Source organism: Hymenobacter aquaticus, from assembly GCF_004765605.1.
In the GTDB taxonomy this organism is placed as follows: domain Bacteria; phylum Bacteroidota; class Bacteroidia; order Cytophagales; family Hymenobacteraceae; genus Hymenobacter; species Hymenobacter aquaticus.
Map to the genome: position 1 here is coordinate 972546 of NZ_SRLC01000001.1, position 57325 is coordinate 1029870.

General features: G+C 62.8%; 48 protein-coding genes and 2 pseudogenes (2 of these 50 only partly in view). 14 read left to right on the forward strand and 36 right to left on the reverse strand.

What is annotated here, in order from left to right; genetic code table 11:
- On the forward strand, positions 1–1288 hold the 3' portion of the coding sequence (locus tag E5K00_RS03895) for a HAMP domain-containing sensor histidine kinase (protein ID WP_135461884.1). It extends 479 nt beyond the left edge of the window; the window shows 1288 of its 1767 coding nt (coding positions 480–1767); the start codon falls outside the window, past its left edge; the stop codon is at positions 1286–1288.
- A gap of 104 nt (positions 1289–1392) precedes the next feature.
- Here E5K00_RS03895 and E5K00_RS03900 read toward each other — a convergent pair whose 3' ends face one another.
- Positions 1393–2688: a hypothetical protein gene (locus E5K00_RS03900; RefSeq protein WP_210114274.1), complete on the reverse strand. Its 1296-nt coding sequence runs from the start codon at positions 2686–2688 to the stop codon at positions 1393–1395.
- 240 nt (positions 2689–2928) lie between these two features.
- On the reverse strand, positions 2929–3201 hold the full coding sequence (locus E5K00_RS03905; RefSeq protein ID WP_135461888.1) for a hypothetical protein: 273 nt from the start codon (positions 3199–3201) through the stop codon (positions 2929–2931).
- Between the two features lie 256 nt (positions 3202–3457).
- Here E5K00_RS03905 and E5K00_RS03910 point away from each other — a divergent pair, with 256 nt between their 5' ends.
- On the forward strand, positions 3458–4003 hold the full coding sequence (locus tag E5K00_RS03910; RefSeq protein ID WP_135461890.1) for an RNA 2'-phosphotransferase: 546 nt from the start codon (positions 3458–3460) through the stop codon (positions 4001–4003).
- A 6-nt stretch (positions 4004–4009) separates the two neighbouring features.
- Here the strand turns inward: E5K00_RS03910 and E5K00_RS03915 are convergent, their stop codons facing one another.
- Both E5K00_RS03915 and parS read right to left on the reverse strand, forming a co-directional pair.
- Positions 4010–4477, reverse strand: coding sequence for an RES family NAD+ phosphorylase (locus E5K00_RS03915; protein WP_135461892.1), 468 nt, complete (start codon positions 4475–4477; stop codon positions 4010–4012).
- A gap of 104 nt (positions 4478–4581) precedes the next feature.
- The gene (parS, locus tag E5K00_RS03920; RefSeq protein ID WP_135461894.1) at positions 4582–5034 is read right to left on the reverse strand and encodes a type II RES/Xre toxin-antitoxin system antitoxin; all 453 of its coding nucleotides are present in this window, start codon (positions 5032–5034) and stop codon (positions 4582–4584) included.
- A gap of 133 nt (positions 5035–5167) precedes the next feature.
- Between parS and E5K00_RS03925 the strand changes: the two genes are divergently transcribed.
- The 5 genes from E5K00_RS03925 (at position 5168) to E5K00_RS03945 (ending at position 12034) form a co-directional block, all read left to right on the forward strand.
- Entirely contained in the window at positions 5168–5863 is a 696-nt protein-coding gene (locus E5K00_RS03925) for an HD domain-containing protein (RefSeq protein WP_135461896.1), read from the forward strand.
- Positions 5864–5911: 48 nt separating this feature from the next.
- Complete coding sequence (locus E5K00_RS03930) at positions 5912–6154, forward strand: hypothetical protein (RefSeq protein WP_135461898.1); 243 nt, start codon at positions 5912–5914, stop codon at positions 6152–6154.
- A gap of 113 nt (positions 6155–6267) precedes the next feature.
- On the forward strand, positions 6268–8856 hold the full coding sequence (gene gyrA / locus E5K00_RS03935) for a DNA gyrase subunit A (protein WP_135461900.1): 2589 nt from the start codon (positions 6268–6270) through the stop codon (positions 8854–8856).
- A 174-nt stretch (positions 8857–9030) separates the two neighbouring features.
- The gene (locus tag E5K00_RS03940; RefSeq protein ID WP_135461902.1) at positions 9031–10170 is read left to right on the forward strand and encodes a tetratricopeptide repeat protein; all 1140 of its coding nucleotides are present in this window, start codon (positions 9031–9033) and stop codon (positions 10168–10170) included.
- Between the two features lie 1165 nt (positions 10171–11335).
- Positions 11336–12034 (forward strand): hypothetical protein, encoded by a 699-nt coding sequence (locus E5K00_RS03945; protein WP_167856746.1) that lies wholly within the window; start codon positions 11336–11338, stop codon positions 12032–12034.
- Between the two features lie 134 nt (positions 12035–12168).
- Here the strand turns inward: E5K00_RS03945 and E5K00_RS03950 are convergent, their stop codons facing one another.
- From E5K00_RS03950 to hisG, 10 genes and pseudogenes are all read right to left on the reverse strand, one after another.
- Complete coding sequence (locus E5K00_RS03950; protein ID WP_135461908.1) at positions 12169–12822, reverse strand: lipid-A-disaccharide synthase N-terminal domain-containing protein; 654 nt, start codon at positions 12820–12822, stop codon at positions 12169–12171.
- Entirely contained in the window at positions 12822–13607 is a 786-nt protein-coding gene (locus tag E5K00_RS03955) for a glycosyltransferase (protein WP_135461910.1), read from the reverse strand. The genes E5K00_RS03950 and E5K00_RS03955 overlap by 1 nt, the downstream gene beginning before the upstream one ends.
- Before the next feature lie 121 nt (positions 13608–13728).
- Positions 13729–14388: pseudogene (gene hisIE, locus E5K00_RS03960) on the reverse strand (bifunctional phosphoribosyl-AMP cyclohydrolase/phosphoribosyl-ATP diphosphatase HisIE); the annotation flags it as partial.
- 164 nt (positions 14389–14552) lie between these two features.
- Positions 14553–15311 carry an imidazole glycerol phosphate synthase subunit HisF gene (gene hisF / locus E5K00_RS03970; RefSeq protein ID WP_135461916.1) on the reverse strand — a complete coding sequence of 253 codons (759 nt, stop codon included), beginning with the start codon at positions 15309–15311 and terminating at the stop codon, positions 14553–14555.
- A gap of 10 nt (positions 15312–15321) precedes the next feature.
- On the reverse strand, positions 15322–16038 hold the full coding sequence (gene hisA / locus E5K00_RS03975; RefSeq protein WP_135461918.1) for a 1-(5-phosphoribosyl)-5-[(5-phosphoribosylamino)methylideneamino]imidazole-4-carboxamide isomerase: 717 nt from the start codon (positions 16036–16038) through the stop codon (positions 15322–15324).
- A gap of 7 nt (positions 16039–16045) precedes the next feature.
- The gene (hisH, locus tag E5K00_RS03980) at positions 16046–16633 is read right to left on the reverse strand and encodes an imidazole glycerol phosphate synthase subunit HisH (RefSeq protein WP_135461920.1); all 588 of its coding nucleotides are present in this window, start codon (positions 16631–16633) and stop codon (positions 16046–16048) included.
- A 171-nt stretch (positions 16634–16804) separates the two neighbouring features.
- Positions 16805–17908: a bifunctional histidinol-phosphatase/imidazoleglycerol-phosphate dehydratase HisB gene (hisB, locus tag E5K00_RS03985; protein ID WP_135461922.1), complete on the reverse strand. Its 1104-nt coding sequence runs from the start codon at positions 17906–17908 to the stop codon at positions 16805–16807.
- 51 nt (positions 17909–17959) lie between these two features.
- A complete protein-coding gene (hisC, locus tag E5K00_RS03990) occupies positions 17960–19012 on the reverse strand; it encodes a histidinol-phosphate transaminase (protein ID WP_135461924.1) in 1053 nt (350 codons plus the stop codon).
- A 71-nt stretch (positions 19013–19083) separates the two neighbouring features.
- Entirely contained in the window at positions 19084–20382 is a 1299-nt protein-coding gene (hisD, locus tag E5K00_RS03995; protein WP_135461926.1) for a histidinol dehydrogenase, read from the reverse strand.
- A 157-nt stretch (positions 20383–20539) separates the two neighbouring features.
- Entirely contained in the window at positions 20540–21391 is an 852-nt protein-coding gene (hisG, locus tag E5K00_RS04000; RefSeq protein WP_135461928.1) for an ATP phosphoribosyltransferase, read from the reverse strand.
- A 504-nt stretch (positions 21392–21895) separates the two neighbouring features.
- On the opposite strand from hisG, the gene E5K00_RS04005 reads away from it, so the two are divergent.
- Positions 21896–22843, forward strand: a complete 948-nt coding sequence (locus E5K00_RS04005) for a DUF2911 domain-containing protein (protein WP_135461930.1) — start codon at positions 21896–21898, stop codon at positions 22841–22843.
- Between the two features lie 163 nt (positions 22844–23006).
- Here E5K00_RS04005 and E5K00_RS04010 read toward each other — a convergent pair whose 3' ends face one another.
- The 6 genes from E5K00_RS04010 to mnmA all read right to left on the reverse strand — a co-directional run bounded on the left by E5K00_RS04010 (position 23007) and on the right by mnmA (position 30739).
- Complete coding sequence (locus E5K00_RS04010; protein ID WP_135461932.1) at positions 23007–25550, reverse strand: TonB-dependent receptor; 2544 nt, start codon at positions 25548–25550, stop codon at positions 23007–23009.
- Positions 25550–26257, reverse strand: coding sequence for a ribulose-phosphate 3-epimerase (gene rpe, locus E5K00_RS04015; protein ID WP_135461934.1), 708 nt, complete (start codon positions 26255–26257; stop codon positions 25550–25552). Before rpe ends, E5K00_RS04010 begins: the two co-directional genes overlap by 1 nt.
- Positions 26258–26435: 178 nt before the next feature.
- Positions 26436–26759, reverse strand: a complete 324-nt coding sequence (locus E5K00_RS04020) for a hypothetical protein (protein ID WP_135461936.1) — start codon at positions 26757–26759, stop codon at positions 26436–26438.
- 166 nt (positions 26760–26925) lie between these two features.
- Positions 26926–28629 (reverse strand): S8 family serine peptidase, encoded by a 1704-nt coding sequence (locus E5K00_RS04025; protein ID WP_135461938.1) that lies wholly within the window; start codon positions 28627–28629, stop codon positions 26926–26928.
- A 182-nt stretch (positions 28630–28811) separates the two neighbouring features.
- On the reverse strand, positions 28812–29582 hold the full coding sequence (locus E5K00_RS04030; RefSeq protein ID WP_135461940.1) for a hypothetical protein: 771 nt from the start codon (positions 29580–29582) through the stop codon (positions 28812–28814).
- Positions 29579–30739: a tRNA 2-thiouridine(34) synthase MnmA gene (gene mnmA / locus E5K00_RS04035; RefSeq protein WP_135461942.1), complete on the reverse strand. Its 1161-nt coding sequence runs from the start codon at positions 30737–30739 to the stop codon at positions 29579–29581. Before mnmA ends, E5K00_RS04030 begins: the two co-directional genes overlap by 4 nt.
- 281 nt (positions 30740–31020) lie before the next feature.
- Here mnmA and E5K00_RS04040 point away from each other — a divergent pair, with 281 nt between their 5' ends.
- Entirely contained in the window at positions 31021–31647 is a 627-nt protein-coding gene (locus tag E5K00_RS04040) for a beta/alpha barrel domain-containing protein (protein ID WP_135461944.1), read from the forward strand.
- Positions 31648–31666: 19 nt separating this feature from the next.
- On the opposite strand, the gene E5K00_RS04045 is transcribed toward E5K00_RS04040, so the two are convergent.
- From E5K00_RS04045 to holA, 14 genes are all read right to left on the reverse strand, one after another.
- A complete protein-coding gene (locus tag E5K00_RS04045; RefSeq protein WP_135461946.1) occupies positions 31667–32506 on the reverse strand; it encodes a maleylpyruvate isomerase N-terminal domain-containing protein in 840 nt (279 codons plus the stop codon).
- Positions 32507–32523: 17 nt separating this feature from the next.
- Entirely contained in the window at positions 32524–33186 is a 663-nt protein-coding gene (gene trmB, locus E5K00_RS04050) for a tRNA (guanosine(46)-N7)-methyltransferase TrmB (RefSeq protein WP_135461948.1), read from the reverse strand.
- Positions 33173–34507: a bifunctional folylpolyglutamate synthase/dihydrofolate synthase gene (locus E5K00_RS04055; RefSeq protein ID WP_135461950.1), complete on the reverse strand. Its 1335-nt coding sequence runs from the start codon at positions 34505–34507 to the stop codon at positions 33173–33175. The genes trmB and E5K00_RS04055 overlap by 14 nt, the downstream gene beginning before the upstream one ends.
- Positions 34508–34610: 103 nt before the next feature.
- Positions 34611–35495: a hypothetical protein gene (locus E5K00_RS04060; protein WP_135461952.1), complete on the reverse strand. Its 885-nt coding sequence runs from the start codon at positions 35493–35495 to the stop codon at positions 34611–34613.
- A gap of 196 nt (positions 35496–35691) precedes the next feature.
- Complete coding sequence (locus E5K00_RS04065) at positions 35692–36102, reverse strand: ExbD/TolR family protein (protein ID WP_135461954.1); 411 nt, start codon at positions 36100–36102, stop codon at positions 35692–35694.
- Between the two features lie 101 nt (positions 36103–36203).
- Entirely contained in the window at positions 36204–36917 is a 714-nt protein-coding gene (locus E5K00_RS04070) for a MotA/TolQ/ExbB proton channel family protein (protein ID WP_135461956.1), read from the reverse strand.
- Between the two features lies 1 nt (position 36918).
- The gene (locus tag E5K00_RS04075) at positions 36919–38073 is read right to left on the reverse strand and encodes an HU domain-containing protein (RefSeq protein WP_135461958.1); all 1155 of its coding nucleotides are present in this window, start codon (positions 38071–38073) and stop codon (positions 36919–36921) included.
- A 158-nt stretch (positions 38074–38231) separates the two neighbouring features.
- On the reverse strand, positions 38232–39932 hold the full coding sequence (locus E5K00_RS04080) for a TonB-dependent receptor (RefSeq protein ID WP_135461960.1): 1701 nt from the start codon (positions 39930–39932) through the stop codon (positions 38232–38234).
- Positions 39933–40024: 92 nt separating this feature from the next.
- The gene (locus E5K00_RS04085; protein WP_135461962.1) at positions 40025–43243 is read right to left on the reverse strand and encodes a tetratricopeptide repeat protein; all 3219 of its coding nucleotides are present in this window, start codon (positions 43241–43243) and stop codon (positions 40025–40027) included.
- Positions 43244–43659: 416 nt separating this feature from the next.
- Positions 43660–45384 carry an ATP-binding protein gene (locus E5K00_RS04095; protein ID WP_135461964.1) on the reverse strand — a complete coding sequence of 575 codons (1725 nt, stop codon included), beginning with the start codon at positions 45382–45384 and terminating at the stop codon, positions 43660–43662.
- Positions 45381–45710: a circadian clock KaiB family protein gene (locus E5K00_RS04100; protein ID WP_135461966.1), complete on the reverse strand. Its 330-nt coding sequence runs from the start codon at positions 45708–45710 to the stop codon at positions 45381–45383. The genes E5K00_RS04095 and E5K00_RS04100 overlap by 4 nt, the downstream gene beginning before the upstream one ends.
- Positions 45711–46043: a circadian clock protein KaiB gene (kaiB, locus tag E5K00_RS04105; RefSeq protein ID WP_245328203.1), complete on the reverse strand. Its 333-nt coding sequence runs from the start codon at positions 46041–46043 to the stop codon at positions 45711–45713.
- A gap of 7 nt (positions 46044–46050) precedes the next feature.
- A complete protein-coding gene (kaiC, locus tag E5K00_RS04110; protein WP_135461968.1) occupies positions 46051–47799 on the reverse strand; it encodes a circadian clock protein KaiC in 1749 nt (582 codons plus the stop codon).
- A gap of 146 nt (positions 47800–47945) precedes the next feature.
- Positions 47946–48998: a DNA polymerase III subunit delta gene (gene holA / locus E5K00_RS04115; RefSeq protein ID WP_135461970.1), complete on the reverse strand. Its 1053-nt coding sequence runs from the start codon at positions 48996–48998 to the stop codon at positions 47946–47948.
- Between the two features lie 203 nt (positions 48999–49201).
- On the opposite strand from holA, the gene tyrS reads away from it, so the two are divergent.
- A complete protein-coding gene (gene tyrS, locus E5K00_RS04120; protein ID WP_135461972.1) occupies positions 49202–50497 on the forward strand; it encodes a tyrosine--tRNA ligase in 1296 nt (431 codons plus the stop codon).
- A gap of 207 nt (positions 50498–50704) precedes the next feature.
- Here tyrS and E5K00_RS23245 read toward each other — a convergent pair.
- Both E5K00_RS23245 and E5K00_RS04130 read right to left on the reverse strand, forming a co-directional pair.
- A pseudogene (locus tag E5K00_RS23245) lies at positions 50705–50875 on the reverse strand (histone H1); the annotation flags it as partial.
- Between the two features lie 245 nt (positions 50876–51120).
- Positions 51121–52365 carry an aminotransferase class I/II-fold pyridoxal phosphate-dependent enzyme gene (locus E5K00_RS04130; protein WP_135461974.1) on the reverse strand — a complete coding sequence of 415 codons (1245 nt, stop codon included), beginning with the start codon at positions 52363–52365 and terminating at the stop codon, positions 51121–51123.
- A gap of 440 nt (positions 52366–52805) precedes the next feature.
- Here E5K00_RS04130 and accC point away from each other — a divergent pair, with 440 nt between their 5' ends.
- The 4 genes from accC to E5K00_RS04150 all read left to right on the forward strand — a co-directional run.
- Positions 52806–54311: an acetyl-CoA carboxylase biotin carboxylase subunit gene (gene accC, locus E5K00_RS04135; protein WP_135461976.1), complete on the forward strand. Its 1506-nt coding sequence runs from the start codon at positions 52806–52808 to the stop codon at positions 54309–54311.
- 98 nt (positions 54312–54409) lie between these two features.
- Complete coding sequence (locus E5K00_RS04140) at positions 54410–55063, forward strand: hypothetical protein (RefSeq protein ID WP_135461978.1); 654 nt, start codon at positions 54410–54412, stop codon at positions 55061–55063.
- Positions 55064–55484: 421 nt separating this feature from the next.
- A complete protein-coding gene (locus tag E5K00_RS04145) occupies positions 55485–56120 on the forward strand; it encodes a helix-turn-helix transcriptional regulator (protein WP_135461980.1) in 636 nt (211 codons plus the stop codon).
- 426 nt (positions 56121–56546) lie between these two features.
- Positions 56547–57325, forward strand: the beginning of a protein-coding gene (locus E5K00_RS04150; RefSeq protein ID WP_135461982.1) for a sensor histidine kinase. The gene runs 973 nt beyond the window's last position; the window shows 779 of its 1752 coding nt (coding positions 1–779); it begins with the start codon at positions 56547–56549; its stop codon lies off the right edge, out of view.

Here is a 57325-nt window from a genome sequence, read left to right on the forward strand (position 1 = left end):
GGTGCTGAGTACCGTGCTCGGGGTTAGCCTGGTGCTGCGCCTGCCCCGCATCGTGGTGCGCCCGTTGCGCCGCCTCAGCGCCGACATCGAGCTGGCCACCGACCCCGGCACCGCCGCCCGGCTGCCCATTGAGCGGCAGGATGAGCTGGGCAACGTGGCCCAGGCCTTCAACCGGGTGCTGGGCCAGATGCAGGACCTGCGCACGGCCAGCCGGGCCGAGCTGCTGATGCAGCGCAACCGCATGGAAAGCATCGTGCAGGGCCTCGACGAAGGCCTGCTGCTCATCGACCAGAACCGCCGCATCATCCTGGTCAATCCCGTGGCCAGTGAGCTGCTGGGCCAGCCCGCCGAGGCCCTGATCGGGCAGCTGGCCGCCGACGTGGCCCGGCACAACGAGTTTCTGCAAACCCTGCTCAGTGCCGAAGCCCAGGCCCCGCAGCGCGACGCGCCCGAGCCGCCCGAATACACCGTCATGCGGCACGGGCAGGAAGCTTATTACCGCCTGTCGGTGCAGCCGATTCTGTCCTACAACGAGCTGACCAGCCAGACCGAGTTCGTGGGCCACATCCTGTCGTTGCGCAATATTTCCGACTTCAAGAAGCTGGATCAGGTCAAGTCCAACTTTCTGGCTACCGTCTCGCACGAGCTCAAAACCCCGCTGGCCAGCATCAACCTGAGCTTGAAGCTGCTCCAGGACGAGCGCACCGACACGGCCGAGCGCCAGCGCATTGCCGGCGGCATCCGCCTCGAAACCCAGCGCCTGCTGCGCATGGTGGGCGAGCTGATCGACGTCTCGCGCCTCGACGCGGGCGTGGGCATCAAGCTCAACCCCGAGCCCGTGGCCCTGGCCCTGGTCATGGACTACGCCGACGACACCATCATGGCCCAGCTCGAAGACAAGCAGCTTGAGCTGTGCTACGCGCTGCCCGACGATTTGCCCGCCGTGCGCGCCGACCTGGAAAAAACCACCTGGGTGGTCATCAACCTCATGGCCAACGCCATTCGCTACTCACCCCCGGGCGAGCAGATCCACATCAGCGCCGAGCAGCGCGGGAACCTGGTGCAGGTCAGCGTGCGGGACTGCGGCCCCGGCATCCCGGCCGAGTACCACGAGCGGATTTTCCAGCGCTTCGCCCACATTCCCAACAAGGCCGGCGAAAAAAGCGGCTCCGGCCTGGGGCTGAGCATCAGCCGGGAGTTCATCACCTCCCAGGGCGGCGAGCTGTGGGTGGAAAGCCAGCCCGGCAGCGGCAGCGTGTTCCACTTCACCCTGCCGGTGATGGGGTAACTGATTGATGATTGTTAATTGATGATTGTTAAAAAGGCCCTGTAACTACACGCTACGGGGCCTTTTTAACAATCAACAATCATCAACCAATCAACAATCATCAACTAAAACGACACCTGGTACTGGGCCACGACGGCGCTACGGCGGCGGTCCACCACGTTTTCGCCGCTGGCGTTGGTGATGTAGTAGGGGCGGTTCTGGTAGCTGAGCGTGAGCTTGGAGGTGTGCCCGGCCAGCAGCCAGTTCACTCCCGCGTCAAAGTAGTGCAGGTCATCGGCCAGGCGCTTGTAGTGCGAGTACTGGTAGCTCACGTAGGGCATGAAGGTCGTGGGGCCTACCAGGTTGTCGCGCAGCTTGTAGCCCAGCTGCGAATACACCACGTTGCCGGTGCCGTACTGCGGAAACGCGTTACCGAACGCCCCGAGCAGCGCGTTGGTGGCCCGCGTGCCGGTGGCCGGGTTCATCGGGCCATTGTTGCGCAGGTAGCCGGGGCCGTAGTCCAGGTGCATGGCCGCGGCGTAGAAGCTCACGCTGGGCGCGCCTTTGGCCGTGTCGCGGGGCGCGTCGTAGTACACGTCCACGGCCACTTGCTTCATGGCCTGGGTCAGCGTGTCGCGGCCGTTGTCGGCCAGGTACCACATGGCTTTGGGCTGCACGATGGCGCCCACGCCCACGTTGAACACGTTCTTTTTGCCCAGGTAGGTGCCGGCGTTATAGGCCGTCAGGTTGCTTTCCTGGTCCTTGAACTGCCACATCAGGTAGGCCTGGTACTGGGGCTGGCCGGGGCGGCGGGAGAAGTTGGCGTTGCGCGTCAGCGCGGCCGCGCCGGCCGAGCCCTTGGTCACGTCCAGCGGGTCGCTCAGGGCCACCCGGTAGTCGAGCTTGCCCAGCTTGCCCTTGGCGTAGATGCTGAGCTTGCGGCCAAACTGGTCGTTGACGTCGTTGGTGGTTTCCGCCTCCAGGGGCAAATCAATGCCCATGATGCTGCCCGTGGCCGAGGCCGTGAAGCGCGACAACCCGTTCCAGGCGCCCAGACCGGTGCCGAGCGAGAGTTTGGTTTTCACCACCGCGTACTCGCCCACCGCGTCGTGCAGAAAGAAGCCGACTTTGCGGTCGGAGAGGTAGCTGAAGTTGTTGATGCCGATCTGGGAATAGATAAACACCCGGTCGGTGAGCTGCCCGAAAAACTGCATGCGGAAGCGCCGGATGCCGATATCGTAGGTTTCGGGCTTGCTGAAGCCGTCGACCTGGGTACCGGGGTTGCTTTGGTTGTAGCGCACCCAGACCTGGTTGAGCAGCGTGAGCTTGAGGTAATGGCTGCCGTCGGGGTTAAGCGTGAGCTTGCCGTCTTTGAACGATTGGGCCTGCGTGTGCAGGGCGCCTGCCAGCAGAGCGGGCAAAAGCAACCCGCCACGCCACCGGAACTGTGTCATGCGTACTTGTTGAGGGGATAGAAAAGAAAATTAGAAGCCGAGCCGGCCCCACGGGCCGGCAAAGGTAGTTCCCGGGTGGCTAGCCGGCCCGTGGGCCCCGCAAAACGCAACAGGGCGCCTCCCGCACGGGAAGCGCCCTGTTGTAAGCCGATTGGTTCCGGAAGGTTTCGGGCTACCGCGTAAAAGTGCGGCCCCGGGTAAGGAAAACTAGTTGAGCCACACCGTGTGCAGCAATTCGAAGCGGTGGGGGGCGTAGGCATTATAATAGGGGGCCTCGGCCTGAAAGCCCAGCACGTGGACCAGCGGCATGCCTTCCAGGTGCGACTCTACCACGCGCACGGGGTAGAGCTGGCCTTCTTCGGGCCAGTCGCCCACGTGGTTAAATGGGCGGCTGCTGGCGTCGATGCAGCGGGCGTAGTCAACGAATGGGGCGTGGGCAGTGGCTTCGGCCAGGGTCAGGTTAGCAACTTCGTGAGCCATGGAGCAAAAGGTAGGAACCACCGAAAAGGGGTTCAATGAAAAATTGCGGCCGGGGCAGCGCAGGCTGTCCTGTACTGTGTAACTGTTTAACAGCTTCCGGCCGTCCAGAACAACACTCTTCTCATTGTTCAGATTCCGAAGATAGAAAATAACTTCAGTTTACAAGCCCGGCGCGCCGAAACGCAACTATAAATTTCGGCGGCGGTATTCCCGCGCCTTTTTCGTTGCTTGCGGCCCGTTGCCCCAGCCCCTACGCATGGAAAGAGCCCAGATTACCCGCATCAGCAAGTTTTTGAGTCTGCACCTGCGCCACCAGCCCCAGGCCCTGGGACTGGTACTCGACGAGGGCGGCTGGGTGAGCGTCGAGCAGCTGCTGGCCGGCGCCGCCCGCCACGGCCTGCCCCTTACCCGGGCCCAGCTCGACGAAGTGGTGGCCGATAACGACAAGCAGCGCTTCGCCTTCGACGACTCCGGCCTGCGCATCCGGGCCCAGCAGGGGCACAGCGTGGAGATTGATCTGCAGCTGGTAGCCGCCCCACCGCCGGCCGTGCTCTACCACGGCACGGTGGCCGCCGCCCTGCCCGCCATCCGGACCGAAGGGCTGCAGAAAATGAAGCGCCACCACGTGCACCTCTCGCCCGAGGAGGCCACGGCCCGCCGCGTGGGGCAGCGGCGCGGCGAGCCGGTCATCCTTACGATTGACGCGGCGGCCATGCAGCGGGCGGGCTTCGTGTTCTACGAGTCCGGCAATGGCGTCTGGCTGGTCGACCAGGTGCCGCCCCAGTACCTGCAGCCGCGCTAAGCCGGCCTACTTGCTGCCCAGATCCGGCTTCAGGCGGGCGTCAAACGGGTGGGGCTCCAGGGCTACCACCTTGAGTTGGGCGTGGTCGGGGTGGAGCGGGTTGAGCAGGTAGTTCCACTCGTTGGGCGCGTGGGCCGAGGGTACCTTCATAATCCAGAACGTGCCTTCCTCCAGCCAGGCGCGCGTCAGCTGGGCCAGCTCCAGGGGGTAGGGCAGCTGCTGCCAGTTGGGCGGCAGCTGCTCCACCTGCACTTCTTTGAACGGAGTGCCCTCGGGCACTTCCAGCGTCAGGGCGAAGTAATTGCGCGGCAGCGAGGGCGAGTTGGCCAGCACTTCCAGCTTGGCCAACGATAAATGCTCGGAGGTGTAGAGAATCTGGGTGCCTTTTTCGTGCCAGCGGCCCGAGTAGTACAGGCCGCCCTGGCCGGTCAGATCCTGGATGTAAGGGTGTTTGCCGAGCCGGTAAAGGCGCATAGTCAAGCGTATTCAGCGAAAGGAAAGCGGGAGGGAACCCCGGAAAGATTGGCTGCTGGGGAGTTTTGAAACCAAAACCCAAAAGCTAGCAACCAAAAACCAGCCTACGAATAGATGCCGTACTCGATCCGGCCCAGGATTTCGCGCACCTGCTCCCGCCCGATGGCCGACGAGAGCAGCTCCTTGGGCCGCACCCCGCCCAGGGCCGGGTTGGGGGTGTCCAGCCAGTGGTGAAAGTCGTCCTGGTCCTCGAACACGTCCAAGCCCTTGGCTAGCACGGCCGAGAGCTGAATGGTTTTCTCGGCCTCGTCCAGGGTCAGGGCGCGCTTGGCCTGCTCGCGCCGGGCCAGTGTGCTTTCCGACACGCCCAGCACCACGCTGATTTCCTTGTTGGAAAAGCCCAGGCGCTGCTGCAACGCCCGCAACGCCTGCACCGACAAGCCCTTCAAAGCCACGGCCAGCAAATCCAGCTCGTTGTGCACCAGCTGCGGAATAACGGCGCCACCGCCCATCAGGTCAACCATCGTGGCTACGGGAGTTTTACGCGTGATAGTCATTTGCTTGCTTTTTAGTCGTCATTTGACGGCAATATACGCAATAACCCGGGAGCAGGGCTAAAAATTCAAACGCGGGCCTTTAGCTCCGGCAAGCTGGCCTGAACTTGCTAATTTGCCGCCTGAATTTCTTTGTATGCCATCTTCTGCGCTCAGCTCCGAACAACTCATTGCTCAAACCGCCGACTTCGTCCGCGCCAAATTCCTGGGCGAGGGCTCGGGTCACGACTGGGAACACATCCGCCGGGTGTGGCTCACCAGCCGGGCCCTGGCCGCCACCGTGCCCGCCGCCGACCAGATGGTAACCGAGCTGGCCGCCCTGCTGCACGACGTGGCCGACTGGAAGTTCCACGCCGGCGACGAGGAGGCCGGGCCCCGCGCCGCCCGGGCCTGGCTGCACGGCCTGCACGCGGAGGAAAGCGTGATTCAGCGGGTGGAAACCATCATCCGCGAGATTTCCTTCAAGGGCCTGGGCGTGCCCACGCCCATGAGCACGCCCGAGGGCGAAGTCGTGCAGGATGCCGACCGCCTCGACGCCATCGGTGCCATCGGCGTGGCCCGGGCCTTTGCCTACGGCGGCCACAAGGGCCGCCCGCTGCACGATTCCTCGGTGGCGCCCGTCGTGCACGACTCGTTTGAGAGCTACAAGAAAAATACCGCGCCCACGATCAACCACTTCTACGAGAAGCTGCTGCACCTGCGCGAGCGGCTGCACACGCCCGCCGCCCGGCAGTTGGCCCAGGAGCGCCACCAGTTTCTGGAAACCTTCCTGGCGCAGTTTCTGCGCGAATGGGAAGGGGAGGACCTGGCCCAGTTACAGGCCCCGGCCTAAATCCTATCCGGTGCCGGCTGCTGGCACCCCAATTTCTACCTTTGCCCAATGAACTTTCGCCTTCTCGTCCTCCGGTTCCTGGGGCCGCTGCTGTTGCTGCTCGGGGCCGCTTCCTGCCGTACCTGCCCCATGGTGTCCTGTCATACCCGTAAGGTGCACTTCCACAACGGGGCCCGCTACCGGGGCCAGCCGCTGTGGAAAAAACAGAACCCGGCGGTAGGCGAAAAAATCAAGACCTATACTCCCAAGTCCGGCACGCACAAGGCCGATAAGAGTAAGCCAAAAGAATAGGCTGAATTAGGCAAAACGGGCCTTTTTTCGTATCTTGCGGGCTTCTCGCAGTACTCATTCACTGGTGCCGACAGCCCCGCTTTCCAGGGGCCTAGGCCGACTTAGATTTCCCTATGGCGGAAGGCGAAAAGATCATTCCGATTAACATTGAAGACGAGATGCGTGGCGCCTACATCGATTACTCGATGTCGGTCATCATCTCCCGGGCTCTGCCCGACGTGCGCGACGGCCTGAAGCCCGTGCACCGCCGCGTGCTCTACGGTATGTCGGAGCTGGGCGTATCCTACAACAAAGCCTATAAGAAGAGTGCTCGTATCGTGGGCGAGGTACTGGGTAAGTACCATCCCCACGGCGACTCGAGCGTGTACGACACGATGGTGCGCATGGCCCAGGACTGGAGCCTGCGCTACCCGCTGGTCGACGGGCAGGGCAACTTCGGCTCTATCGACGGCGACTCGCCGGCGGCCATGCGTTACACGGAAGCCCGCCTCAAGCGCCTCTCCGACGAAATGCTGGGCGATCTGGACAAGGATACCGTCGATTTCCAGCCCAACTTCGACGACTCGCTGGAAGAGCCCAGCGTGATGCCCTCGAAGTTTCCCAACCTGCTGGTCAACGGCACGACCGGTATTGCCGTGGGCATGGCCACCAACATGCCGCCCCACAACCTGACGGAAACCGTCAGCGGCATCATCGCCTACCTCGACAACCCCGAGATTACCATCCCCGAGCTGATGGAGCACGTTACCGCCCCTGATTTTCCCACGGGCGGTACCATCTACGGCTACGAGGGCGTGAAGCAGGCCTTCGAAACCGGCCGGGGCCGCATCGTGATGCGCGCCAAAGCCCACTACGAAACCCTGCCCAGCGGCAAGGAGCAGATCGTCATTACCGAGATTCCCTACATGGTGAATAAGGCGTCGATGATCGAGAAAACCGCCGCCCTGATCAACGAGAAGAAGATCGAAGGCATTTCGGACCTGCGCGACGAGTCCGACCGCGACGGGATGCGCATCGTCTACGATCTGAAGCGCGACGCCATGCCCAACGTGGTGCTCAACCAGCTCTACCGCTACACCCAGCTGCAGTCTTCGTTCGGCGTCAACAACGTGTGCCTGGTGAAAGGCCGCCCGATGACGCTGAATCTGAAGGAGCTGATTCACTACTTCGTCGAGCACCGCGCCGACGTGGTGGTGCGCCGCACCCGCTACGAGCTGGCCGAGGCCCAGAAGCGGGCCCACATCCTGGAAGGCCTGCTCATCGCCCTCGACCACCTCGACGAGGTCATTGCCCTGATCCGCGCCTCCCGCGACGGCGACGTGGCCCGGGCTCAGCTCATCGAGCGTTTTGCCCTGAGCGAAATTCAGGCCCGCGCCATCCTGGACATGCGTCTGCAGCGCCTCACCGGCCTGGAGCGCGACAAGATCGTGGCCGAATACGAGGAGCTGATGCGCCTGATTGACCACCTGAAAGCCGTGTTGGCTTCGGACGTGCTGCAGCGCCAGATCATCAAGGACGAGCTGATCGACATTCGGGAGCGGTACGGCGACAAGCGCCGCACGGCCATCGAGTACGCCGGCGGCGACTTCTCGATGGAAGACATGATTGCCGACGAGAGCATGGTCATCACCATCTCCCGCGAAGGCTACATCAAGCGCACCGCCCTCGATGAGTACCGTACGCAAGGCCGCGGCGGCGTCGGGGCCCGCGGGGCGGCTTCCAAGCAGGACGACTTCACGGAGCACTTGTTTGTGGCTACCACCCACGAGTACCTGCTGTTCTTCACCGAGCTGGGCCGCGTGTTCTGGCTCAAGGTGTACGAAGTGCCGGAAGGAGGGAAGAACGCCAAAGGCCGCCCGATTCAGAACCTCATCGAGATTCCCCGCGAAGACTCGGTGCGCTCGGTGCTGAACGTGCGCGGCCTGCGCGACGCGGATTACCTGGAAAATACCTTCCTGATGTTCTGCACCGAGCAGGGTACCGTGAAAAAGACGCCCCTGGAGGCGTACTCGCGGCCCCGCACCGCCGGCATCAACGCCATTACCATCAACGAGGGCGACCGGCTGCTCGACGTGCAGCTGCTCACGCCCAACGCCGAAGTGGTGCTGGCCTCGCGCAGCGGCCGCGCCGTGCGCTTCAACGAGAGCGAAGTCCGTTCCATGGGCCGTTCGGCCGCCGGGGTACGGGGCATTCGCCTGGAAGAAGTGGCCGGCAACCGCGTGGTGGGCATGGTCTGCGTGGCCGACCCGACGCAGGAACTGCTCGTTATCAGCGAAAACGGCTACGGCAAGCGCAGCCAACTGGAGGAATACCGCGTGACCAAGCGCGGGGGCAAGGGCGTGCGGGCCATGAAGCTCACCGACAAAACCGGTTTGCTGGTGGCCATCAAGGACGTGCAGGACTCCGACGACATGATGATTATCAACAAGTCGGGTATCACCATTCGGTTGCGGATGAGTGATTTGCGCACCATTGGCCGGGCTACCCAGGGCGTGCGCCTGCTCAAGATCAGCGCCGGCGACGAGATTTCCTCCGTGGCGAAAGTCGCTTCCGATGATAAGGAAGAGGAAGCCGGCGAAGGCGAAAATGGCGTGAACGGCAGCCCCGAAGCCGGGGATGACGTTGCGCTGGACCTGGCCGGCACCTCGGCGGCAGCCGACGTAGCCGCCCTGGCTGACCCCGACACGCTGAGCGCAAACTAAGGCAGTTAGGAAAGGCTTGCGTACTTTCGGGCACGGTATTCGTTTTGAATGCCCGACTGAAAGTACGCAAGCCTTTTTTCTTTTCCCCGCCGGCAGGCTGAACCAAGTGTTTCCTGCGGTGGTTTCTTTTCCAATTCCTTCCACTCATCCATCCTTATTCTTCAGCAAGAACCCATGAAGAAGATTTTTCTGACGCTCGTAGCGGCGGCGGCCCTGCACACTGCCTCGGCCCAAAACTCGGCCGTTACCAATGCCATTCTGAACCAGCGCAGCGGGCTGCTCGACAAAGCCCAGGCGGATATCGACAAGGCCATCGTTAACGAGAAAACCTCGGGCAAAGCCAAAACCTGGTACACCCGGGGCGAAATTTACGAGCAGATGGCCGCCAGCCCCATTTTTGGCAAAAACCTCAAGCCCGGGGAAGGCACGAAAGTAGCCTACGAGTCGTACACTAAGACCGTGGAGTTGGACACCAAAACCGGCGAGTACGGCAAGCTGGCCGTGCAGAAGCTGGACAACCTGTATGGTCTGGCCCTGAACGCCGGGGTAGAAAGCTACAACGGCAAAAACTACGACGCCGCCCTGGATTCGTACCGCATGGCGCAGCAGATTCGCCCGCAGGACACCACGGCCTTCCTGTACGCGGCCTACGCGGCTGAAGCCAAGCAGGATTTCGGCGCGGCCAAGGATACCTACGGCAAGCTGCTGGCCATGAACTACAAGTCGCCGGCGTTGTACGGCCGGCTGCTGCAGATTGCCCGGCAGGAGAAGAACGATGCGGAAGCCATGAAAGTCGTGCAGCAGGCGCTGGTTGCGTATCCCAATAACAAGGCCTTCATGCTGGAAGAGCTGAACATGTATTTGAGCTCGGGCCGGGGCCAGGAAGCCATTGGCAAGCTGGAGAAAGCCATTGCGGCCGATCCAACCAACGGCAACCTGTACGCGGTGCTCGGCTCGCTCTACGACCAGAGCAAGCAGTCGGATAAGGCGCTGGCAGCCTACAAGAAGGCTGTGGAAGTAGATCCAAACAACTTCGACGCGCAGTTCAACCTGGGCGTGTACAACTACAACAAAGCGGCCGATCTGTACACCAAAGCCAGCAAAATGGATTTGGCCACGTATCAGAAGTCGGGTAAGAAGATGGAAGCCGACGGGAAGAAGTACTTCCAGGATTCGCTGCCGTACTTCGAGAAGGCGCTGCAAATCCAGCCCAACGACCGAGCCGTTATTTCCTCGCTGCAGAAAGTCTACGTGCGTCTAGGCCGCACGGCTGATGCCGAGAAGATGAACACCAAACTGCAGTCGCTGAAGTAGCCGCCGTAGTAGGGGAGAAAAAATACGCCCGGACCCGTGCCGGGTGTATTTTTGAAAACATTACTTAACATAATATAAATTATAAGACAAAAAGATATTCTTTGTTTTGGTAGCGGTAAGTGCTGGTTTTCGCTCCCGTTGCCTTGGCCGGTTTATTCGGCACGCGGCGGCATTTTGAGGAGTTGATGGTTTGGTACCAGTCGATTCCTACACCCTTTGTGGAACCCATGCTGGTATGGTCGCATGCAAGTTGTTATTCCATAGCTTTAGCTTGTTGCTGGCCGTGCTGTTTGTGGCATACAAACAAGCTGTGCCGTTCAGGCCTGTTGATTTCCGCAGCTTGGTAGAGCTAAAGAAAAGCCAGCCCTTTCTGCTAACCAGTAGCCTACTGCTAGTACGCTTTTCCACGGATCTGAAGCAGCTCTGGGAAACATCGGGATACTATAAAGGCTATGGCTCCAGATTGTTTTCTGCACACCTCTCTCCTGCTGGGTTTATTGCTCTCTGTCAAGGCTATTATCTCCGGGGCTCGTTGGTGCGCCTGAACTGTCGTAATGCAACTGCGGGGTTGTTCTATGCGATTCTCCCCTATCCTCGGGCTACCCTGTCGCCCCCGCGGCCTTCTGTATGAGTGGTATTTTTATACTTGATATAGGGAAGAACATTGGATAAGACATAAAGATATATGTTCAAGATAAGCACTATTCCGTACATATAAGTATAAAAAAGTATAAAAAGATATATAATTAATGTACTTTTTTATACTGTATTCTGCTATTATATACTTACACCTATTATACTTGTGTTGTACTATCACCCCTTTCCTGATTTTATGCCTAAGACCATAGACTACCCTCGCACCAGTTATATGAGTGCCTGGGAAATAGCTGAAGTAGTTGATGATACTGGTGGCAAGTGTGCCATAGAGACTTGTGCCCGTAAGCTGAATAGAAAGGTTAGTGGCTCTTTCAAGGCCATTATTGGGTCAGCCGTGAAATTTGGCTTGGTCACCAGTAAGCGGGAATTACTGACGACAACCAATCTATTTCGACGCATTAAGCACGCGTATGATAAGCAGGAGGAAAAGGTATTCCACCGCGAGGCCTTTCTTCATCCTCCCTTGTTCACACAGATATGCCGTAAATTCCGGAACCGGGAATTACCAGTGCACATGTTTGACGTGATGCTGATACGGGAGTTCGGAGTTGAGGAGATTAATGCTCAGGTAGTCTCCAAGGCTTTCGTGGACGGGGCCCGCATGGTAGGCATTATGGATGAGCGGAACGTCGTAGCCGACATTGATCAGCTGGCGGCCCAGCAGACGCCCCGGCGGGAACTGGCCAGCACGGAGCTCCCGCAGAACCTGTTCCGCGCTCCATCTACTCCTGGTACCACCTCCCCCACGGATCAGGCTTCCTATGGCTCCACTGGTATTAAGGAAGACACTGCTTTTGTACCCACCGCCGCGTCAACGAAAGCCTTTGATGCGGTGTCGAGCCTGTTCGGCCTCGATACCGAGGAATTAGATGCGGAAGACGACCCAGATTATACGACCCCTGGTGCTTCCGTAGGTTCCACCAGCTACTCGGGGGGGCCGCAACAGGTATTCGGGCCGCCGACCGAAGCACCACTGCCGCCGGCGCCCGATTCTACCAAGCCCCAGACGGGACCAGCACCAGGCGCAGCTCAACCCGTGCGTGGCGCTGAGGTTATGGCGGGTTACGTCGCTCAGCAGCGCTCAGAGGGGTATTTCCTGCACATCAGCGGGCCGGGCATAGATACCCAGCTCAACATCCAGGACGTGGATGATCTGCAGATTGCCAGTATTCTATTGGAGAAAATCCGCAAGCAGCTTACGCGCTGACAGGATGACCGACTGCCTCCGCCCTACTAGTAACAGGTAGCTAACCTAGCTATTTATTTTTTATGTTAAGTAATAAAGGCGCCAGAAGCCAGCCGCCCAGCAGGCTCATAAAGCTGTCATTCAGGCCTCTGCCCCTATTTTCCTGACGTTTGTCCGACGACCTGCTGCTGTTCCCGACGCAACAGCAGCAGGTTACGGGTATAGACTATCGTTCCGAAAACGTTGCCTACTATAAGGACTGCATCCAGACGCAGCACGGCGTAGGTCAGGATGAGCACGGAGCCAGCCAGGCTGACGGCCCAGAAGCCCAACGGCAGCACGGAAGTCCCCTGCCGCTCAGAATACAGCCACTGGTACACGAAGCGCAGCAGAAACACGGCCTGCCCTACCGCTCCCAACAGCAGCCACCCCCCGGGAATGCCGGTGCGCAGCATCGTCTGCAGACTAAACTGCGCGGAGCCCACCCCAAACCAGGCCAGCATGGCCAGGGGAAAGCCGTAGGCCGCCAGCCGAAACCCGGGCCCCAGCTTGCGCCACTCGCCCAGCAATTGCAGGTTGCGGATGTAAATACCGTAGCTGAGCAGCTGCGCGCCCAGGATAACCGGGTCGTGGCGCAGCATGCCGTAGATAATCATCAGAAACGAGGACAGCAGGCTGATCTGCCAGAACAAGGTGGGCACCAGGACCCGGCGGGCCCGCTCACTCTGCACCCACTGCAGCACGATGCGGCTGGAAAACAGCAGCTGGGAAGCCAGACCGATAGCCAAGGCCAGGGTGTGGGTGCTCATCACGCCGGCCCCCCACCCGCCACTCCCCCGGCCCGGGATTCGGCCCGGAGCTGCTCCCCGATTTCGTAGTTCTTCCAGCGGCTGCGGATCCATCGGAAGCCGAAGGTATCGACCAGGGGCTTCCAGGCCCGGTTCCAGAGCGTGTATTTGGCCGTGCCGGCGAAACGCGGAAAGTGCTGCACCTCCAGCTGCTTGACCTTGCCACCCTGCAGCTGCACCAGGGCCCCCAGGAAGCGGTGCATGCCGTGGAACAGCGGCAGCCGCCGCGCATAGGCCAACTTGAGAATCTTCAGGGGGCACCCCGTATCCTGGATACCGTCGTTGATCAGGCGGCGGCGCACGGCGTTGGCCAGCTTCGAGGACAGCTTTTTCACCAGCGTATCCTGGCGCCGGGCCCGGATGCCGTTGACCATGTCATACGCGGGGAAAAACTCCAGGAAGCGCAGAAAATCCAGGGGCGAGGTTTGAATATCGGAGTCGATGTAGCCCACCAGGGTGCTGCGGCACTGGTCGATGCCGGCCTTGAGGGCCGTGCTCAGGCCCTGATTGCGCGAAAGGGATATAAACTCGTAGCGCGCGTCGGGCCCGCAGATGCCCCGTAGTAGCGCCAGCGACCCATCGGTGCTGCCGTCGTTGATAAACAGGACCGTGGTGGGCAGCGGCGCCTGGGCCAGAAACTTGTTCATCTCCACCACAAACTGCCCCAGGCTTTCCTCCTCATTATAGACGGGAACCAGCACGGTCAGGCTTTGGGTACTCAGATACGCGGCAGACGGAGGCGACATAAAACAGCGGAATAGAAGCGCAAAGTAGCAAAGCAGCAGTAGCTACCCCCTCCCGGCGAGAATTTCCCCGCGCCAGTCCGGAATAGCTACTACGTAAACAAGGTTCGTCTTGGTCTACCGCTCAGTCGTCCTGCGGCCGGCGGGTGCCGGCGGCAATGGTGGAGTGGCGCTGCCGCAGCACGGCCACCACGTCCTCCAGCGTCAGGCCCGCGGCGGTGAGCAGCACCAGCAGGTGATAGAGCAGATCGGCGGCTTCGCCGCTCAGGCCGGCCGTGTTGCCGGCCACGGCGTCGATGACCGTTTCGACGGCCTCCTCTCCCACTTTCTGGGCTATTTTGGGCATGCCCTTGCGAAACAGCGACGCCGTGTACGACTTCGGGTCTTCCTCGGGGTGCTGGTAGCGGCGCTGCACCAGGCGCTCCAGCTCGGCCAGAAAGCCGACCGGGGCCGTGGGCAGTGCCGCCTGCGCAGGCTGCTCGAAGCAGCTGGTGGTTCCCCGGTGGCAGGTGGGCCCGTCGGGAATAGCCCGGATCAGCAGCGCGTCGTTGTCGCAGTCGGGGTGCAGGCTCACCACGCGCAGGAAGTTGCCGGAGGTTTCGCCCTTGGTCCAGAGCCGGTTTTTGGAGCGGGAGAAAAACGTTACCCGTCCTTCCGCGTGGGTCTTTTCCCAGGCTTCCGCATTGACGTAGCCCAGCATGAGCACCTGCCCCGTCGCGGCATCCTGTACCACGGCCGGAATCAGGCCGTCGGGCATTTTCTTAAAGTCGAGTTCCATAGTGTTGGTGCTTGGTGCTTGGTGCTTGGTGCTTGGTGCTTGGTGCTTGGTGCTTGGTGCTTGGTGCTTGGTGCTTGGTGCTTGGTGCTTGGTGCTTGGTGCTTGGTGCTTGGAAACAGGAACTCCCCTATCAATCCTAAGCACCAAGCACCAAACACTATTGAGTATCCTTACAGGCGCATGGGAATGCCTTCGGCCTGCAGATGCTGCTTGAGCTCCCGAATGCCGATTTCGCCGAAGTGAAAAATGCTGGCGGCCAGACCGGCGTGGGCCCGGGCCTGCTGAAACACCTGGGTGAAGTGCTCCATCTTGCCGGCCCCACCCGAGGCCACCACCGGCACCGACACGGCCCGGGCCACCGCCCCGGTAACGTCCAGGGCAAAGCCATCCTTGGTGCCGTCGTTGCTCATCGAGGTCAGCAGCAGCTCGCCGGCGCCCCGGTCGGCCGCCTCCCGGCACCAGGCCACGGCATCCCGCTCGGTGTTGTGGGTGCCGGCGCGAGTATACACCTGCCAGCCGGCCTGGGGCGAGTAGCGCGCATCAGCGGCTACCACGATGCACTGGCTGCCGAAGCGCCGGGCCAGCTCGTCAATCAGCTCGGGCCGGTGCAGGGCCGCCGAGTTGATGCTGACTTTATCGGCCCCGTTCAGCAGGAGCACTTCCACGTCGGCCACCGTGCCGATACCCCCGCCCACGGTGAAGGGAATATCCAGCTCCCGGGCCACGTCGCGCACCAGATGAATCAGCGTGGCGCGCTTCTGGTTGGTGGCCGTAATATCGAGAAACACCAGCTCGTCGGCCCCTTCCTGGGCGTAGCGGGCCGCCAGGGCCACCGGGTCGCCGGCGTCGCGCAGGCCCTCAAACTGCACGCCCTTCACGGTGCGGCCGTCTTTCACGTCGAGGCAGGGAATGATTCGTTTGGTCAGCATAATGGAAAGACTACAGCAGCTTGCGCAGCTCGGCGAAAGAAATGGTGCCCTCGTAAATGGCCTTGCCAATGATGGCCCCGTGCATGCCCACTTCCCGCAGGGCTTCCACGTCGGCCATCGTCGTGACGCCGCCGCTGGCCACCAGCCGGGCCGTGGGTACCTGCTCGCGCAGCGCCCGGTAGGTAGCCAGCGAGGGGCCCTGCAGCTTGCCGTCCTTGCTCACGTCGGTGCACACGAAGGTGGTAGCGCCCTGGACTACGTACTCCCGGATAAACTCGGCCACCGTCCGCTCCGACTGCTCGGCCCAGGCGTTGATGGAAATGTGGTTGTCGCGAAAGTCCGCGCCCAACAGGATCCGCTCCGGCCCGAAGGTGTGCAGCCACTGCCGCACGGTTTCGGGTTCGCGCACGGCAATGCTGCCGGCCGTCACCTGGGCGGCGCCGGCGTCGAAGGCCTGGCGCACGGCCTGCTCGCTCTGCAAGCCGCCCCCGAAGTCGATAACCAGGCGGGTATGGCGGGCAATGCTTTCGAGCACGGGCAGGTTGACGGGCTGCCGGGCCCGGGCCCCGTCCAGATCTACCAGGTGCAGGCGCTTGACCCCGGCGGCTTCGAAGCGCTGGGCCACGGCCAGCGGGTCAGCATCGTAGGTGGTTTGCTGGGCAAAGTCGCCCTCGGTCAGGCGCACGCACTGGCCGCCGATCAAATCAATTGCGGGTATTATCTCCATGTGGGGGTTAAAGCTTGAGGAAGTTTTCCAGAATGCGCGTACCCACCGGGCCGCTCTTCTCGGTGTGGAACTGCACGGCGTAGAAGTTCTGGTGCTGCACAGCGGCGCTGAAGGGCGCGGGGTACTCGGCCTCGGCAATGGTGTACGCGCCCACGGGGGCATAGTAGCTGTGCACAAAGTACACGAAGTCCTGCTCTTGCAGCCCGGCAAACAACGGGGAGCGGAGCCGCTGCAGGTTGTTCCAGCCCATGTGGGGCACCTGGTAGTCGGCCGCGGCCGGGAAGCGCTTCACCTCGAAGGGCAGGATGCCCAGCATGGTCGTGTCGTTTTCCTCGCTGTGGGTACCCAGCAGCTGCATGCCCAGGCAAATACCCAGGAAGGGCTGCCTGAGCGTGGGCAGCACCTGGTCCAGGCCCTGGGCGCGCAGCTCCTGCATGGCCGAGGCGGCCTCGCCTTCGCCGGGAAACAGCACCTTGTCGGCCCGCCGGATCTGCTCGGCGTCGGCCGTGAGCGTGGCCCGCACGCCCAGCCGGTCCAGGGCGTAGAGCACCGACTGCACGTTGCCTCCCTTGTAATCAATTACTGCTATGTCCATTTGAGCACAAGCGTTATTTATTCATTTGTATAAACAGGCTATAAATCCTGTTCCTCTTTCTGTTAGACTCCCCGCAGAGCCGGTAGCTTGTGAAGCTGAATAACCGGCATCAACAGAGCCAAGCAAGGTTTATCCAAATGTTAAAACATTTGGATAAACCTTCTGAACCGCCTACAGAATCCCTTTCGTGCTGGGAATTTCCATCTTGCCCGCGTCGCGCACCAGCGCCATCTTGATGGCCTTGGCTACGGCCTTGAAAATGGCTTCGATCTTGTGGTGCTCGTTCTGGCCTTCGCACTTAATGTTGAGGTTGCAGCGGGCCGCGTCGGAGAAGCTCTTGAAGAAATGGTAGAACATTTCGCAGGGCATATCCCCCACCCGCTCGCGCTTAAACTCGGCGTCCCACACCAGCCAGGGACGGCCGGAAAAGTCGATGGCGGCCTGGGCCAGCACGTCGTCCATGGGCAGCAGGAACCCGTAGCGGGCCAGGCCGCGCTTGTCGCCCAGGGCCTGGTGGAAGGCTTCGCCCAGGGCAATGGCCGTGTCCTCGATGGTGTGGTGCTCGTCGATGTGCAAGTCGCCCTGCACCTGGATTTTCATATCCACGCCCGAGTGCTTGCTGAGCTGGTCGAGCATGTGGTCGAAAAAGCCCAGGCCGGTGTGCATCTCGGGCCGGCCGTTGCCGTCGAGGTTCAGCTCGATGCGGATCTTGGTTTCGTTCGTGTCGCGCTGCACCACGGCCGTGCGGGCGGGCAAACGCAGGAACTGGTAGATGGCCTCCCAGCTGGTGGTCGTCAGGGCGGCGCGCTCGTCGGCTTCCTCCCGAATGAGGATGGATTGGCAGCCCAGGTTCTGGGCCAGCTCTACGTCGGTGAGCCGGTCGCCGATGACGAAGGAATTTTGCAGATCGTAGGCACCGGGCGTCAGGTACTGCTCCAGCATGCCAATACCGGGCTTGCGGGTCGGCAGGTTGTCGTGGGGAAAGCTGCGGTCGATGTGCTCCCGCGCGAACTCCACTCCTTCCGCGCGCAGCACGTCGAGCATCATGGTGTGGGCGGGCCAGAAGGTTTCCTCGGGGAAGCTCCCGGTGCCCAGCCCATCCTGGTTGCTGACCAGCACCAGCTCGTAGTCCAGCTCGCGGGCAATGCGCGCCAGGCCGGTAATGGCCCCGGGTACAAACTGGAACTTCTCCCGGGTCAGGGCGTCGACCTGAAAATCCGTCGGCGGCTCAATCAGGATGGTTCCGTCGCGGTCAATAAAAAGAACTTTCTTCATGGTATATACTAGCCGGCCGTTTTTATACCGGCTACTGAAGTATGGAAAAATTTAGGCGGCGTAGTCCCGCAGGGCTGCCACCAGCTGCTCGTTCTCGGCCGGCGTGCCTACCGTCAGGCGCAGGGTACCGGCGCAGCCGGGCTGGGTCGTGCGGTTGCGCACCACGATGCCCTTGCCCAGCAGGTACTCATACACAGCCGTAGCATCGGGGCGGAAACGGGCCAGCAGGAAGTTGGCATCCGAGGGAAACAGCTGCTCCACGATGGCCACAGTCGACAACTGCTGCTGCAGCCACTGCCGGCCCGCAAGCAATTCCTGGCGCATCTGCTCGAAGTGCGGGGCGTCGGCCAAGGCGGCCAGGGTGTGCTGCTGGGTGGCCTCCGACACGTTATAGGGCGGCTTGATCTTGTTGAGGTAGCCGATAATGGCGGGCGAGGCGAAGGCCATACCCAGGCGCAGACCGGCCAGGCCCCAGGCCTTGGAGAAGGTTTGCAGCACCACCAGGTTCGGAAACTCCGCCAGGCGGGTCGTCCAGCTGGGCGCGGCGGCAAAGTCGGCGTAGGCTTCGTCCACCACTACCAGGCCGCGGAAGCCGCGCAGCACCTGCTCCACGGCCTCGGCGTGCAGCAGGTTGCCGGTCGGGTTGTTGGGCGAGCAGAGGAAAACCAGCTTGGCATCCGACGCAACGATGTGCGCCACGGCTTCCGGAGCCAGCTGAAAGTCGGGCGTCAGCGGAATCCGCTCCAGGCGCACGTCGTTCAGGTTGGCCGCCACTTCGTACATGCCGTAGGTGGGCGGCAGAATCAGGATGTGGTCCTGGCCGGGGCGGCAGGTCAGGCGCACCAGCAGGTCGATGGCCTCGTCGGAGCCGTTGCCCAGAAAGATCTGGGCGGGCTCCACGCCTTTCAGCTGGGCCAGCTCGGCTTTCACGGCCCGCTGGTGCGGGTCGGGGTAGCGGTTGAACTGCTGGGGGCCGGCGCTGCCCAGGCTGTTTTCGTTGGCGTCGAGCATCACGCGGGCTTCGCCCTGGAATTCGTCGCGGGCCGAGGAGTACGGCTGCATGGCCCGGATATTAGGCCGGATAAGGGTTTCGAGCTCAAACATGAACTGTGACGGAAAGGCTGCCCGGGCCGGCCAGTACAGCGCGCCCCGGGCAGTGATGATAGGTACGGGTCTCAGGCGTTGTCGCCCAGTAGGCTTTCCAGGCGCAGGGTCACGGCCCGGGCGTGGGCGCGCAGGCCTTCGGCTTCGGCCATGGTTTCGACCACCGGGCCCACGTGCAGCAGGCCTTCGGCCGTGATGCGCTGGAAGGTGATTTTCTTCACGAACGAATCCAGCGACACGCCGCTGTAGTTGCGGGCGTAGCCCCCGGTGGGCAGCGTGTGGTTGGTACCGGAGGCATAGTCGCCGGCGGCTTCGGGCGTGAGGTGACCCAGGAACACCGAGCCGGCGCTGGTCACGCCTTCGGCCAGCTCCTCGGCGTTGCGCACGGCCAGGATCAGGTGCTCGGGGGCGTACTGGTTCGAGAAAAACAGCATTTCCTCCGGCGTGCGCAGCAGCACGGCCCGGCTTTCGCCCAGGGCCAGGGCGGCCACTTCGCGCCGGGGCAGCTGGGCCAGCTGCCGCTCAATCTCGGCCGTCACCTGCGGCAGCAGCTCCACCGAGTCCGTGAGCAGCATCACCTGCGAGTCGGGGCCGTGCTCGGCCTGGGAAAGCAAATCGGCGGCCACGAAAGCCGGGCTGGCGGTTTTGTCGGCAATCACCAACACCTCCGACGGGCCGGCGGGCAGGTCGATGGCCACCCCGCGCTGGGCGGCCAGCTGCTTGGCGGCCGTCACGTAGCGGTTGCCGGGCCCGAAGATCTTATCCACGGCTGGCACGCTCCCGGTGCCGCCGGCCAGGGCGGCCACGCCCTGGGCCCCGCCGGCTTTGATGATGGTGCTGATGCCCAGCAGCTGGGCCGTGAACAGAATCACCGGATTCACCGAGCCGTCTTTCTGCGGGGGCGTGCACAGCACGATTTCCGGGCAGCCGGCCAGGCGGGCCGGCACGCCCAGCATCAGCAGGGTGCTGAACAGCGGGGCCGTGCCCCCGGGAATGTAGAGGCCCACCCGCTGCACCGGCACCGACTTGCGCCAGCAGGTCACCCCGGGCATGGTTTCTACCCTGGTGATTTCTTCGCGCTGGGTCAAGTGGAACTTCCACAGGTTGGCGTGGGCCTGCCGGATGGCGGTTTGCAGCGCGGCGGGCACCTGGGCCACGGCGGCCGTTACTTCTTCGGCCGTCACGCGCAGGTCGGTCAGGGCGGCGCCGTCCAGCTCCTGGGCGTAGTGGCGCAGGGCCTCGTCGCCGCGCTGGCGCACGTCGTCGAAGATCTGGCGCACGCGCTCCTCCACCTGCCGGGCTTCCCCGGCGGCGGGCCGCTGCTGCAGCGCCGCCCATTCAGCCTGACTCGGATAGTGAATTACTTGCATCCTTTCTAATGTGCTAATGTGTTGGAATGTGCTGATGTGCTAATCCTGGCTGGACGTGTTGAAAGATGCTAATGCGGGGAATGGGCGGCAATGCTCCTGACTCAGTTTTTGACACAGCATTAGCACATTTACCCACATTAGCACCTGAGCACATTACTTAAGAAATCATCTTTTCGATGGGCAATACCAGGATGCCTTCGGCGCCGACGGCCTTGAGCTGGCCGGTGATGTGCCAGAAGTCGTCCTCATTCACCACCGACTGCACCGATACCCAGCCTTCCTCGGCCAGGGGCGTCACCGTGGGCGACTTGATGCCGGGCAGCAAAGCCTTCACCGCCTCCAGGGAAGCCACCGGGGCGTTGAGCAGGATGTACTTGTTGCGGCGGGCCCGGCGCACCGACTGCATCCGGAACTGCAACTGTTCGAGCAGCGCCTGCTTTTCGGCGCTCAGCGTCTGGTTGGCAATGAGCACGGCCTCGGAGCGGAACACGGTTTCCACCTCGCGCAGGCCGTTGCCCAGCAGCGTCGAGCCCGAGGACACGATGTCGCAGATGGCGTCGGCCAGGCCGATGCTGGGGGCAATTTCCACCGAGCCGCTGATCGTGTGCAGGTTGGCCTGCACGCCTTCGCCGGCCAGGTAGCGGCCCAGAATCTGCGGGTACGAGGTGGCAATGTTCTTGCCCTGCAAATCGGCTACCGAGCTGTAGGCCTCCGAGCGCAGGATGGCCAGCGACAGGCGGCACTTGCTGAAACCCAGCTTTTCGACTTCCAGGTCCGGGAAGCCGGCTTCGACCAGCACGTTCTGCCCCACGATGCCCAGGTCGGCCACGCCGTCCTGCACGTAGCCGGGAATGTCGTCGTCGCGCAGAAACAGGATTTCCAAGGGAAAGTTAGTGGCTTCGGTTTTGAGCTTGTAGGAGCTGCTCATGAAGGAAATGCCGCACTCCCGGATGAGAGTAAGCGAATCCTCGCTCAGGCGACCTGATTTCTGAATGGCCAGACGAATCATAAGAAAGTGGGATGGGAAAGGAATGCCGCGAAACCAACTCCCCAACGGGGCGGCAGGCGGGCACGGAAACAGATACGAAGAGAAGGGAAAAAGGCCGGCGGCCGGCTCGACTACGGCAACGGCGGGCGGGGCCGCCTTTCCGGGGCGGCCAGGCACTCGGTATACGACGTGCCCAACGGGGTCAATATGCTTGTATCGTTCCTCTCTTAAGAGGAATGATGCCCGTGCAGATGATGATGCGCCGCGCGCAGCCAGCCAGTAGCCTGGCCCGAGTGGGCGGCCTGGGAGCTGAGGGTGCACAGGAAAAGCGCGGCGAAGGGCATAAAGGCGAATTGCTGGGCAAAAGTACACGCGGCGGGCTCGAAACAAAATTATTCCGGCAAAAAATCTTGGGAACCCTGACCTTTGCGGGGAGATGCTGAGCCAACCGGCTTTTTGGCACTATTGTTTCGGAATACTCCGTTCTTTGGTTTTTGCTTCCGCCGCTCCTGCCTATTGCTGCTTATGCTTCCCCTCCGTTCGTTTGTTTCCGCTACCGGCCGGCTGGGCCTACTGCTGGCGCTGGCCGGTAGTATTTCCGCCGCCCCCGCCCAGGCCCAGATGCCTGACTCGCTGACCTCGCCCACGCCGGCGGGCCCCACGGTGCGGGGCCCCGAGCTGCCCCTGCCCCAGGCCAGCCCCCACGCCGTGGTGCTCCAGACCATCGGCCTGACCGACGTCACGGTGGATTACCATACGCCCACGGTGCGGGGCCGCGCCATCTGGGGCCAGCTCGTCCCCTACGGACAGGTGTGGCGGGCCGGGGCCAACGAAAACACGATAGTCTCCTTCTCCGACCCGGTTTCGCTCAACGGCCAGGCCGTGCCGGCCGGCAAGTACTCGTTTTACATTCTGCCCAAGTCGGACCAGGACTGGGAACTGATTTTGAACCGGGTCATCAACCACTGGGGCAACGAGGGCTACGACGCCCGCGCCGACCAGCTGCGCGTGCCGGTCGTGCCGGAAACGTCTTCCATGCACGAAAACCTGGTGTACTGGTTTTCGGAGGTGAAGCCCAATAGCGGCCGGCTGAACCTGTCCTGGGAAAAGCGCACGGTCAGCCTGCTCATCGAAACCGACGTGCACGCCAAGGCCCTGGCCGGCATCCAGAAAGTGCTGGCGGCCCACCCCGAAAACTGGCAGCTGCTGGCCCAGGCCGCCGACTACCTGGTGCAGAACAACATTCAGGCGGAGCTGGCCCTGCAGTACATCAACGAGTCGCTGCGGCTCAAGGAAGCTTACACCAACACCTGGATTAAGGCCCGGCTGCTGGCCTCCAAGCAGGATTACGGCACGGCCATCGTCTACGGCCGCCGCGCCCTGAAGCTGGGCGAAAAGGACGACCCCAACTTCCGCAACGTGCAGCCCAACATGCGCATTACGCTCACTGAGTGGCAAAGCAAGGCGTATTAGGTTTGGGGGTTAGTGCTTGGTGCCTAGTGCCGAGTGGTTAGTGCTTAGCAGTTACGGACATAAAAGGCCCGTCAGAAGATTCTGACGGGCCTTTTTTATATACACAGACTTGCTGTTCAAGCTTGACCTCCCTGCCAAGCACTAGGCACTAGGCACCAAGCACCTAAAACCGGGCAATGACGCGCAGGTTGACCACGCGCCGGGACAGGTAGTTGGGCACGGCGTAGGTGCGGCCGTTGATGTCCTGCACGTAGCTGTAGCCGGCCACGTTGTTGGCCGCCAGCACGTTCAGGACTTCCAGGCCCAGCCACAGGCTTTCCAGGTGCCCGGGCTTCCTGGTTTCGGTGGAGTTGCTGAGCGAAATGACCTTGGAGAAGCCCAGATCCACGCGCTTGTAGCTGCGGGTGAGCTTGGTGGTGCCGCGCTCCTCGGGCAGGTTGGGCGGGCTGAACGGCAGGCCCGTGCCGAACACCAGGTTCACGTAGCCCTTCACCGAGGGGTTACCCGGCAGCTGGTCCTGGAAGAAGATGCCGAAGTTCAGGCGCTGGTCGGAAGGGCGGCGGATAAAGCCCTGGGCGGCCTTCCCGATGGTGTCGCCGGCGGCGTTGTAGAGCGTGACGGAGTCGCCCACGATGTTTTCGCGGGTGGTCAGCACACCCAGGCTAAACCACGACTCCACGCCTTTCACGAACTCCCCGCTCACGCGCGTATCCAGGCCGGCGGCGTAGGCCTTGGCGTTGTTCTTGGCGAAGTAGCGCAGCCGCACGTTGTCGATGTCGTAGGGAATCACGTCGGTCAGGTGCTTGTAGTACACCTCGCTGGTGAATACGAACGGCCGGTTCCACTGGCGGAAGCGCAGCTCGTTGCCGGCAATAACGTGCAGGGAGCGTTGGGCCCGCAGCTCCGGGTTCAGGGCCGCCGACTGCACCACCACCGCCTGGGGCGTGGCCTGGGTGCCGCGGCTCTGGTCGCGCAGCTCGCGGTAGAACGGCGGCTGGTAGTACAGGCCCGTGGCCAGCTTAAACGACAGGTTGGGGTTGCGACGCGTGACAAACGAATACTGCACCCGCGGGCTCACCGTCAGCTGCCCGTTCACCGACCAGTAGTTGGCCCGCACGCCGTAGGTCAGGGTCTTGAGCGAGTCCAGCTCGATGGTGTGCTGGGCGTAGCCCTGGTAGCGGGTGCTGGCCAGGTTCAGGTCGGACACCAGCCGGGTGCGGCGGTAGTCGGGCACGAAGTCGGCCGAGTCCACGAAGCTGTATTCGTTGAGTTGGTCCTCGATTTTCTCCCGGCCGGCCTTCACGCCCCAGCGCACGGTGTGCTGCGCCCCGGGCGTCCAGCGGCCCCGGGCCTCCAGCGTGGCCACCCGGGCCACCAGGTTGTTGCGCGAGTGGTCGAAGCGCGAGCCCACGTCGCGCTGCCGCACCGGCTGGTTGAAGTCGTCGGAGTTCGGGTCCCGGTTGATTTCGGCAAAGCTGTAGGCAGCCTCGATGTCGCGGTACTCAAACTCGCGGGAAATAAAGGCCCCGCCCAGCAGCTCGCCCTGCAAATTGCTGCTGAAGTTGTGGCGCAGGTTCAGGCCGCCCTGGTAGGTATCGTACTGCATCCGCTCCCGCCCGTCGTAGGCAATGAACAGGCGGGTAAACTGGTTGGTGGACGTGCTGAACGTGGCCTGGCCCGACTCCGGGTTGAAGCGAAAGTCGTTGTGGGCGAAGGTCGTCAGCAGGCCCAGGCTGGTCCGCTCGGGGTTGTCTTTGGGCCCCAGCGCGGCGTTGACGTAGGCCTGCCCGTCGTAGAACGTGGGGTTGTAGCCGCCCTGCTGCTGCTTCAGGGACCGGAGCACGTAGGTGGCGTTCTTGTAGCGGATGCCGGCCAGGTAGCTGATGCGCTTGTTGGGCGAAGTGGCTTCCACGTGCATTGAGCCGCCCACCAGGCTGGCCGTGGCCGAGCCCCCGAACTTCTGGGGCTTTTTGTACTCGATGCTGAGTACCGAGGACAGCCGGTCGCCGTACTTGGGCTGCCAGCCGCCGGAGGAAAACTCGATACGGTCCACCAGGTCGGGGTTCACGAAGCTGAGGCCCTCCTGCTGGGCCGAAGTCACCAGAAACGGGCGGTACACCTCGATGCCGTTGACGTAGACCAGGTTTTCGTCGTAGTTGCCCCCGCGCACGGTGTAGGTGCTGGTCAGCTCGTTGTTGGCTACCACCCCGGGCAGCGTGGTCAGAATCTTGTTGAAGTCGCCGAAGGCCGAGGGCAGCTCCTTCACCGCCCGCGGGTCGAGGCGAATGACGCTGACCTGCTCGCGGGTGTCGGCCTCGTCGTTGCGGGCCCGCACGGTTACGTTTTTCAGCGCCCTTGTGTCCAGGGCCAGGGTAATGGTCAGCTCCCGGGTTTCCGAGAGGTTCAGCACGATGCGCTGGGCCTGGTAACCCAGGCGGCGCGCCACCAGCGTGGGTTGCTTGCCCCCGAGCGGACGCACCACGCTCAGGGCAAACCGGCCCTTGTCGTCGGTGTTGGTACCGCCGGGCTGGCCTTCAATTCCCAGGCTTACCTGCTCGAGCGGCGCGCCACTGGCGTCGGTAATGGTACCGGTAATCAGCACGCGGGCGGTTTGCTGGGCCCGGGCCGTGGGCCCGGCGGCGACCAGGAGCACCGCACTCAGCAGGCTGGCCCGCAGCGTCGTCTGGAAAACGTACGAGTGCTGCATTAGCGGGTGGGCTGCGCGTCGGCTTCGACCAGGGCATTGAGCTGCTGGCGCATGTCGGCCAGCGTAGCCACCGGGTCGGGCGAGTTGAACACGAAGCTGCCGGCCACCAGCACGTCGGCTCCGGCCTCAACCAGGGCGGCGGCGTTCTGCAGGCTCACCCCGCCGTCAATTTCAATCAGGGCCGCCGAGTTGTAGTCCACGATCAGCTCTTTCAGGGCCGCTACCTTGCGCAGGGTGTTGGGAATAAACGACTGCCCGCCAAAGCCCGGATTCACCGACATGATGCACACCAGGTCGAGGTCGGCAATGATGTCTTCCAGCACGCTCACGGGCGTGTGCGGGTTCAGGGCCACGCCGGCCCGGCAGCCCAGGGCCTTGATTTGCTGCACCACGCGGTGCAGGTGCGGGCAGGCTTCGTAGTGCACGGTAATGTTGGCCGCCCCCGCGTCGCGGAATGCCGAGAGGTAATGCTGGGGCTCCTCTATCATCAGGTGCACGTCCAGGGGCTGCTGGGCGTGGCGGTGAATGGCTTGCAGCACCGGAATGCCAAAGGAGATGTTGGGCACGAAGCGGCCATCCATGACGTCACAGTGCAGCCAGTCGGCGGCGCTGGGGGCCAGGCGCTGGGTTTCAGCCTGGAGGTTGGCAAAATCGGCGGCCAGCAGGGACGGAGCCAGCAAGGGAGCAATACGACGGGTCGGATTCATAGTGCGAAGGTAACGCTTTGGCAAGCAGGTTTTGGTATACGCCGGGGCAGGGAAATGTGCGCGGGGCCTGGTTCCGCCACGCAAAAGACCGCAGCCCGGCCCCCGGGAGGGCGAGCTGCGGTCTGAGCGGAGCCGTGCGCAGCGGCGGCCGGCCGGGTACTTGCCCCGGCCCGCGGGCTTATTTCTCGGCCTTTTTCCAGGCCTGCCAGTCCAGGCCGCCGTCTTCGCGCTTGCGCAAAAACACGGTCTGGTCGTCCTTCTGGGTTTTGCCGAAGGTCACGTCGCCCCGGCAGTCGAGGCACTTGACGGAGGTATACTTGAACTTGTCCTGGGCCACGCGCGAGGTCAGGTCCAGATTGTCGGAGGCGCACAGGCCGCAGGCCAGCACGTCGGGAAAGCTCAGCCGGTCGTATTCGGCCACGACTTCGTGGAAGTTCGTGCCCTGCACCGTGAAGTGAAACTGGCGGCGCCCAATGCGCTTGGTAACCATTAACTGCAACATAGAAAAGAGAGGATTAAGAAGCTGTTTTCAGACAGAAAGTTACTAATAATTTTGGCTGAAACCAACGCCCCATTATTCCTTTTTAAACGAACGGACAGCAAAAAGGGCGACTATTGCCTTCCAACAGTCGCCCTTTCGATAAAATCAACTAACTGAGTTAGCAAACCTACTGCTTTTCGAAGCGCACGGTGCGTTGAGCCTTGGCGCTGGCAATGGTGCAGGTATACACGCCCTTGGCCAGCGGACCGGGCCGGAGCTGCACCTGGGCGGCGGTGGTGGCGGGCAGCTGCTGCTGGGCCACCACGGCGCCGCGGGCATCGTAGACGCGCACGCTCAGCGGGCTGCCCTGCAAGTCGGGCGTGAGCTGCACGGCCAGCTCGTCGGTAGAGGTCGGGTTGGGATACACCACCAGCTCGCTTGGGGCCCCGGCCGCCGGGGCGGTGGGCAGCGGCGTGCCGGGGTTGGCCAAGGCGTAGGCCTGCACGAAGTTGGGCACGCCGTAGCCGACCAGGTTGTTGGGCGTGCTGGCCCGGGAGCCGGAGCGCTGCAGATAGCTGATAACCTGCTGGGCCGTCAGGTTGCGGTTGGCCTGCCAGAATCCGGCCACCATCCCGGCCGTAATGGGGCAGGAAAAAGAAGTGCCGTTGCCCCGCGTGGCCGTCCCCGAGGGCGTCAGGATGGCCGACTGCACGCCCATAGCCACGACGTTGGGCTTGAGGCGCCCGTCGGCCGTGGGCCCTACCGAGCTGAAACCGGCCAGCTGCTGGGACGCATCCACGGCACCCACCGTCAGAATGGAATCGGCATCGGCCGGGGCCGTGATGTAGCGCCAGCCGCTGGCACCCTCGTTGCCGGCGCTATTCACGACCAGCATGCCCACGCGGGCGGCCCCGGCCGCGGCCCGGGTCGAAATAGCCGTGCGCCCGTTCAGGTCGGCGTAGGCGTAGTCGATGGACGGGTAGTCGAAGGTGTTATAGCCCAAGGACGAGCTGATGACGTCCACGCCGGCCGAGTCGGCGTACTCGGCCGCAATCAGCCAGTTCATTTCCTCCACCGGGTGCTCGGAGTAGATATCCTCCGTCACGCACAGGCGGTACTTGGCTTTGGGGGCCGTGCCGATAAAAAAGCCCGGCTGGTTGGCGGCCATCGTCGAGAGGCAGTTGGTGCCGTGGTCGTTGCGCAGGTACACGTCGCGGATTTTATCCACGAAATTGAAGCCCGCCAGCATACGGCCCTCGTCGAACAGCGGCTGAAAAGCCGGAATCTGGTCGACGCCGGGAAAGCCCGCGTCGAAGACGGCAATCTGCATGCCTTCGCCCCGGAAGTTGGCGCTGTGCATCGTCACGGCTCCAATCATGTTGGCCTGGGCGTAGGCCGGGCCGTAGTCGGCGGGGGCCGCGGCGGGCCGCTGCTCCTGCGGGAGCACCACGGGCTGGGGGTCGCGCTTGCGGGCCCCGGCCTGGGCGCGGTTCAGCGTCACGACGCTGCGCACGAAGGGCAGCCCCTGAATGGTGGCCAGGGTGGTCGAGTCGCAGGCCACCACGGCGGCGTTAAACCAGCGCGAGGTGTACCAGAGCTGCGCCTTAGGCACGGCCTTGAGCTGGCTGACGTAGGCGGGGTTCACCGGCAGGTCGCGGGGCAGCACGGCAATGTTCTGCCGGGTGCGGCGCTGAATGGAAGCCGCCGAGAGAAACGCCTGGGGCTGGGCCGGACTAAAGGGCGAGTTGGCTTTGTCGCGGAAATAAATCAGGTGCTTGCGCACGGTGGGCGTGGCGCGCTGCGGGGCACCGGGCGTACCCGGCCCGGCGGCCCGGCCCGGCAGGGCGCTCAGGCCCAGGCCCGCGAGCAGCAGCAAAGTAGAAAGGCGCATTCGAAAGGGAGAGAAGCAGTGGAAAGGTAACCAGCGGGAAGATACGCAAATACCGGTTTGGTGGCGAACAGGCCGGTAACAGCCCGAGCGGGCCGGGTGGGCAAACAAAAGGCGGCAGGTGAAATACACCTGCCGCCCGAAGTTCGTTGCATCGGCCGCGCTACGTACGCCAGTCCGTTGGCTTACAGCTTGCCCTGCTCAATGAGAATCTCGTGCCGGGCCTGCCCCTTGTAGATGCGCGAGTTAGACTTGCCGCAGGTTGGCGACTGGTCGTCGCAGTAAATAAAGCGGCGGCGCACCCGGTACACCGGCCCCGCGCCCTTGGCGTACACCTGGCGGTAGGTCGAGCGGTAGTACTCGTCATCAGCCCCGTAGACGTTGCCGTTATTCACGATTAAGGCGGTAGTGAGCGTCTGCTCGTAGCGGTAGGGTTTGCCGCCCACCGTGGTCTGGAAAGGCTGCCCCACGCTTTCGTAGCGGCGGTTGTCCTTGCCCTGCGTCAGGCTGTCGGTGTCGACCAGGGCAAAAGCGTACATGTTCCAGGCCCGGTCGGGGCGCACGGGAAACACCAGCTCCACCGTGCGCCGGTTGTTGCTGGTCAGCAGCAGAGTTTTGCTGGTGGCCGCCACGAACATCACGCTGTCGTCGCGCCATACGTCGGTGGGCAGCGCGCGCCGGGCCCGCACCACCCGGAACACCGGCTGGCCCGTCGCGTCGCTGACCTGGTCGGTCACCGTTTCCCGGAACTGGTAGCTGCTGGGCGTGCGCTGGTAGGCGTTCCAGAGCGTATCGGCCACGGCGTAGACCCGGTAGCGGCCCACTTCCAGCGGGTAGTAGTCGGTGCCCGACTCCGGGCCGGGCACGGTGTCGTTCTGGCAGCCGGCCAGGGCCAGAGCAGCCAGCGGAGCCGCGACGAGCAGGTTTTTCAGCGAAGCGAAACGGGCTGATTTCATAGGGTTGCGGAAGTGGCCAGGGTGCGCGCGGGAACTTCAGAGATGGTGTGGCGCTCAATCCAGCCGCCGCCGAGCACGTCCTGGCCGTCGTAGAACACGGCCGCCTGCCCGGGCGTAATGGCGTGCACCGCTTCCTCGAAGTACACCCGGATATGGTCGCCGACCTGCTCCAGAAACGCGGGCGAGCCGTTATGGTTGTAGCGTACCTTTACCGTGGCCGGCACCAGGCCCCGGCCTTCCAGCGACGCCAGCTTGCCCATGTTGAGCTTGCCCACGTAGGTGGTGGTGCTGGCCAGCTCGTCGAAGTTGCCCAGCACGACCTGATTGGTTTCGGGCCGGATTTCGGTGACGTAGGCCGGAAAGCCCAGGGCAATGCCCAGGCCCTTGCGCTGCCCGATGGTGTAGAACGGGTAGCCCTCGTGGTGGCCCAGCACGGTGCCGTCGCGCAGCACAAACTCGCCGCCGGCCACGCGCTCCTCCAGCCCGCTCACGCGGCGGCGCAGAAAGCCGCGGTAGTCGTTGTCGGGGATAAAGCAGATTTCGTAGCTCTCGGGCTTGTTGACCAGCTCGGTGAAGCCGCGGCGCCGGGCCTCGTCGTAGATTTCGGTTTTGCGCATGCTGCCCAGCGGGAAGATGGTGCGCGCCAGGCTTTCCTGCGACACGCCCCACAGCGCGTACGACTGGTCCTTGTTCTCGTCCAGGCCCTTGCTAATCACGTAGCGGCCGTTTTCGTGGCGGATGTTGGCGTAGTGGCCGGTGGCAATAAACTGGCAGCCGAGCTGGTCGGCCCGGCGCAGCAGCGCGTCCCACTTGATGTGGGTGTTGCAGAGCACGCAGGGGTTGGGCGTGCGGCCGGCCAGGTATTCGGTGGTGAAGTTGTCAATGACGAAGTCGCCGAACTCGTCGCGGATGTCGATGATGTAGTGCGGGAAGCCCAGCTCCACGGCAATCTGGCGGGCGTCGTTGATGGAGTCCAGCGAGCAGCAGCCGGTTTCCTTCTTGCTGCCGCCGGCCGAGGCGTAATCCCAGGTTTTCATGGTCATGCCCACCACTTCGTAGCCCTGCTCGTGCAGGAGCACGGCGGCCACGGAGCTGTCGATGCCGCCGCTCATGGCGACCAGCACTCGTCCTTTCGATTCGGAAGTATTCGTATTCATATTGGTTGAAAGCCAAGAGTGCTCCCGAAAGTTTCCGGGGCCCATTCGGCAAAGGTACTAAGTCCGCCGTTGCCAGCCGCCCAGGCCCCGACAAATGCCTTGGCAGCAGGCAAAAACTCGTTTTTTAGCCCCCCGCTGGCAACCATCGGCCATCCGCTTCCCGAGTGGATTTGGGCCGGGACAGGGGCGGCGGTAGTTACGCACTGAGTTTTTATGCCGAATATTACCGCCGCATCTTGCTTTTTTCCTGTTCGTTTCGCTTCCCTCCTGTTCGTTTCTCCATGCCTTTGATTACCTCCGTGCTTGTACGCGGCATCAATAACCTGTCGGACGCGCGCTACTGCGCCGGAATGGGGGCCGACTACCTGACGTTTCGCCTCGACCCGGCCCTGCCCGAGCACCTGGCCCCGGCCGTGGTGCAGGAGCTCAGCGGCTGGGTAGCCGGCGTGCAGCTCATTGGCGAGTTTGATTCGCTTTCTATTCCGGAAATCAACGAGCTGGTCGCCGCCTGCGGGCTGCACTACGTGCTGATGCACCGGCGCCGCACCCCCGAGGAGCTGGCCCAGCTCACGGTGCCGGCCCTGAAGCTGATTAAGTGGATTCCGGACATGCTGGCCGAGGACGTGGAAAAGCGCTTCCGCGACCAGCAGCCCCACGTGGCCGGCTTCGTACTGGCCGTGGCCCCGCCCGAGGGCCTCTCGCACATGCAGCGCACCGAACTCACCCAGCAGGCGCGCACCTACAAGCTGTGGCTGGGCACCAGCTTTGCCGCCCAGCAGCCCATCCGCCAGTTCGTGGAGGAAATTCAGCCCACCGGCATCGTGCTCGAAGGCGGCCAGGAAATCAAGCCCGGCCTGCGCGACTTCACCGAGCTGGAGGCCGTTTTCGAGGCGCTGGAAGAGGAATAAGCCCGCCCGGCAATTCGCCCTAGCCCATAACGGCAACCAATTCGAAGAACGGCTCACTCAGCCGTTCTTCGCCTTTACACTGCACCCAGCGCGCGGCCTGGTCCCGGGGCAGGCTTTTGGTGAACAGCCGCCAGGCCACGTTGCCTTCCAGCGTGACTTCGGCGGCCAGCGGCCCGGCGTAGTGCTGCCCCAGCTCCCAACGCCCGGACGCCGAGCGCCGCAGGTACCAGGTATCGGCGGCGGGACCGGTAACGGCAAAGGAAATGACCTGCCCGGGCTCGGCCCCGACGTGGCGGTAGTGGTGCGGCAGGGCCCGCAGGCAGGTACTGAGAAACGGGTGGTACAGCTCCCGCGTGAGCAAGGGCGGCTCCTGCCCCACGGCCTGCCGGATCTGCTGCTGGTGGTGCCACTTCTCGGTGTAGTCGCGGGCCACGTGAAACCAGTTGGCCGATACGGCTTCGCCCGCCCAGGCCACCGAAAACGGGGCCGGCGCCGCCGGGTCCAGGCTGGCCAGGTAGCGGTTGTACTCCGGCCCCGACACTTCCAGCAGCCACCGGATAACGGCCGGGCTCAGGCGGCGGCCCGCCACCACCCACTCGGCATTGAGCTGGTTGAGAAAGGCCACGATTTCCGGGTACGAGGTACCGGCCGGCTGCCCGCCAAAATGCCCGTCGCGCAGCATGGACAGGCTGCGCAGGTTGCCATCGAGCAGGTGCAGGGCCACGTCGCACACCTGCCAGCCCGGGGCCAGCGTGGGCCGCTCCCACTGCTCGGGGCGCAACGAGGCCAGCACCGTCAGCAGGTGCTGATCCAGCACGGGAAACAGGTGCGCGGTGCGTAGGGGCGGCAAAGGCTGCATGGCCGGTTGAGGCGTGATTAGCTCAGCTGAAACTGCAGGTACTTGATGGGAATGCCCTCGGCCCGGAAGCGCTTTTCGTAGTGAGTCTGGATGTCCTCGGCGTGGGGCAGCAGGTCGGGGGCGGCGTACAAATCCTTGGTGTGGGCCAGCACCGTGGTGCCGGGGCGCTGCTGCACGGTTTCGAGGGTATAGTCGAACAGGTCGCCGGCGTCGGTTTTGAGGTGGACCAGGCCGCCGGGGCGCAGAATCTGCTGGTAGAGGTCCAGGAAGCGCGGGGCCGTGAGGCGGCGCTTGGCGTCGCCCAGGCGGGGGCGCGGGTCGGGAAACGTAATCCAGATTTCACTGAGCTCCCCGGGGCCGAACTGCTCGAGCAGATCCAGGGCCCGCATGCGCACGAAGCCCACGTTGCCCAGGCCCTGCTCCTGGGCCCGGGTGCTGCCAATCCAGATCCGGTCGCCTTTGATGTCGAGGCCCAGGAAATTGCGCTCGGGGTAGCGGGCGGCCAGCCCCACGGTGTAGTCGCCCTTGCCGCAGCCCACTTCCAGGGTAATAGGGTGCTCGTTCCGGAAAAAATCCGTTTGCCAGCGGCCTTTCAGCTGCTGGTAGGTGGGCTTGCCCGGCTCTACGATATCGGTTCGCTCGGCATTTTCCGAGAAGCGCTTCAGTTTAATTCGACCCATTTGATTGGTTACTCTGCAAATACAACTCTTCAATTTCAGCCACCACAAACGTGCTGCCCCCGATAAAAATCACGTCGGGGGGCGCGGCGGCGGCGCGGGCAGCGGCCACGGCGGCGGGCACGGGCCCCAGCACCGTACCGCGCAACCCCAGCGCGGCGGCGCGCGCGGCCAGCTCTTCGGCCGGCAACGCCCGCGGAATGTTGGCCTGGCAAAAGTAATAGGTTGCCGCCGTTGGCAGCAACGCCAGCATCCTGGTCACGTCCTTGTCGTTGACCACGCCCAGCACGATATGCAGCCGCTGGTAGGGCAAGCGGGCCAGCTGCCCGGTGATAAAGCGGATGCCGGCCTCGTTGTGCCCCGTGTCGCAGATCATCAGGGGCTGCCGGCCCAGAATGGTCCAGCGGCCCCTAAAGCCGGTCAGGCGGCGCACGTCGCGCAGGCCCTCGCGCACGGCAGCTTCGGGAATAAGCCAGCCCTGCCGGCGCAGCTCGTCGAGCACGGCCAGCACGCCCGGCACGTTCAGGCGCTGGTAGTCGCCCACCAGGCCCACGTCCAGCCGCTGGCTTTCGCCCGTGCCCAGGTGGGTTACCAGCAGCGGCTGGGTTTCGTCGTCCGGCGCGGGCGTCGCCGCCAGGCTGGTTTGGTAGAGTCCGTCGGCGAAGAGCAGCGGAGCCCCCACTTCCCGGGCTTTCTGCGCAAATACTTCCTGCACCTCCGGCTGGGTCTGGCTGACGACGACCGGCACGCCGGGCTTGATGATGCCCGCTTTTTCGGCCGCAATCAGCGGCAGCGTGTCGCCCAGCAGGTTCTGGTGGTCGAAGCTGATGTTGGTAATCAGCGACACCAGCGGGGTGATGATGTTGGTGGAATCGAGGCGGCCGCCGAGGCCGACTTCCACCACGGCAATATCCACCTGCTGCTCGGCGAAATAGGAATAGGCCAGGGCTACGCACATCTCGAAGAAGGACGGCTGCACCTGTTCGAACAAGGGCCGCCACCGCGCCACCCAGCGCACCAGGTAGTCGGGGTCCAGGTCCTGGCCGTTGAGCTTGATGCGCTCGGTAAACTCCCGCAGGTGGGGCGAGGTGTAGAGGCCTACCTTGTAGCCGGCGGCCTGCAGCACGGCGGCCAGCAGGTTGGAGCTGCTGCCCTTGCCGTTGGTACCAGCCACGTGCACGGCCCTGAATTGCCGCTCGGGGTGGCCCATGGCCTCGGCCAGCGCCAGCGTGTTGCCCAGCCCACTCTTAAAGCCGGCCGCGCCCACGCGCTGAAACATCGGGAGCTGGTCGTAGAGGTAGGCTAAGGTTTCGGCGTAGGTCATGCGAGAGAAAAGAAAGGTCGGCGGCGGGGTTCACAGTGCAAAAGAAAACCGCCGGCCGGAATAATCCGACCGGCGGGTCCCGATTGCTGCGTAATAGCCGAGCTTAGCGCACCGTAATCCTGAAGGTGTAAAAGCCGGTGGCGCCCCCGGCGGCCGAGCTGGTCCGGCGGAAGTCGGCGTTTTCCAGCGCGTCGCGGCACACTTTCTCCTGGGCCGGCGTCACGTTGCCCGACACCTTGGTCACGGACTCCACTTCGCCGTCGGAGTTAATCTTGATTTTGAAGCGGACAAAGCCCGAGGTGTTGTCCAGGGCGGGGGCATCGGGCTTGGAAACGAAGGCCCAGCCGGCCATTTCCAGGCCGCCCGAACCCGGGCTCAGGCCGCTGCCGCCGCTGCCGGGCTGCCCGTAGAGGGCCTTGGCGTCGAGCGAGCCGTTGGGGTTGCCCTGGTCGCCCACGGCGCCGGCTTTGTCGCCGTTGTTGTTGCCAGTGGCTGCGGTGCTGGTCCCGTTTTCGCCGTTACCGCCGCCGTTGGCGCTGCCTTTTGGGGTGTAGAGCGTGCGGGGCTTCTCCACGGGCTTGGGCACTTCCTTTACCTCTTCTTTCTTGGGCGCGGGCTTCTCCACGGGCGGCACGCTCACCGGGCTTTCCTCGGCCTCGCTGGTCACGATTTTATCCTCGGAGGCCTGCTGGGGCACGGGCTCGGCGGCCTGCTGCACGGGCCGGGGCTCGGGGTCGGGTGAGGACGCGGGCGGGCGGCTGTCTTCTCGGTTCGGCGACTCGTTGGCCAGGGCCTTGCTCTGAATGTCGCCCGAGCCGGCCTCGTCGATGCCGTAGTTCAGCTCCACCCCGTCGCCGCCCAGGCCCAGCAGCGGCGGGTCGGGGCCCTTGAAGACGGTAAAGACGAACAGCCCGATAAGCAGCGCGTGGACGACCACCGTGCCAATAATTGCCTCCCGGCGGTGCTGTTCGCGGTATTCGATGGGCATTGGTGGTTTTTCGTTAGTGGGTTTCGGTTTTTGGCCGCTGTTGCCGCAGTCAACACGATTTGGGCAAGCAGTATTCCAAAAACCAGGCGCAACGTCAGCGTTGGCAATACGCTAAAATACAAAATGTGGGCAATGTGCTAATGGCCACTGCTGCGCGGCACATTCCTCACATTCCCCACATTTCTCCCTTTAAAAATTACTTCCCGGCCGACTGCTGGGCCTGGGTGGCCATAACCATCTTCACCTTGAGGCGGTTGCCGATTTCGAGAATGTCGACCAGCTTCTGCACGTTCAGCGACGAGTCGACCCGCAGTACCACGGTGGGCGCCTCCAGGCCGGCAATGCGCTGCTGCAGGGCCGTTTCCAGGGTGGCGGCCGTTACGGGCTGCCGGTCGAGGAAGTACTGCCCGGCGGCATCCACCGAGATGTTGATGGTTTCCTTCATGACGGCCTTGCCCGAGCGGGCATTGGGCAGCATGAGCTTGATAACGTTGGGGTTGACCATGGTGCTCACGATCAGGAAGAACAGCATCAGAAAGAACATGATGTCGTTCATCGAGCTGGTCTCGACGTGCGAGGAGAGCTTACGGCGCCGGCTGAGGTCCATGCGGTGAATGAGTGAAATGGTGATTTAGTGAGTTTAGGATTTAGCAGTTTTTCTGCTCGGCAGAACATCAAACTCACTAAATCACTAAGTCGCTAACTCACTTAATTGTCCTGAAGAATGTCCATGAACTCGATGGCGGAGTTTTCCATGCGGAAAATCAGGCGCTCGACCATGATGCTGAGCCAGTGGTAGCCCACGTGGGCGATGATGCCGACGATGAGGCCGGCGGCCGAGGTCACCATCTTGGTGTAGAGACCACCCGAAATCTGGGCAATGCCGAAGTCGCCGGTGGTGGAAATGGCGTAGAAAATCTTGATTACCCCGATGATGGTGCCCACGAAGCCCAGCATAGGCGCAATGCCGGCAATAATGCCCAGGATGCTGATGTTCTTCTCGAGGCGGGCAATTTCGATTTTACCCACGTTTTCCACGCTGCTTTCAATGTCCTTCAGCGGCAACCCGATGCGGCGGATGCCTTTCTCCACCATGCGGGCCAAGGGCGAAGGGTTCTGGGCGCAGAGCATTTTGGCGCCCTGCAAGTCCCCTTTCACCATCAGCCCCCGGATACCGGCCATAAACGAGTCGGGATTCACGGCGGCCCGGCGGATGGTCAGGTACCGCTCAATGATGATGTAAATCGAGACGAACGAGAGCAGAAACAGCGGCACCATGATCCAGCCGCCCTTCAGAATCAAATCAATCAGGGAAAGGTCGCCGGTGGCGGCCGCCGCGTCGGCAGCCTGGTTTGCGGCAGTAGCAGCGGTATCGACGGTGGCAGTGGCAGCGGTGGTTACCTGCAGCAGAAAAGAGGTCATGCTAGTAGTTGAGTACCCAGAGAGAAGAGCCTAAGTGCTTGCGCAGCACCGGCAGTTGTTTTTGTGCTTCGGCCTTGGTGGCGTAGTCGATGGCCGAGAGGCGGAACTTGCGGCTGCCGGGCGCCGGCAGCACCACGCGGGCATTGCGGTGGCCGTGGTTGACCAGGGCCTGCCGGCCCTTTTCGGCGTGCGCCAGCGTGGTATAGGCGCCCACGATGACGTAGGCCCGGCCGGTGCGGGCTTTCACGGTAGTAGTCGGAACGCTGGCCGGCGCCACGGCCGGTTTGGCTACCGACGCGGCCACGGCCGGCTTGGTTGCAGCGGGGGCTTTGGCCACGGCGGGCTTGGCGGCTACGGGCTTGCGCACTGCTACGGCTTTGACCGGGTCCGTTGCGGCCGGGGCCGCTTTAACCGCCGGAGCTTCCATTACGGGCGTACGGGCCGGGGCCGCTTCGTTCCAGGAGTCGTTGGCCAGGGCGGCCTGCTGACGCGCCACGGGCTGGGCTTGCGTTTCCACCGGCGCGGTCTGCACGGTGGTCTGCTCCTGCTCCGAGGTTATTTTCCAGCTGTCGGGCAAGTAGCCCAGGCGGGAGGCAAACTGATAGTTGGCGGACAGAATCAGGCCGGCAATAACCAGCGTGGCGGCAATTCGGAACGTTTTCATCGCGCGGCGGGAACGGCTGACGGCTAAAAGGGGCGCGGCCTGCTGCCGGTCGCGGGCCAGCAGCGCATCGGTGGCCCGGATGGGGCGCGACACGAGCTCGGGCAGGCCGTAGCTGGCCGTGAGCAGGTTCTGGCTGCCAGTGTATTCAAAATCGAGGCCGCGGCCGGCCGCCTGGCGGAAAATGCCGATGCCGGGCAGCTCGGCGCGCTGGCTGGCTTCGAGCTCGGCCTGCAGCCGCCCCACGGCTTCGCGCACCAGCAGGCGGGCCTGGGCCGTGGTCAGGTTCAGGGAGCGGCTCAGGGCATCGACCAGCAGGCCGTCGTTGCGGGTCAAAGACTGGTTGAAGGCCACGCGCTTGGCCGGCGGGGCCAGGGTGTGGCGCACCGGGTGCACCTGGGCCGGGGCATAGTCGGCAATCAGGCCCCCGAAATCGGGAATGATAACGCAGTCGTGGTCCCGCAGCAGGGTACGGATGTGGTCGGAGAGCTGCATTGGCGGCAAGGATTAGGTAAAGTGAACCCGAGTGAAACCGGTAAGCATGCAAAAGACCTCCGGACCGTGGGCAGCGCCGCGGGGGCGGCAGTGCGGGCGACCTGGAGGCCTTGCGTGCTAGGGGCGGATCGGCGACTCGGGCATCAACTCAATTATGTTCAAAAATCATACGTTACGCCCGCCAGCAGGTTGAATCCTTTCACCGGATAGTTCAGGAAACGCTCATACTTGCGGCCCAGCAGGTTATTGCCTAGAGCAAATATGGACAGATTTTCCATAATACGGTAATCGGCCCGCAAGTTGAGGTCGACGACCGTGTCGGTGGGACGCACGATCTGGCCCACCTGTTTGCCATCGACGAGGCGGCGCGAGTAGCCCGAACCGTAGCTGGAGCTGTAGGTGTATAACTCGGCGCCCAGCAGCAGCTTATCGTACATGTTGTAGTTACCGAACAACGTCGTCTGCAGGGCCGGGCGGTGGAAGGCCTCGGCCAGGGTGCGGGTCTTGTAGCCGTTGTAATCGGCCTTGAAACCAAGGCGCACCTGCTCGGCGGCGTTGTAGAGAACTTCGCCGTGGACGTTGATCAGCTGGGTGGCCTTGCCGTCGTAGACCAGGTTGAACTTGGTCGAGTCGCGGGGGCTGTTGTTGTAGAAGTACAGGTTCCGGTCGTTCGACAGCGTCACCTTGGCATTCACCGACAGGGCCCGGGCCGGCGTCGAGTTGAAGCCGACGTAGACCGTGGGGCCGCGGCGGGTGTCGGCCACCTGCTGGTTGGGCGCCAGCCAGGGATTTTCGGTGGTCAAATCGTACATCGTCACGCGCTGCACGCCCCCGCCCAGGCCGGCAAAGACCACGAACTTATCTTCCGACACGGTGTAGCCCACCCGGATGGCCGGGTACACGTTGAACTGCGGGGCCCGCCGGATGGTGTCGCCGGTGTAGCCCAGCGTGGCCCCCACCGACAGGGCCAGCCGGTCCAGGGTCAGCTCGTAGGCGGGCGTCACCTGCACGTAGGGCCGGCTTACTTTCAGCGAATCCTTGTAGGAAATCAGCGACAGGTCGCCGTTGACGGCCACCCGGCTGTTCTCGCCGAGCGTGTAGCCCGAGCGCAGCGAGGCGTTGAAGTTGCTTTCACTGGCCTTGTAGTTGTCTTTCCAGTAGTTGAAGCCCACGCCGAAGTCGTACTGGAAGGGCGCGTCGGCGGCCTGGTTGCGGGCGTACAGCTTCACGGCGGCCCGGCTAAAGACCTGCTTGAGGCTGTCGGTGGGCGGCGGCAGGCGGCGGGTTTCGCGGTTGTAGCCGTAGAAGTTGTACCGCTCCCGGCCCAGGTCGAGCTTGGCGCCCAGGGTCATGGGGCCGTTGTAGGTTTCGCCGCTCAGGCCCAGGCTGGTTTGGCTGGAGCCCGAGTTTTTCTTGTCGACCGGCCCCGAGGACGAGGACAGGTGGCTGAAGTCGAGGCCGTAGCTGGCCGTTTCGCTGCGGGTGTTGTGCAGGTAGGCCTTGGCGTAGAGCGTGCCGTAGTTGCCGATGGCGCCTTTCAGGTAGTTGCCGGTTTGCGGGGCCAGCTCTTCCTGCTGAATCGAGAGCACCCGAATCGAGGGGTTGAGCCGGTCGGCGGGCAGCCGGAAATCGGGGTAGGTATAGGAAACCGGGCTGGTGGTTTTGGCCGGCGGGTCAATCTTGATTTTCTCGAAGTTGCGGGTGGCTTCGGGCAGCTGGTTTACCCGCTCCTTGACAATCTCAATTTCGGCGTCTTCAATCTTGCCGCCCGTTTTACCGGTCTTCTGGGCCCACGCCAGCGTGGGCGCGGCCGCGAGCAGCACGGCCAAAGGCAGCAGTTTGGAGGAAGGAAGGGTCATATGGTAAGGTCTTGGAGCCGGCCGGGGGCCGTAATAGCGCCCGGCCAGCTCAAATGGACTTCTGGATAAGGAAAAAGCACTGCCGCAGCGAGCTACTCGCTGCTGCCCGCGTCCGGGGTGGCCGTCGAATCGGCGGGCTGCGCCTGGGTGGGTTGCAGAGCGTTGCGGCCCGGCGTTTTGCCCTTGGTAGCCGGGGCTTTGGCCGGCGGCGTAGCTTTGCCGGTCGGTGCTTTCGCCGGCGGCGTCTTGGCCGGCGGCGGGGTTTTGCTACCGCCCGTGGCGCCGCCGCCGGGCTCGGCCGACAGCGCGGCCAGGCGCTGCTTGGCTCCTTCGATGACTTCGGCCACCGGGAATTTATTCTCGATGATGGAGTTCAGCGTGGCCTTGGCCTGGAAGGTTTCACCCTGGGCCGTGTAGATGTCGGCAATCAGCAAAAAGCCCCGGCCCTGCCACAGCTCGTAGTTCGAGGTGTTGGTTTTGTAAGCCGCGTCCAGGGCCTCGGGGTACTTTTTCTGCTGAAACAGCACGTCGGCCAGCAGGTACTGGGCCTCGGCCCCGGTTTCGTCGGCGGCGGTGGCGGCCGTGGTCAGCTCGGGCGTGGCCAGCTCGTAGTTGGCCATTTTGTAGCTGGCTTTGCCCAGATACAGGTTGGCCGCGTTGGTGGCGTTCAGCGAAGCGCCGCCCACGCTGCGCAGCTCCTCGGCCACGCGCCGGGTGCCGGCGTAGTCGCCGGTTTCGTAGAGGCTTTTCATCAGCCCGATGCCGGCGTTGGCCACCTCGCGCTTGTTCTGCGACACTTCCCGCAGGCGGGTGTAGTACTGAATGGCCTCGGGGTAGTTCTTGGCTTCAAACTCGAGGTCGGCGACGCGGCCGATGGCCCGGTTCAGGAACTCGCTCTTGCCTTCCGTTACCACGGCGCGCATGCGGGTCAGGCCGTCGGCCTTCTTGCCGGTCTTGATGTAGGAATCGGCCAGGAAATAGCGGCCGTCGGCGGCCAAGACATTGCTGGGGTACTGCTTCAGGTACGACTCCAGGCGGGTAATGGCCTGGGGGTACTTCTCGGCCAGGTACAAGGATTTAGCGGCCTCAAACTCGACGCTTTCGGTGGCCTTGCTCTCGGGGTTCTGCTGCTTAAACTGGGCCAGGTACTGGTCGAAGTCCTCCGTTTTGCCCGTGGCCGAGAGGCTTTCCTGCAGGCTGTAGATGGCGCTGCTGGCGGCCTTGGTGCGCGGGTACTGGTCGAGCACCTGCTTGAAGTCAGCAATGGCCTTGTCGTGCTGATTGAGGTTGGCATAGGCCACTCCGCGCTTCTGCAGGGCCTGGGGAATCAGCTGGCTGTTGGGCCGGTTGGTGATGAGCTTGGTGAAGCCGTCCACGGCGGGCTGGAAGTCGCCGGCCTCGAAGTCGAACTGGGCCTGCTGGTACACCGCGTCGTCGGCGTAGCGCGAGGTGGGCGAGGTTTTGAGCAGGGTGCTGAGCGTCTTGGTGGCCTCGTCGCGCCGGCCCATCAACCCCAGGGTCACGCTTTTCTGGTAGTAGGCGTAGTCCTTGTCGGCAGCGTTGGCGGCAATAACCTTGTCGTAGAGCTCCAGGGCCTGGGGGTAGCTTTTGCCCACGTAGTAGGTGTCGGCCACGCGCAGGGTCACGTCGTAGTAGTTCGGGTCGGTGGGCTTGGCAATCGGGTCGCTGAGGTAAGCCTGGAACTGGGTGCGGGCCGGGGCGTACTGCTGGGTGTTGTAGTAGGCGTAGCCCAGGCCGTAGCGGGCTTTCTGGTCGAAGTCGGTGTCGGCCGCCGAGCCGCTGCGGGCCGTGCGGGCCGCGGCGGTGTAGGCCTGAATGGCTTCGGGATACTTCTGCCCTACGCTATAGATTTCGCCCTTGAGCACCTGGGCCGCGGCCCGCAGCGCGTCGTCTTGTGGGTACTTCAGCGACTTATCAACCAGCGGCAGAGCCTGCGAGTACTGGTTATTGTTGTAGAAGGTGGCGGCCTGCAAATAGGTCACGCGCTGGTAGGTGGCGTTGAGCTTGGCGCTGCGGTCGTCGAGGCCTTCGAGGTAGCTGATGGCCTGGGTAAAGTCGCTGGAGTTGAGGAAACTCTCGCTCAGGATGTCGTCGGCGGCCGCCGCGTTCTTGGAGCGCGGAAACTTCTTGTTGAAGTCCTTCAGGGCCGTAATCACCTCCTGGGTGTTGCCCAGCTCGTAATTGATCTGGGCGTACTTGAGGGTGGCGTTTTCGGTGATGTTCTTGTCGAAGGCCGTTTTGCGGGCCGCGTCGAACGAGTTCAGGGCCTGCTGCTTCTGGCTGGTTTTGAGGTAGCTCAGGCCCAGGTGGTAGGCCGCGTTCTGGCCCAGCGAGTCGCGCTGGGCGGCCACGCCCTTCAGGCTGCCGATGGCGCCCGGGAAGTCGCCCATCTTGTAGTTGGAGTAGCCGATCTTGTACTGCACCCGGGGCTCGATCTTCTTGCGGCCGGCGGCGTACTTATCGAAGTACTCGGCGGCCTGCTTGAAGTCCTGCTTCTGGTAGAAGGCGTCGCCCACGAGCAGCTGAATTTCGTCGGCGCTCTGCGGGGGCGGCGTCTGGGCCAGGGCCTTGGTGCCGTAGCCGATCAGCCCGTCGAAGTCGCCCTCCTTGTAGTAGATCTGGCTCATAATGGCCGGCACCACGAGGCGGTAGGCGTCGTTCTGCTCGGCCACGCTTAGGTCCTGGCGGGCGGCGGCGTAGTCGCCGGCCCGGAAGGCCAGGTAGCCCGCGTAGTAGCTGCTGGCGTAGCGGTACTCGTGGTTGCCCTGCTTGTTGCGGTCAAACAGGAGCTTGGCCTTGTCGAACTCCTTTTGGGAAAAGTAGCTGTAGGCCAGCTTAAACTCGGCCTCGGCCCGCTGCTCGTTGCTGAGGTTGTCGGCCCCCACGCGCTGCAGGTAGTCGATACTTTTGGCGTAGTCCTTCTTGTCGAAGTAGAGCTTGCCGAGCTCAAAAAAGGCCTGGGCGGCTTTGGGGTGGGCCGGGTTGTGGGCCGCGAAGGCCAGCACCTGCCCTTCCGCGTCGGGATGAAACAGGTAGAGGCCACTGATGGCGCGGTAGTACTCCGCGTCGGTGGTCCGGTCGCGCAGCTCGCCGGTGCGGCGCTGGGTTTGGTCTAAGTAGCGCTGGAAGGCCTGCTGGGCGGCGCCGTACTTGCCGCGGTCAAAGAGTTCGAGGCCTTCCTGAAAGTATCGTTCGTCGGCGGTAAACACCTGGGTTTGCTGGGCGGAAGCCGCCAGCGGGGCCGCGGCGCTGAGCGAGGCGGCCAGCGCAATCCGGGGAAATATCTTCATTAACGGGGCGTTACGGGAAAAAGGGCGCTGCCGGCCCGGTATTGGCCAAAAGTAGCGAAAAAAGGCAATGGGTTGCTTTTTGGCCGCTCAGAAGCTAGCAACGCGGCCAGCTCGCCGTTTGGTGTGCGCCACCCTGGCCGCGTTGCCGCCGCGATATTCTTTTTCCGCTTCCCCCGCCCCCGCTGCTCCCGCGCCGCGCCATGTCCTGCCCGCAACCTCGCGGTTCCGGACCGCGAGGCTGCGGTTCCAAACCGCGAGGCTGCGGTTCCAGACCGCGAGGCTGCGGTTCCAAACCGCGAGGTTGCGGCTCCGGACCGCGAGGTTGCGGCTCCGGACCGCGAGGTTGCGGCTCCGGACCGCGAGGCTGCGGTTCCGGACCGCGAGGTTGCGGCTCCGGACCGCAACCTTGCGGCAACCTACCGCCGGAAATACACGCTGAACGTGGAGCCCACGCCCAGCTGACTTTCCACCTCAATGCGGCCCCCGGCGTTTTCCACGATTTTCTTGACCATGTAGAGCCCGATGCCCGAGCCTTCCACGTGGTCGTGCAGGCGCTGAAACATGCCGAACAGCTTCGGCCGGTCCTGGCGCAGGTTCATGCCCAGGCCATTGTCCTGCACGCGTAGCACGGCGTAGTCGCCCTCCCGCTGGCAGCTGACGACGATGTGGGGCGGGCGCTCCGGGGCCCGGTACTTCAGGGCGTTGCTGAGCAGGTTATATACTACGCTGCGCAGGTTTTTCTCCGAGAAGGAAATGGTGGGGCAGCTGCTCAGGGTCCGGTCGATGGTGGCCTGCGCCGCCAGCAGCAACGGGGCCAGGTCCAGCTCCACTTCCGTAATGATGCGCCCCACGTCGAGGGTGGCGGCCGAGTGCCCGTGCTCCTTCTGCAGCTTGGTTACTTCCGTCAGGTGCTCGATGGTGCGCTTGAAGCGGTCCACCGAATCCTGCATCATCGTCAGAATCAGCGGCACCTGGTCGTTGGCGCCGGCCGCTTCGGCGGGCAGCTCCAGCAGCAGGGCGTGCAGCAGCCCTTCGATGTTGCTGATGGGCGCCTTCAGGTCGTGGGAAGCGGTGTAAATGAAGTTATCCAGGTCGACGTTGGCCCGGGTGAGCTGCTCGTTGTTGTCGCGCAGCTGGTGCTGGGCTTGGTCGATGTGCTCCAGGGCCTGCTTGTGCTCGTGAATGTCGGTGTAGGCCCCGATCCACTGGATAATGTCGCCCTGCTCGTTGCGCGAGGGCCGGGCCCGGCCCAGCATCCAGCGGTACTCGCCGGCCGCGCTGCGGATGCGGCACTCCAGTTCCAGGGCCCGCCCGGTGGCAATGCTCTGGCGCCACTGCTCCACGGCCCCGGCCAGGTCGTCGGGGTGAATCAGGGCGCTGAAGGTATGGGCCGGGTCCGAGTCCACATCGTGGCCGGTGTAGTCGAACCAGCGCCGGTTGAGGTAGGTGTTGCGGCCGGTGGGGTCGGCCGTCCAGGCAATGTGCGGAATGCCCTCCAGGATGCGGCTGGCTTCGGCCGCCACCCGCTCCAGGGCCTGCCGGGCCTGCTGCTGCTGGGTAATTTCCTCGTTTTTGCGGGCAATAACGGTGTTCTGCTCCGCCACCCGGGCCTGAATGGCCTTGATCTGCTCCTGGGCCGACAAGTCGGTGGCAATGACGGCCAGCACCGGGCTTTCGTGAAAGCTCAGGATGTTCATCGACAGCGACAACGGCCGCAGGGAGCCGTCCTGGGCCCGCAGGGGCAGCTCGCCCTTGCCTTTGCCGGCCCGCCAGCTGTCCAGCAGCAGCGCGTGCCAGTAGGCGTGAAAGTCGAGGGGAATGTAGGTATCGAAAACGCCGCCGATGACTTCCTCCAGGGCCCGGCCCAGCCAGCTGGCCAGGCAGGCATTGCCGTAGAGAATGGTGCCGTCCTCGCTGAGCAGCATGGCCCCTTCGTTCATCTGCTCAATCAGGGTGCGGTAGCCGTGGTCGGCGCCTTCCAGGGTAAAGATGCGCGGCCCCTCGGGGCCCTGAATGGCCAGCGCGTCGACGGCCCCGGTGCGCACGGCTTCAATCAGGTCTTCGGCTTCCTCCAGGCGGTAGCGCAGCTCCTGATTTTCCCGGGCCAGCTCGGCCGCACTTTTCCCCTCCAGCTCCTTCATAGCGGCTGACTGCTCCCCGGCCCGGCCGGCGTAATACCCAGGGCTTTGAGCACCCGTTCCCGGTCCGAGAGGTCGCCCACGAGGCGGCGCACTAGGCCCGGACTGCGCTTGATGAGCGTGGGCGCCCCGATCAGCTGCTCGCGCTGAGCCAGCTCGGGCTGCTGGTAGATATCCACGATCAGCAGCTCGTAGCGGCCCTTCAGGTAGAGCTCACAGATTTCCTTGATGTTGCGCACGGCCCGCGTCGAGTTGGGCGTGGCGCCCGTGATGTAGAGGTGCAGCACGTACTCGGGTCCGGCCAGCTCCGGCCGTTCTTCCGCTTCCATCTAGGGCTGGAGTTTGCTGCCCAGCGGGCGAATGTCGAGCCCGACGAGCACGCGCTCCTCATTCGACAGGTCGCCGATGATTTTGCGGATGGGCTCGGGCACTTTGCGCACCAGCGTGGGAATGGCCAGGATCTGGTCGCCCTCGGCCAACTGCGGGTCCTTGAGCAGGTCGATGACTTCAATGCTGTAGCGGCCTTTCAGATACTGCTCGCAGTACTTTTTCAGGTTGGCCAGGGCCGTTACCGATTTGGGCGTTTGGCCGGCTACGTACAGGCGCAGCTCCCAGGATTCCTCGTCCATGATGTCGGCCGCGGGGGCAGGTGTGATTTCCATGACGAACTTATGCGTGGTGCGACGGAGCCCCGGCCGGCTGCGGCGGCAGCGGCTGGGTGAACTGGGCCTTGCCCTCGGCCAGGGCCTGCTGGCGGGCCTGCTCCTCGGTATTGATCTGGCGCAGCTCCTCCTCCACCGACTCAAACTCGGTGCGCATGTTGCCGATGGTGGCTTCGAGCACGCGGCGGCGGCGCTCCAGCTCCCGGTCTTTGCGCTCCAGCTCCTGCTGGGCGGCTAGTAGCTGGGCCTGCTCCTGCAGCTGCTGGGTGAGGCGGCTGGCCCCGGTAACGATGCCCCCGGGCCCAATTACCACGTCGAGCAGCTGGATGCCTTCTTCGGTGACCAGAAACTCGCGCACCTTGTTGGAGTGGCTCATGCCGCGCGACTTCAGAATGCTGATGCCCCGGTTCCGCTCCCCGATGCCTTCCAGGTCGCGCACGCTGATCCAGGTGTCGACCAGGGACGAGACGCCTTCCTCGGTCATTTCCTGCTGCACGTTACGCCCGCTGATCAGGGAAGTGAACAGGGCCGTGATGTTGTTGACTTTCAGGTAGTCGATCAGGCGGATGAGCATGCTTTTCACCTCGCCCAGGTTGCCCACCGAAATCAGGTTGCTGATCGGGTCGATAACCACCGCGGCGGGCTTGAGCTCCTTGATGAGCCGATGAATCGTGACCAGGTGGCGCTCCAGGCCGTTGAGCGTGGGCCGCGACGCCTCAATGTGCAGCTGCCCGCTGGCCAGGTACGGGGCCAGGTCGATGCTGACCGACTGCATGTTGCGCACCAGCTGCTGGGGCGACTCCTCGAAGGCCAGAAACAGGCAGCGGCCGTGGTGGCGGCAGACTTCGGCGGCGAAGGTGGCGGCCAGCGTCGTTTTGGCCGTACCCGCGGTGCCGGTAATCAGCACGCTGCTGCCCTTGTAATAGCCGCGGCGGCCGAACATCTCATCCAGAGCCGGAATCCCGGACGAGACGATTTCGTCCGAGACTTCGTGGTTGAGCTGCAAGGAGGTAACGGGCAGCACCGAAATGCCGGTTTCCATAATCAGGTACGGATACTCGTTGGTGCCGTGGGTGCTGCCCCGGTACTTGACGATGCGCAGGCGCCGGGTGGTAATCTGGTCGATAACGCGGTTATCGAGCAGAATCACGCAGTCGGACACGTACTCTTCCAGGCCCTGCCGGGTCAGGCTGCCCTCGCCCCGCTCGGCGGTGATGATGGTCGTCACGCCCTTGGCTTTCAGCCAGTGAAACAGGCGGCGGATTTCGGAGCGTAGCACGCCCTGGTTGGGAAAGCCCGAGAACAGGGCCTCGATGGTGTCGAGCACCACGCGCTTGGCCCCGATGGAGTCGATGGCGTGGCCCAGGCGGATAAAGAGGCCCTCCAGGTCGTACTCGCCGGTTTCCTCAATTTCGGACCGGTCGACGTGGACCTGGTCGATGCGCAGCATTTTCCGGGCCTGCAGCTCAGGCAGGTCGAAGCCCAGGGAGGTGACGTTGGCGGCCAGCTCGGCCGCCGATTCCTCGAACGTCATCAGCACGCCGGGCTCGTTGTGGTCCAGGATGCCGCGCACCAGAAACTCGATGCCCATCAGGGTTTTGCCGCAGCCGGCCCCGCCGCAGATCAGCGTGGGGCGGCCCAGGGGCAGGCCTCCTTCCGTTATTTCGTCCAGGCCATCAATGCCCGAAGGCGCTTTGGGCAGCGTAGGCAGCGCCGAAGGCCGGCCGGCGGAAGGAGTAGTGGCGTTATCTAGCATGCGGCGAGTTAGTCAGCATTACGAAATGCGGGGTCCCAAGGTACGGTTTTCTACCGGTAGCCCCGGTCCAGCTTGGGCGCAACCCAAACGGGACACCAATAAGTTTCCGCGGGAGTATGCCGCCAGCAAGCAAATCAGCGCCGCCATCAGCTGCCCGTCACCGCGCTCAGCGGCACCGGGTGCAGAATCAGAAAGACTAATTCCCGCAGAATCTCCCCGTCGCTCATCGAGCCGCTTTCCACGCCCTTGCTCTGCAAATCGGCCCGGCGGATGAGGTGAATGATGGCGCGGGTGCGGCCGAAGTCGTACACCCGCATAGCCTGGCTGTAGTCTTTCTGGGCAAAGCTGTTCAGGATGCCCAGCTTTTTAAAGTCGGCGTCACTGGGGTTGCCGCGCTGGTGGAGCACGAGCAGCTTGGTGAAAAAGCCGAAGAGCAGGGTCAGGTTCGGAATCAGCGGGTTGGCCTTGGGGTTGGCCTCGAAGTAGCCCAGGATGCGGTTGGCCTTGAGCACGTCGCGCTGCACCAGGGCCTTCTGCAGCTCGAAGATGTTGTAGTCCTTGCTGATGCCCACCATGCGCTGCACCAACTCCTCGTCGATGGCCTGCCCGGCCGGCACGTTGAGCAGCAGCTTGTCGATTTCGTTGGTCAGCCGGCTTAGCTCGGTGCCGATGTACTCGGCCAGCATGGCCGTGGCCTGCCCGGTTATCTGCTGCTTTTTGCCCCGCACGTAGCTCGTAATCCAGGCCGGCACCTGGTTGTCGTAGAGCTTTTTGCTGGTCATTACCACCGCCTTTTCGGCCAGCAGCTTACCCAGCTTCTTGCGCGCGTCCAGGGTTTTGTGCTTGTAGCAGAACACCAGCACGGTGGTGTTGAGCGGGTTTTTCAGGTAGGCTTCCAGAAACGGAAACGTCTTTTCCGCCTCCAGATCGGCCACGGCCTGGGCTTCCTTGACGATGACGACCGAGCGTTCGGCCATCATCGGGAAGCGCTTGGCCTGGCCCAGAATGGTGGCCACGTCGGTATCCTTGCCGTAGAGCACCACCTGGTTGAAGCCCCGGTCGTGCTCGGGCAGCACGTGCTTTTCCAGGATGTCGGCAATGTAGTCCACGTAGTAGGGCTCCTCGCCCTGCAGGAAGTACACGGGCGCGTAGTGCCGCTGGCGCAGCTGCTGCAGAATTTCGTCGGGGGTGGAAAGCAAGGTTTTAATTATGAATTAAGAATTCTGAATTCTGAATTGGGGCGGCCGGCCGTAATTCTTCCCGGCAAAGGTACGCCGTAGCCCTTACCTTTGCCCCCTGATCTGGATGAATTGGCTGTTCAAGCCGGCACGCCACAACGTTGCGTAGCGGCCGGCCCAAACGGCCAATTCATAATTCATAATCCATAATTCATAATTCCACCTTGGACTTACTAGAAGAGCTCCGCTGGCGCGGGATGTTTCACGACATGATGCCCGGCACCGATGAGCATTTGCGCACGGCTGCGCCCATCACCGGCTACATCGGCTTCGACCCCACCGCGGCCTCGCTGCACATCGGCAACCTGGCCACCATCATGCTGCTGGTGCACCTGCAGCGCGCCGGCCACCGGCCCCTGGCCCTGGTGGGCGGCGCCACCGGTATGATTGGCGACCCCTCGGGCAAATCGGCCGAGCGCAACCTGCTCGACGAAGCGGCTTTGCGCCGCAACCAGGCCGGCATTCAGGCCCAGCTGGAGAAATTCCTGGTGTTCGACGACTCGCCCACCGGGGCCCGGGTGGTCAACAACTACGACTGGTTCAAGGACTTCGGCTTCCTGCAGTTCCTGCGTGAAGTCGGCAAGCACCTGACCGTGAACTACATGATGGCCAAGGACTCCGTGAAGCGTCGCATCGGCGGCAATGAGGATTCCGGCTCAGAAGGCATCAGCTACACCGAGTTCAGCTACCAGCTACTACAGGGCTACGACTTTTTCCACCTCTACAAGGAGCTGGGCACCACCCTGCAAATGGGCGCTTCTGACCAGTGGGGCAACATCACGACCGGCACTGAGCTGATCCGGCGCATGACGGGCGGGGAAGGCAAAGCCTACGCCCTCACCGGCCAGCTCATTACCAAAGCCGACGGCACCAAGTACGGCAAGAGCGAAACCGGCACCGTCTGGCTCGACCCCACGATGACCTCGCCCTACCAGTTCTACCAGTTCTTCCTGGGCGCCGCCGATGCCGACGTGCCCCGCTTGATCCGGGTGTTTACCCTGCTCACCCAGGCCGAAATCGAAGCCCTGGAAGCCGAGCACGCCCAGGCCCCCCACCTGCGCCTCCTGCAGAAGGCCCTGGCCAAGGACGTGACCATCCGGGTGCACTCCGAGGAAGCTTTTGAGGCCGCCCTGGCCGCCTCGCAGGTGCTCTTCGGCGGCGGCGACCTGGCCACGCTCGACGAGGCCACCCTGCTCGACGTGTTTGCCGGCGTGCCCCACGTGGAAATCAGCCGCGGCGAGCTGGCCGACCTCGACGCGCTGACCCTGCTGAGCACGGCCACGGGCGGCGCTATCTTCGCCAGCAAGGGCGAGGCCCGCAAAATGGTGCAGAACAACGGCGTGAAGCTCAACCGCCAGAAAGTAACCCTGGAGCAGTCGGCTACGGCCGTGGCACCCCTGCTGGAGAAGTACCTGGTCGCCCAGAAAGGCAAGAGCTACTTCCTGATCAAGCTGGTTTAAGCAGCGTCTTCACTTCCGCTGAAACGCAAAAAGGCCCCGCCAACTCTGGCGGGGCCTTTTTGTTTGACGGATCAACCGGCAACCAAGGCCGGCTTCTCGGTCAGGGGCAAACTACTTCTTCTTGGCCGGAGCAGCTTTCTTGGCAGCGGGAGCAGCGGCTTTCTTGGCCGGAGCAGCCTTGGCGGCACCAGCAGCGTCGCCAGCGGCCGAGTTCTTGGTGTTCTGTACTTCCGTGCGGATGGTCTGGGCCAGGTTCTTCAGCTCCTGCATGCCTTTACGCACGCGGGTACCAGCGGCCGAGTTCTGCTTGTCATAGAACTTCTCGAAGTCCGATTCCAGGGAGAGAACGAGGTCTTTCAGTTGGCTATAATTGCTCATGAGAAAAAGGTTGAGGGTGTGGGTTTATGTTTTTGAACGGGCCTAATATACAGGGATTTCAAATACAAGCAATAGTTCCAATTTTTTTTCAAAACCGCGTTAGCAGCTAATGAGGCTAGGTTTTGGCAAAATCAAACCCCATTTCCAGAATATATACTTAATTGAATATACAAAGAATAGTGCAAAAACAAAGGGGCGCTTTCCCGCAGAAAAGCGCCCCTTACGGCTAGTGTAAGGCGGTTGGCCTAGCTGGCCGGCACAGCCTCCGTTTTCGAATAAAGGCCTTTATCAAGCTTCTCGGCCACTACTTCAAAGGCCTTGATGGTCTGGTCCACGTCGCTCAGCGAATGGGCGGCCGTCGGAATCAGGCGGAGCATGATAACGCCCTTGGGCACGACCGGATACACCACGATAGAGCAGAAAATACCGTGATTCTCGCGCAAATCGAAGGTTATTTGCGTGGCGTCGGGGATTTGGCCGTTCAGGAACACGGGCGTCACGGGCGACGTCGTGGTGCCGATGTTGAAGCCTTTTTCGCGCAAACCGCTCTGCAGGGCCCGTACGACGGTCCACAGATTGTCTTTCAGCTCGGGCTGGGTCCGGAGGAGCTCCAGGCGCTTGATGGCGCCCACTACCAGCGGCATGGGCAGGGATTTGGCGAAAATCTGGCTCCGCATGTTGTAGCGCAAATATTCAATTACGCTTTCGGGCCCGGCGACGAAGGCGCCGATGCTGGCCATGCTCTTGGCGAAGGTCGAAAAATAAAGGTCAATCCCGTCCTGTACGCCCTGTTCTTCGCCCGTGCCGGCGCCCGTCGTGCCCATCGTGCCGAAGCCGTGGGCGTCGTCAACGAACAAGCGGAACTCGTATTTTTCCTTCAAAGCCACCACGCCTTTGAGGTTGCCCTGGTTGCCCGACATGCCGAACACGCCCTCGGTGATGACCAGGATGCCGCCGCCGGTTTCGTCGGTGATGCGCTTGGCGCGCTCGAGCTGCTTCTCCAGGCTCTCCATGTCGTTGTGCACGTACACGAAGCGCTTGCCCGCGTGCAGGCGCACCCCGTCGATGATGCAGGCGTGCGACTCGGCGTCGTACACGATGACGTCGTGGCGGCCGACCATAGCGTCGATGATAGACACCACGCCCTGGTAGCCGAAGTTGAGCAGCATGCAGTCGGGCTTGTGCACGAAGTCGGCCAGCTCACTTTCCAGCTGCTCGTGCAGGTTGGAGTTGCCCGACATCATCCGCGCGCCCATGGGCAGGGCCATGCCGTACTGGGCAGCGGCCTCGGCATCGGCCTTGCGCACCTCGGGGTGGTTGGCCAGGCCCAGGTAATTATTCAAGCTCCAGGTAAGAACCTCTTTGCCGCGAAAAATCATACGGGGCTCAATCTCGCCTTCCAGCTTGGGGAAAGTGAAGTAGCCGTGGGCGTAGTGCGAATGGCTGCCCAGTGGGCCGCGGTTCGCGGCAATCTTTTCGAAAAGATCCACGAGGGAAAGGGTTAAATGTGAAAAAGGAAACGGCCGGGTGACCAGGGGCACAACCGTCCGAGAATGTACAAAGTTATGGCAATCTGCAAAAGTAGCCCCTGCGCGCGAGGCTTCCAACTCCACGAAAATTAGCCGGCTCGTTTTACGGACTAGGCAGAATGGCGTTTCTTTGGGCTGGAATTGATTTTGCCGGTCTTTGTTTATTCTGTCATCCTGAATGGAACGAAGTGGAGTGAAGGACCTTCCTCACCTACCCCACCAAGCTTTCTTCACTGTGCTGCGGCAGCTCTTTGCAAGCAGCTATGGCCGTAAGATAAGATTAGAGCGTTGAATTGACTGAGTCACTGAGGTGAGGAAGGTCCTTCGCAGGCTCAGGATGACAGACCAAACAGAATAACAACCCTCCTCAAACTACGCCTTTCTCCCCACTCTCCCACCGCATGAAAGAAATCAAGAAGCTGCTGGTCGCTAACCGCGGCGAAATTGCCCTGCGCGTGCTGCGCTCGGCCAAGGAAATGGGCCTGCAGACCGTGGCCATCTACTCGGAAGCCGACCGCAACGCCCTGCACGTGCGCTACGCCGATGAGGCCGTGTGCGTGGGCGGGCCGCAGTCGTCGGAAAGCTACCTGCGCGGCGACGCTATCTTAGAAGTGTGCCGCCGCCTGGGCGTCGACGCCATTCACCCCGGCTACGGCTTTTTGTCGGAAAACGCGGAGTTTGCCCGCATGGTCACCGAGGCCGGGCTGATTTTCGTGGGGCCCTCGCCCGAGGCCATGAATATTATGGGCGACAAGCTCTCGGCCAAGCAGGCCGTGAAGGCCTACGACATCCCGCTGGTACCCGGCACCGACGAGGCTATTTCGGACGTAGAAGAAGCCAAGCGCATTGCCGCCGAAGTGGGTTTCCCGATTCTGATCAAGGCTTCGGCCGGCGGCGGCGGCAAGGGTATGCGCATCGTGAACAACTCCGAGGAGTTTGAGGAGCAGATGCAGCTGGCCATCAACGAGGCTACTTCGGCCTTTGGCGACGGCTCGGTCTTCATCGAAAAGTTCGTGACCGGCCCGCGCCACATCGAAATCCAGGTGCTGGGCGACGAGCACGGCAACATCGTGCATTTGTTTGAGCGCGAGTGCTCGATTCAGCGCCGCCACCAGAAAGTCATTGAGGAGGCGCCTTCCTCGGTGCTCACGCCCGAGCTGCGGGCCGAAATGGGCCGCTGCGCCGTCGACGTGGCCCGGGCCTGCAACTACACCGGGGCCGGCACCGTGGAGTTTCTGCTCGACGACCAGCGCAACTTCTACTTCCTGGAGATGAACACCCGCCTGCAGGTGGAGCACCCCGTGACCGAGCAAATCACCGGCCTCGACCTGGTGAAAGAGCAGATCCGGGTGGCCCAGGGCCTGCCCCTGCCCTTTTCGCAGGAGGATCTGACCATCACCGGCCACGCCCTGGAGCTGCGCGTGTACGCCGAAGACCCGCAGAACAACTTCCTGCCCGACATCGGCACGCTGACCACCTACGTGCGCCCCCAGGGCCCGGGCGTGCGCGTGGATGACGGCTTCGAGCAGGGCATGGACATCCCGATTTACTACGACCCGATGATTGCCAAGCTCGTCACCTTCGGCAAGGACCGCACCGAGGCCATCGAGCGGATGCTGCGCGCCATCGACGAGTACCAGATTACCGGCATCCAGACCACCTTGCCCTTCGGCAGCTACGTGCTGCGCCACCCGGCCTTCGTCAGCGGCGACTTCGACACGAACTTCGTGCGCGACCATTTCACCCCCGCCGACCTCGACGCGAAACCCGACGAAACCACCGCCAAGCTCGCCGCCGTGCTCACGACCATGCTCATGAGCGAAAAGAAAGCCCCGGCCGCGGCTTCTTCCGATGCTCCGGCCGCTACGGGCTCGAATTGGAAGCGGAACCGGCTGGGCGTGCGGTAGGAAGAGTGATACTATAAAAATGTAGCCCGGTTTTGAACAACTGGGCTACATTATGACTCTCAGCTTTTCATTATAGCTAATGTGCTCTATCCAATTCTATGTTTGAATTTGAAGACCCGCTTGGTGATGCTATAGTTGCCTTACTCGTGTTGTTGATATGCTACGGCGTATTCAAACAAGTCACTTATTATTTCAAACCATACCACAAGCGGAAGCGTAAACTAGCTAAGCTTATAGCGCAAACACGAAATATATTTGAAATACAACAATTACACCTTGAACAAAATTGGTTAAATTTAATAGCTAATAAATACAGAGCAAACAAGCAGTTTGGGAGTAAAGAAAACGACTTCACTGTCTTCGCCAACATACCCGATAAGCTTCTACTATTACCATCTGTACATGATTTGATTGATGAGCATTCAGCCCATCTATTTTTTTATACAATTCAAGATCGTACTGCAAGTGCTATTGCAAACAACGCCCACTATAAAGCAGGTTGCGTTTACATACCTATAGATATCCTGCCTTTTCCGCTTGATTACACAATATTCGCATTAGATTATCTTATTGCAAATGAATCCTTTTATGACAGTGACACGGCAGAAGCTATTGCTCGAAGCAAAACACAAAAACGAGCAATACATCGAGTTTTAATTAGTCATATAGTAAATGTTCGCTCTGAACTTCTACCTATTGACATCAATGAGAACGAACGAGTAGGTCAACGAGCAATTGTTAAAACTACATGATGATGCAAGTAATACAGACTGGTAAGCCTATATAAACAGTGTGTCTTGCGTTCTTCCTACCTGTTAGCAATACACCCCGCGCAGTCGCTCGGCTGTGCCGAGTGACGCCTACGCTTGAGCAGCTGTGCTGCGAATTAGGTCGCGCCGCTTGCAGATGTATAGCGCAACCGGAGCGGGACGCTCGCGGCACAGCCGCTCCACGTAATTGTCACTCGGCATAGCCGAGCGACTGCGCCCGGCGAGGCGGTGTCGTTCGGCCGCCGCAGGGAAGGCGCAGCCGGCCTCGGGTGCAATGGGGCCGTAGCCCGCCGAGTCGGGCGAAACAAAAAACTGTAATCTGTTTTAAATAAATCTCAAAGTAGTCTACAAGTGTGTAATCTATGCATAGATTACACACTTGTAGACTACAACTGCTACCGCTATGTCCCGCCGTGTCCGCGCTTCCGACAGTTTTATTTTCCGGCTACGGGCATGGTTTGGCCTGCGCCAGGACCAGCTGGCCCTCTACGCCGGGGTCAGCAAGGCCACGATTCAGGCGGTGGAAAGTGGGCGGCGCACGGCCCCGAGTAAAATGCTGCTGGCGTTGCGGCCCCTGTTGATGCAGCTGCCCCCTCCTACAGCCCCGCCTACGCTGACGAAGAGAGCCGCCCCCCTTGCCGCGCCGCTGCCAATGGGTACCTTGCCCGTCGGGGCCGGCACGCCGCTGCCGGATGCGGAGGAGCTGGATTTTCGGCGGCGCGTGTGTTTGCACCAGGCCGCGGGCCTGCGCATGCAGACCGAGAAAATCGAAGAGCAGGCCCGCGTTATTGCGCGCTGGGCGCAGGCCCTGCCCGCGCTGCTGGAGGCCCACCCCGCCCCCACCGCCGAGGAAATTGCGGCCGATGAGGACGCGGTAGAGCACCACACCTGGCTGCTGGGCTGGCTCCGGCGGCAGGCCCGGCCGTTGCCGGCCGAGGAAGTCACCCGCTGGCACCTGCTGCAAGCCCGCATGGCGGCGCTGGAGGCCGAAGCCGCTACGCTGGCCGCCCGGCTGCCGCCGGCACCAGCTACCGAATAACCCGCAACAGCGGCCCCCACCTGGCGCGAGTTTAGGCGCAGCCGTAACTCGTGCCCAGCTATACGGTGGAGGTTGTACCTCCACTGCCGCGCCAGCGGCAAGCCCGAACCGCGCCGCCTGGAAGAATCCGGGCGGCGTTTGTCGTTTTAACGGGGGAGGCGCAGCCTCCCGGCATAGTATGGCACGAGTTACGGCTGCGCCTAAACTCGCGCCAGTGAAGGCCACTGGAACGACCAGTCGGCGCGGGACACTCGGGGCTTAGCCCCTCCGGCGTAGACGTCACTCGGCAATAGCCGAGCGACTGCGCCAGCTTGGCTTGGGGTGCCCGTTCCCACGGCCGCCGCCGAACGGTTCCGGATTTTTTACGTTACCAGAGCCCACATACTTTTTGTACCTATACATTTTCATTCGGTACTACGTGCTTCTATGACCCTGTTCCCTGCTGCCGAAGACGCGTTATCCGATGAAGCCTTAGCGGCGCGCCTGTTTCCCGGCGGCGGGGAAATGGGGGCCCGCATCCGGGCCCTGGACTGGTCGGCGACCCTGCTCGGGCCCATGCGCACCTGGCCCCAGAGCCTGCGCACGGCGGTCAGCATCATGCTGGGCTCCCGCTTTCCGATGATGGTGCACTGGGGCCCCGAGCTGGTGCACTTCTACAACGACGGCTACGCCACCATCCTGCAAGGCAAGCACCCCGGCGCGCTGGGCCAGCCCGCCGAGCCCTGGTGGCGGGAGATGTGGCCGTTTCTGCTTTCCATCTTCGAGCCCGTCTGGGCCGGGCAAACCACGTTTTTCGAGAACGGGCTGGTGTTGCCCAACCGCCAGGGCTTCGTGGAAGAGGCCTACTTCACCTTTTCCCACAGCCCGATCTACGACGAGGCCGGCGCGGTCGGGGGCATCTTCGTGACGGCCCTGGAAACCACCACCACGGTGCTGCAGCAGCGCCGCCTGGCCCTGCTCTCCCACCTGACGGCCCAGACGGCCCTGTCGGCGTTGCCCGCCGAGGCGGCCCAGCACATCATTGCGGCCCTGGCCACCAACGCGGCCGACATTCCCTTTGCCCTGCTCTACGCCCACGAGCAAAGTACCCCGCAGGCCCAGCTGCGCGCCTGGTTCGGCCTGCCCGCCGGCGAGCCGGCCGCCCCGGCGACGCTGCCAATCGACTCGGCTGCGCCTCCGCAGGTAGGCTGGCCCCTGGCCGAGGT

Excerpts from the sequence above, each read along its gene's own strand:
- E5K00_RS03905 (WP_135461888.1), bottom strand. The coding sequence starts at position 3,201 with ATGGCTCACGAAGTTGCTAACCTGACCCTGGCCGAAGCCACTGCCCAC.
- E5K00_RS03910 (WP_135461890.1), top strand. The coding sequence starts at position 3,458 with ATGGAAAGAGCCCAGATTACCCGCATCAGCAAGTTTTTGAGTCTGCAC.
- E5K00_RS03915 (WP_135461892.1), bottom strand. The coding sequence starts at position 4,477 with ATGCGCCTTTACCGGCTCGGCAAACACCCTTACATCCAGGATCTGACC.
- parS (WP_135461894.1), bottom strand. The coding sequence starts at position 5,034 with ATGACTATCACGCGTAAAACTCCCGTAGCCACGATGGTTGACCTGATG.
- E5K00_RS03925 (WP_135461896.1), top strand. The coding sequence starts at position 5,168 with ATGCCATCTTCTGCGCTCAGCTCCGAACAACTCATTGCTCAAACCGCC.
- E5K00_RS03930 (WP_135461898.1), top strand. The coding sequence starts at position 5,912 with ATGAACTTTCGCCTTCTCGTCCTCCGGTTCCTGGGGCCGCTGCTGTTG.
- gyrA (WP_135461900.1), top strand. The coding sequence starts at position 6,268 with ATGGCGGAAGGCGAAAAGATCATTCCGATTAACATTGAAGACGAGATG.
- E5K00_RS03940 (WP_135461902.1), top strand. The coding sequence starts at position 9,031 with ATGAAGAAGATTTTTCTGACGCTCGTAGCGGCGGCGGCCCTGCACACT.
- E5K00_RS03950 (WP_135461908.1), bottom strand. The coding sequence starts at position 12,822 with ATGAGCACCCACACCCTGGCCTTGGCTATCGGTCTGGCTTCCCAGCTG.
- E5K00_RS03955 (WP_135461910.1), bottom strand. The coding sequence starts at position 13,607 with ATGTCGCCTCCGTCTGCCGCGTATCTGAGTACCCAAAGCCTGACCGTG.
- hisF (WP_135461916.1), bottom strand. The coding sequence starts at position 15,311 with ATGCTGACCAAACGAATCATTCCCTGCCTCGACGTGAAAGACGGCCGC.
- hisA (WP_135461918.1), bottom strand. The coding sequence starts at position 16,038 with ATGGAGATAATACCCGCAATTGATTTGATCGGCGGCCAGTGCGTGCGC.
- hisH (WP_135461920.1), bottom strand. The coding sequence starts at position 16,633 with ATGGACATAGCAGTAATTGATTACAAGGGAGGCAACGTGCAGTCGGTG.
- hisB (WP_135461922.1), bottom strand. The coding sequence starts at position 17,908 with ATGAAGAAAGTTCTTTTTATTGACCGCGACGGAACCATCCTGATTGAG.
- hisC (WP_135461924.1), bottom strand. The coding sequence starts at position 19,012 with ATGTTTGAGCTCGAAACCCTTATCCGGCCTAATATCCGGGCCATGCAG.
- hisD (WP_135461926.1), bottom strand. The coding sequence starts at position 20,382 with ATGCAAGTAATTCACTATCCGAGTCAGGCTGAATGGGCGGCGCTGCAG.
- hisG (WP_135461928.1), bottom strand. The coding sequence starts at position 21,391 with ATGATTCGTCTGGCCATTCAGAAATCAGGTCGCCTGAGCGAGGATTCG.
- E5K00_RS04005 (WP_135461930.1), top strand. The coding sequence starts at position 21,896 with ATGCTTCCCCTCCGTTCGTTTGTTTCCGCTACCGGCCGGCTGGGCCTA.
- E5K00_RS04010 (WP_135461932.1), bottom strand. The coding sequence starts at position 25,550 with ATGCAGCACTCGTACGTTTTCCAGACGACGCTGCGGGCCAGCCTGCTG.
- rpe (WP_135461934.1), bottom strand. The coding sequence starts at position 26,257 with ATGAATCCGACCCGTCGTATTGCTCCCTTGCTGGCTCCGTCCCTGCTG.
- E5K00_RS04020 (WP_135461936.1), bottom strand. The coding sequence starts at position 26,759 with ATGTTGCAGTTAATGGTTACCAAGCGCATTGGGCGCCGCCAGTTTCAC.
- E5K00_RS04025 (WP_135461938.1), bottom strand. The coding sequence starts at position 28,629 with ATGCGCCTTTCTACTTTGCTGCTGCTCGCGGGCCTGGGCCTGAGCGCC.
- E5K00_RS04030 (WP_135461940.1), bottom strand. The coding sequence starts at position 29,582 with ATGAAATCAGCCCGTTTCGCTTCGCTGAAAAACCTGCTCGTCGCGGCT.
- mnmA (WP_135461942.1), bottom strand. The coding sequence starts at position 30,739 with ATGAATACGAATACTTCCGAATCGAAAGGACGAGTGCTGGTCGCCATG.
- E5K00_RS04040 (WP_135461944.1), top strand. The coding sequence starts at position 31,021 with ATGCCTTTGATTACCTCCGTGCTTGTACGCGGCATCAATAACCTGTCG.
- E5K00_RS04045 (WP_135461946.1), bottom strand. The coding sequence starts at position 32,506 with ATGCAGCCTTTGCCGCCCCTACGCACCGCGCACCTGTTTCCCGTGCTG.
- trmB (WP_135461948.1), bottom strand. The coding sequence starts at position 33,186 with ATGGGTCGAATTAAACTGAAGCGCTTCTCGGAAAATGCCGAGCGAACC.
- E5K00_RS04055 (WP_135461950.1), bottom strand. The coding sequence starts at position 34,507 with ATGACCTACGCCGAAACCTTAGCCTACCTCTACGACCAGCTCCCGATG.
- E5K00_RS04060 (WP_135461952.1), bottom strand. The coding sequence starts at position 35,495 with ATGCCCATCGAATACCGCGAACAGCACCGCCGGGAGGCAATTATTGGC.
- E5K00_RS04065 (WP_135461954.1), bottom strand. The coding sequence starts at position 36,102 with ATGGACCTCAGCCGGCGCCGTAAGCTCTCCTCGCACGTCGAGACCAGC.
- E5K00_RS04070 (WP_135461956.1), bottom strand. The coding sequence starts at position 36,917 with ATGACCTCTTTTCTGCTGCAGGTAACCACCGCTGCCACTGCCACCGTC.
- E5K00_RS04075 (WP_135461958.1), bottom strand. The coding sequence starts at position 38,073 with ATGCAGCTCTCCGACCACATCCGTACCCTGCTGCGGGACCACGACTGC.
- E5K00_RS04080 (WP_135461960.1), bottom strand. The coding sequence starts at position 39,932 with ATGACCCTTCCTTCCTCCAAACTGCTGCCTTTGGCCGTGCTGCTCGCG.
- E5K00_RS04085 (WP_135461962.1), bottom strand. The coding sequence starts at position 43,243 with ATGAAGATATTTCCCCGGATTGCGCTGGCCGCCTCGCTCAGCGCCGCG.
- E5K00_RS04095 (WP_135461964.1), bottom strand. The coding sequence starts at position 45,384 with ATGAAGGAGCTGGAGGGGAAAAGTGCGGCCGAGCTGGCCCGGGAAAAT.
- E5K00_RS04100 (WP_135461966.1), bottom strand. The coding sequence starts at position 45,710 with ATGGAAGCGGAAGAACGGCCGGAGCTGGCCGGACCCGAGTACGTGCTG.
- kaiB (WP_245328203.1), bottom strand. The coding sequence starts at position 46,043 with ATGGAAATCACACCTGCCCCCGCGGCCGACATCATGGACGAGGAATCC.
- kaiC (WP_135461968.1), bottom strand. The coding sequence starts at position 47,799 with ATGCTAGATAACGCCACTACTCCTTCCGCCGGCCGGCCTTCGGCGCTG.
- accC (WP_135461976.1), top strand. The coding sequence starts at position 52,806 with ATGAAAGAAATCAAGAAGCTGCTGGTCGCTAACCGCGGCGAAATTGCC.
- E5K00_RS04140 (WP_135461978.1), top strand. The coding sequence starts at position 54,410 with ATGTTTGAATTTGAAGACCCGCTTGGTGATGCTATAGTTGCCTTACTC.
- E5K00_RS04145 (WP_135461980.1), top strand. The coding sequence starts at position 55,485 with ATGTCCCGCCGTGTCCGCGCTTCCGACAGTTTTATTTTCCGGCTACGG.